This is a genomic window from Flavobacterium sp. (genome assembly GCF_027483985.1).
In the GTDB taxonomy this organism is placed as follows: Bacteria; Bacteroidota; Bacteroidia; order Flavobacteriales; family Flavobacteriaceae; genus Flavobacterium.
Window position 1 is genome coordinate 1 of sequence record NZ_JAIXTJ010000028.1, and the last position, 57,671, is coordinate 57,671.

55 protein-coding genes and 1 other RNA gene (1 of these 56 running past the window's edge) are annotated in these 57,671 nt (G+C 32.4%); 28 read left to right on the forward strand and 28 right to left on the reverse strand.

The window, feature by feature from the left end; genetic code table 11:
• Positions 1-101 precede the first annotated feature (101 nt).
• The 3 genes from Q0050_RS07940 to Q0050_RS07950 all read left to right on the forward strand — a co-directional run bounded on the left by Q0050_RS07940 (position 102) and on the right by Q0050_RS07950 (position 4,520).
• Positions 102-2,645 (forward strand): ATP-dependent Clp protease ATP-binding subunit, encoded by a 2,544-nt coding sequence (locus Q0050_RS07940; protein WP_298394006.1) that lies wholly within the window; start codon positions 102-104, stop codon positions 2,643-2,645.
• 108 nt (positions 2,646-2,753) lie between these two features.
• On the forward strand, positions 2,754-4,127 hold the full coding sequence (rimK, locus tag Q0050_RS07945; protein ID WP_298394008.1) for a 30S ribosomal protein S6--L-glutamate ligase: 1,374 nt from the start codon (positions 2,754-2,756) through the stop codon (positions 4,125-4,127).
• A gap of 33 nt (positions 4,128-4,160) precedes the next feature.
• Positions 4,161-4,520: a DUF1304 domain-containing protein gene (locus Q0050_RS07950; RefSeq protein ID WP_298394010.1), complete on the forward strand. Its 360-nt coding sequence runs from the start codon at positions 4,161-4,163 to the stop codon at positions 4,518-4,520.
• Between the two features lie 3 nt (positions 4,521-4,523).
• Here Q0050_RS07950 and hutH read toward each other — a convergent pair whose 3' ends face one another.
• On the reverse strand, positions 4,524-6,026 hold the full coding sequence (hutH, locus tag Q0050_RS07955; protein WP_298394120.1) for a histidine ammonia-lyase: 1,503 nt from the start codon (positions 6,024-6,026) through the stop codon (positions 4,524-4,526).
• 107 nt (positions 6,027-6,133) lie between these two features.
• Positions 6,134-6,358 carry a hypothetical protein gene (locus Q0050_RS07960; protein WP_298394012.1) on the reverse strand — a complete coding sequence of 75 codons (225 nt, stop codon included), beginning with the start codon at positions 6,356-6,358 and terminating at the stop codon, positions 6,134-6,136.
• 84 nt (positions 6,359-6,442) lie between these two features.
• On the opposite strand from Q0050_RS07960, the gene thrA reads away from it, so the two are divergent.
• From thrA to Q0050_RS07995, 7 genes are all read left to right on the forward strand, one after another.
• Positions 6,443-8,890: a bifunctional aspartate kinase/homoserine dehydrogenase I gene (gene thrA, locus Q0050_RS07965; protein ID WP_298394014.1), complete on the forward strand. Its 2,448-nt coding sequence runs from the start codon at positions 6,443-6,445 to the stop codon at positions 8,888-8,890.
• Between the two features lie 79 nt (positions 8,891-8,969).
• Positions 8,970-9,908 carry a homoserine kinase gene (locus tag Q0050_RS07970; RefSeq protein ID WP_298394015.1) on the forward strand — a complete coding sequence of 313 codons (939 nt, stop codon included), beginning with the start codon at positions 8,970-8,972 and terminating at the stop codon, positions 9,906-9,908.
• A gap of 114 nt (positions 9,909-10,022) precedes the next feature.
• Positions 10,023-11,315, forward strand: coding sequence for a threonine synthase (gene thrC / locus Q0050_RS07975; RefSeq protein WP_298394017.1), 1,293 nt, complete (start codon positions 10,023-10,025; stop codon positions 11,313-11,315).
• Positions 11,316-11,341: 26 nt separating this feature from the next.
• Positions 11,342-12,223, forward strand: coding sequence for a DUF4349 domain-containing protein (locus Q0050_RS07980; protein ID WP_298394019.1), 882 nt, complete (start codon positions 11,342-11,344; stop codon positions 12,221-12,223).
• A gap of 234 nt (positions 12,224-12,457) precedes the next feature.
• Positions 12,458-12,820, forward strand: coding sequence for a hypothetical protein (locus tag Q0050_RS07985; RefSeq protein WP_298394021.1), 363 nt, complete (start codon positions 12,458-12,460; stop codon positions 12,818-12,820).
• A 272-nt stretch (positions 12,821-13,092) separates the two neighbouring features.
• Positions 13,093-13,473, forward strand: coding sequence for a response regulator (locus Q0050_RS07990; RefSeq protein ID WP_298394023.1), 381 nt, complete (start codon positions 13,093-13,095; stop codon positions 13,471-13,473).
• A 47-nt stretch (positions 13,474-13,520) separates the two neighbouring features.
• Positions 13,521-14,657, forward strand: a complete 1,137-nt coding sequence (locus Q0050_RS07995) for a GAF domain-containing protein (RefSeq protein WP_298394025.1) — start codon at positions 13,521-13,523, stop codon at positions 14,655-14,657.
• Positions 14,658-14,736: 79 nt separating this feature from the next.
• On the opposite strand, the gene Q0050_RS08000 is transcribed toward Q0050_RS07995, so the two are convergent.
• Entirely contained in the window at positions 14,737-16,659 is a 1,923-nt protein-coding gene (locus Q0050_RS08000; RefSeq protein WP_298394026.1) for an amino acid permease, read from the reverse strand.
• Positions 16,660-16,895: 236 nt separating this feature from the next.
• Here Q0050_RS08000 and katG point away from each other — a divergent pair, with 236 nt between their 5' ends.
• The 9 genes from katG (at position 16,896) to Q0050_RS08045 (ending at position 27,383) form a co-directional block, all read left to right on the forward strand.
• The gene (gene katG, locus Q0050_RS08005; RefSeq protein WP_298394028.1) at positions 16,896-19,082 is read left to right on the forward strand and encodes a catalase/peroxidase HPI; all 2,187 of its coding nucleotides are present in this window, start codon (positions 16,896-16,898) and stop codon (positions 19,080-19,082) included.
• 238 nt (positions 19,083-19,320) lie between these two features.
• Positions 19,321-19,956, forward strand: coding sequence for a peroxiredoxin (locus Q0050_RS08010; RefSeq protein ID WP_298394029.1), 636 nt, complete (start codon positions 19,321-19,323; stop codon positions 19,954-19,956).
• 86 nt (positions 19,957-20,042) lie between these two features.
• Positions 20,043-20,351 carry a co-chaperone YbbN gene (locus Q0050_RS08015; RefSeq protein ID WP_298394032.1) on the forward strand — a complete coding sequence of 103 codons (309 nt, stop codon included), beginning with the start codon at positions 20,043-20,045 and terminating at the stop codon, positions 20,349-20,351.
• A gap of 119 nt (positions 20,352-20,470) precedes the next feature.
• Entirely contained in the window at positions 20,471-20,728 is a 258-nt protein-coding gene (locus Q0050_RS08020) for a hypothetical protein (RefSeq protein WP_298394034.1), read from the forward strand.
• Between the two features lie 128 nt (positions 20,729-20,856).
• Positions 20,857-21,147, forward strand: a complete 291-nt coding sequence (locus Q0050_RS08025; RefSeq protein WP_298394035.1) for a hypothetical protein — start codon at positions 20,857-20,859, stop codon at positions 21,145-21,147.
• A gap of 74 nt (positions 21,148-21,221) precedes the next feature.
• Positions 21,222-22,304 (forward strand): glycine cleavage system aminomethyltransferase GcvT, encoded by a 1,083-nt coding sequence (gcvT, locus tag Q0050_RS08030; RefSeq protein ID WP_298394037.1) that lies wholly within the window; start codon positions 21,222-21,224, stop codon positions 22,302-22,304.
• 192 nt (positions 22,305-22,496) lie between these two features.
• A complete protein-coding gene (locus Q0050_RS08035; RefSeq protein ID WP_298394039.1) occupies positions 22,497-23,213 on the forward strand; it encodes a YebC/PmpR family DNA-binding transcriptional regulator in 717 nt (238 codons plus the stop codon).
• Between the two features lie 348 nt (positions 23,214-23,561).
• Positions 23,562-25,472: an SPFH domain-containing protein gene (locus tag Q0050_RS08040; protein WP_298394041.1), complete on the forward strand. Its 1,911-nt coding sequence runs from the start codon at positions 23,562-23,564 to the stop codon at positions 25,470-25,472.
• Between the two features lie 123 nt (positions 25,473-25,595).
• Complete coding sequence (locus Q0050_RS08045) at positions 25,596-27,383, forward strand: ABC transporter transmembrane domain-containing protein (RefSeq protein WP_298394043.1); 1,788 nt, start codon at positions 25,596-25,598, stop codon at positions 27,381-27,383.
• A gap of 153 nt (positions 27,384-27,536) precedes the next feature.
• Here Q0050_RS08045 and Q0050_RS08050 read toward each other — a convergent pair whose 3' ends face one another.
• The 10 genes from Q0050_RS08050 to Q0050_RS08095 all read right to left on the reverse strand — a co-directional run bounded on the left by Q0050_RS08050 (position 27,537) and on the right by Q0050_RS08095 (position 36,939).
• Entirely contained in the window at positions 27,537-28,706 is a 1,170-nt protein-coding gene (locus tag Q0050_RS08050; RefSeq protein ID WP_298394045.1) for a proline dehydrogenase family protein, read from the reverse strand.
• 43 nt (positions 28,707-28,749) lie between these two features.
• Positions 28,750-30,177 carry an SDR family oxidoreductase gene (locus Q0050_RS08055; RefSeq protein ID WP_298394047.1) on the reverse strand — a complete coding sequence of 476 codons (1,428 nt, stop codon included), beginning with the start codon at positions 30,175-30,177 and terminating at the stop codon, positions 28,750-28,752.
• A 114-nt stretch (positions 30,178-30,291) separates the two neighbouring features.
• Complete coding sequence (locus tag Q0050_RS08060) at positions 30,292-31,581, reverse strand: DASH family cryptochrome (protein WP_298394049.1); 1,290 nt, start codon at positions 31,579-31,581, stop codon at positions 30,292-30,294.
• A gap of 65 nt (positions 31,582-31,646) precedes the next feature.
• Positions 31,647-33,182: a cryptochrome/photolyase family protein gene (locus tag Q0050_RS08065; RefSeq protein ID WP_298394051.1), complete on the reverse strand. Its 1,536-nt coding sequence runs from the start codon at positions 33,180-33,182 to the stop codon at positions 31,647-31,649.
• A 44-nt stretch (positions 33,183-33,226) separates the two neighbouring features.
• The gene (locus Q0050_RS08070; protein WP_298394053.1) at positions 33,227-33,364 is read right to left on the reverse strand and encodes a DUF2256 domain-containing protein; all 138 of its coding nucleotides are present in this window, start codon (positions 33,362-33,364) and stop codon (positions 33,227-33,229) included.
• A 1-nt stretch (position 33,365) separates the two neighbouring features.
• Positions 33,366-34,079 carry a DUF2071 domain-containing protein gene (locus Q0050_RS08075; protein ID WP_298394055.1) on the reverse strand — a complete coding sequence of 238 codons (714 nt, stop codon included), beginning with the start codon at positions 34,077-34,079 and terminating at the stop codon, positions 33,366-33,368.
• Positions 34,076-35,581: a cryptochrome/deoxyribodipyrimidine photo-lyase family protein gene (locus tag Q0050_RS08080; RefSeq protein ID WP_298394057.1), complete on the reverse strand. Its 1,506-nt coding sequence runs from the start codon at positions 35,579-35,581 to the stop codon at positions 34,076-34,078. Before Q0050_RS08080 ends, Q0050_RS08075 begins: the two co-directional genes overlap by 4 nt.
• Positions 35,574-36,224: a flavin reductase gene (locus Q0050_RS08085; protein ID WP_298394059.1), complete on the reverse strand. Its 651-nt coding sequence runs from the start codon at positions 36,222-36,224 to the stop codon at positions 35,574-35,576. The genes Q0050_RS08080 and Q0050_RS08085 overlap by 8 nt, the downstream gene beginning before the upstream one ends.
• A gap of 11 nt (positions 36,225-36,235) precedes the next feature.
• The gene (locus tag Q0050_RS08090; protein ID WP_298394061.1) at positions 36,236-36,634 is read right to left on the reverse strand and encodes a DUF2452 domain-containing protein; all 399 of its coding nucleotides are present in this window, start codon (positions 36,632-36,634) and stop codon (positions 36,236-36,238) included.
• Between the two features lie 2 nt (positions 36,635-36,636).
• A complete protein-coding gene (locus Q0050_RS08095) occupies positions 36,637-36,939 on the reverse strand; it encodes a TIGR03643 family protein (RefSeq protein WP_298394063.1) in 303 nt (100 codons plus the stop codon).
• A gap of 150 nt (positions 36,940-37,089) precedes the next feature.
• On the opposite strand from Q0050_RS08095, the gene aroB reads away from it, so the two are divergent.
• The 4 genes from aroB to Q0050_RS08115 all read left to right on the forward strand — a co-directional run bounded on the left by aroB (position 37,090) and on the right by Q0050_RS08115 (position 41,376).
• Positions 37,090-38,151: a 3-dehydroquinate synthase gene (gene aroB, locus Q0050_RS08100; RefSeq protein WP_298394065.1), complete on the forward strand. Its 1,062-nt coding sequence runs from the start codon at positions 37,090-37,092 to the stop codon at positions 38,149-38,151.
• 287 nt (positions 38,152-38,438) lie between these two features.
• Positions 38,439-39,842, forward strand: coding sequence for an arginine decarboxylase (locus Q0050_RS08105; protein WP_298394067.1), 1,404 nt, complete (start codon positions 38,439-38,441; stop codon positions 39,840-39,842).
• A 137-nt stretch (positions 39,843-39,979) separates the two neighbouring features.
• Positions 39,980-40,954: a deoxyhypusine synthase family protein gene (locus tag Q0050_RS08110; RefSeq protein ID WP_298394068.1), complete on the forward strand. Its 975-nt coding sequence runs from the start codon at positions 39,980-39,982 to the stop codon at positions 40,952-40,954.
• 8 nt (positions 40,955-40,962) lie between these two features.
• Positions 40,963-41,376, forward strand: coding sequence for a DNA primase (locus Q0050_RS08115; protein ID WP_298394071.1), 414 nt, complete (start codon positions 40,963-40,965; stop codon positions 41,374-41,376).
• 107 nt (positions 41,377-41,483) lie between these two features.
• On the opposite strand, the gene Q0050_RS08120 is transcribed toward Q0050_RS08115, so the two are convergent.
• From Q0050_RS08120 to Q0050_RS08145, 6 genes are all read right to left on the reverse strand, one after another.
• Positions 41,484-42,002, reverse strand: a complete 519-nt coding sequence (locus Q0050_RS08120) for a DinB family protein (RefSeq protein WP_298394073.1) — start codon at positions 42,000-42,002, stop codon at positions 41,484-41,486.
• Between the two features lie 33 nt (positions 42,003-42,035).
• Complete coding sequence (locus Q0050_RS08125; RefSeq protein WP_298394076.1) at positions 42,036-42,431, reverse strand: hypothetical protein; 396 nt, start codon at positions 42,429-42,431, stop codon at positions 42,036-42,038.
• A gap of 4 nt (positions 42,432-42,435) precedes the next feature.
• Complete coding sequence (locus tag Q0050_RS08130) at positions 42,436-45,012, reverse strand: phosphoenolpyruvate carboxylase (protein ID WP_298394079.1); 2,577 nt, start codon at positions 45,010-45,012, stop codon at positions 42,436-42,438.
• Positions 45,013-45,162: 150 nt separating this feature from the next.
• The gene (locus Q0050_RS08135; protein ID WP_035127172.1) at positions 45,163-45,642 is read right to left on the reverse strand and encodes a winged helix-turn-helix transcriptional regulator; all 480 of its coding nucleotides are present in this window, start codon (positions 45,640-45,642) and stop codon (positions 45,163-45,165) included.
• Positions 45,643-45,719: 77 nt separating this feature from the next.
• Positions 45,720-46,859, reverse strand: coding sequence for a M14 metallopeptidase family protein (locus tag Q0050_RS08140; protein WP_298394081.1), 1,140 nt, complete (start codon positions 46,857-46,859; stop codon positions 45,720-45,722).
• A 337-nt stretch (positions 46,860-47,196) separates the two neighbouring features.
• Positions 47,197-47,745, reverse strand: coding sequence for a 1-acyl-sn-glycerol-3-phosphate acyltransferase (locus tag Q0050_RS08145; protein WP_298394084.1), 549 nt, complete (start codon positions 47,743-47,745; stop codon positions 47,197-47,199).
• Positions 47,746-47,802: 57 nt separating this feature from the next.
• Here Q0050_RS08145 and Q0050_RS08150 point away from each other — a divergent pair, with 57 nt between their 5' ends.
• Positions 47,803-48,465, forward strand: a complete 663-nt coding sequence (locus Q0050_RS08150) for a spermidine synthase (RefSeq protein ID WP_298394087.1) — start codon at positions 47,803-47,805, stop codon at positions 48,463-48,465.
• Here the strand turns inward: Q0050_RS08150 and kdsB are convergent, their stop codons facing one another.
• From kdsB to Q0050_RS08190, 8 genes are all read right to left on the reverse strand, one after another.
• Entirely contained in the window at positions 48,466-49,191 is a 726-nt protein-coding gene (gene kdsB / locus Q0050_RS08155) for a 3-deoxy-manno-octulosonate cytidylyltransferase (RefSeq protein ID WP_298394090.1), read from the reverse strand.
• 48 nt (positions 49,192-49,239) lie between these two features.
• A complete protein-coding gene (locus Q0050_RS08160; RefSeq protein ID WP_298394093.1) occupies positions 49,240-49,797 on the reverse strand; it encodes a DUF4126 domain-containing protein in 558 nt (185 codons plus the stop codon).
• Positions 49,798-49,876: 79 nt separating this feature from the next.
• On the reverse strand, positions 49,877-50,335 hold the full coding sequence (locus tag Q0050_RS08165; RefSeq protein ID WP_298394096.1) for a protease complex subunit PrcB family protein: 459 nt from the start codon (positions 50,333-50,335) through the stop codon (positions 49,877-49,879).
• A gap of 55 nt (positions 50,336-50,390) precedes the next feature.
• Entirely contained in the window at positions 50,391-50,834 is a 444-nt protein-coding gene (locus Q0050_RS08170; protein ID WP_298394099.1) for a VOC family protein, read from the reverse strand.
• 65 nt (positions 50,835-50,899) lie between these two features.
• Positions 50,900-51,460: a DUF4256 domain-containing protein gene (locus tag Q0050_RS08175; protein WP_298394102.1), complete on the reverse strand. Its 561-nt coding sequence runs from the start codon at positions 51,458-51,460 to the stop codon at positions 50,900-50,902.
• Positions 51,461-51,462: 2 nt separating this feature from the next.
• Complete coding sequence (locus Q0050_RS08180) at positions 51,463-52,416, reverse strand: Fic family protein (protein ID WP_298394105.1); 954 nt, start codon at positions 52,414-52,416, stop codon at positions 51,463-51,465.
• Between the two features lie 59 nt (positions 52,417-52,475).
• Positions 52,476-52,901 (reverse strand): VOC family protein, encoded by a 426-nt coding sequence (locus Q0050_RS08185; protein WP_298394108.1) that lies wholly within the window; start codon positions 52,899-52,901, stop codon positions 52,476-52,478.
• 586 nt (positions 52,902-53,487) lie between these two features.
• On the reverse strand, positions 53,488-54,912 hold the full coding sequence (locus Q0050_RS08190) for an ATP-dependent RecD-like DNA helicase (RefSeq protein WP_290831658.1): 1,425 nt from the start codon (positions 54,910-54,912) through the stop codon (positions 53,488-53,490).
• 538 nt (positions 54,913-55,450) lie between these two features.
• On the opposite strand from Q0050_RS08190, the gene Q0050_RS08195 reads away from it, so the two are divergent.
• The 4 genes from Q0050_RS08195 (at position 55,451) to Q0050_RS08210 (ending at position 57,466) form a co-directional block, all read left to right on the forward strand.
• On the forward strand, positions 55,451-56,251 hold the full coding sequence (locus Q0050_RS08195; RefSeq protein WP_298394112.1) for a DUF3822 family protein: 801 nt from the start codon (positions 55,451-55,453) through the stop codon (positions 56,249-56,251).
• On the forward strand, positions 56,248-56,820 hold the full coding sequence (gene rsmD / locus Q0050_RS08200; protein WP_298394114.1) for a 16S rRNA (guanine(966)-N(2))-methyltransferase RsmD: 573 nt from the start codon (positions 56,248-56,250) through the stop codon (positions 56,818-56,820). Before Q0050_RS08195 ends, rsmD begins: the two co-directional genes overlap by 4 nt.
• A gap of 126 nt (positions 56,821-56,946) precedes the next feature.
• Entirely contained in the window at positions 56,947-57,177 is a 231-nt protein-coding gene (locus Q0050_RS08205; RefSeq protein ID WP_298394116.1) for a hypothetical protein, read from the forward strand.
• The gene (locus Q0050_RS08210) at positions 57,167-57,466 is read left to right on the forward strand and encodes a type II toxin-antitoxin system RelE/ParE family toxin (RefSeq protein WP_298394118.1); all 300 of its coding nucleotides are present in this window, start codon (positions 57,167-57,169) and stop codon (positions 57,464-57,466) included. Before Q0050_RS08205 ends, Q0050_RS08210 begins: the two co-directional genes overlap by 11 nt.
• 120 nt (positions 57,467-57,586) lie before the next feature.
• On the opposite strand, the gene rnpB is transcribed toward Q0050_RS08210, so the two are convergent.
• Positions 57,587-57,671: RNase P RNA component class A (rnpB, locus tag Q0050_RS08215), an RNA gene on the reverse strand (its annotated part continues 187 nt past the right edge of the window); the annotation flags it as partial.

The window sequence follows — 57,671 nt, forward strand, 5'->3', positions numbered from 1 at the left end:
AAATATTTTTTTGTCAATTTACTGACAAGTGTTTTACAAGGAATGATATTTGTATTAATTGAAGTAATTCACTAAATTTACCTATTAATTTTTTATACCATATGGATGATAATTTTTCACCACGAGTAAAAGATGTTATTACCTACAGCAAGGAAGAAGCATTGCGTTTGGGCCACGATTTTATTGGCACTGAACATCTTATGCTTGGTATTTTGAGAGATGGAAACGGAAAAGCTATCAATATTTTAAACAGTCTATCAGTAGATTTAGATCACTTGCGACGCAAAGTTGAAGTATTAAGTCCGGCGAATCCAAATGTCGAAACAAGCATTGAAAAGAAAAACCTACATTTAACAAGACAAGCGGAGCGCGCCTTAAAAACAACTTTTCTTGAAGCCAAAGTTTTTCAAAGTACCTCAATTAGTACGGCGCACTTATTGTTGTGTATTTTAAGAAACGAAAACGATCCCACAACAAAGCTATTGAATAAGATGAAAATCGATTATGAAATAGCTAAAGAACAATATTTAGATATGACACCAAAAGACGAAGATTTTTTAGAAAACTTGCCAAGAAACGAATCGTTCAATGAAGATTCAGGTCAAGATGACAGTATGAAAAGTGACAATTTTAATACGCCAGCCAATAAATCAAATAAAAAATCTAAAACTCCGGTTTTAGACAATTTTGGACGCGATTTAACTGAAATGGCTGAAGAAGGAAAACTTGATCCTGTTGTTGGACGTGAAAAAGAAATAGAAAGAGTTTCTCAAATTTTAAGCCGTAGAAAGAAAAACAATCCTTTATTAATAGGTGAACCAGGAGTTGGTAAATCGGCTATTGCTGAAGGTTTGGCCTTGAGAATTATTCAAAAGAAAGTTTCAAGAATTCTATTTAACAAACGCGTTGTAACTTTAGATTTAGCGAGTTTGGTTGCCGGCACAAAATACCGCGGGCAATTTGAAGAACGAATGAAAGCCGTTATGAATGAGTTAGAGAAAAACGACGACATCATTCTGTTTATTGATGAAATCCATACCATCGTTGGTGCTGGAGGAGCAACTGGCTCGCTTGATGCTTCTAATATGTTCAAACCTGCTTTGGCAAGAGGTGAAATACAATGTATTGGTGCAACAACTCTTGATGAATACAGACAATATATCGAAAAAGATGGTGCTTTAGAGCGTCGTTTCCAGAAAGTAATTGTGGAACCAACTTCGGTTGAAGAAACGATAACAATTTTGAATAATATCAAAAACAAATACGAAGATCACCATAGTGTAACCTATACGCAAGAAGCTATTGAAGCTTGTGTAAAGTTAACCGATAGATATATGTCTGAACGTTTCTTGCCAGACAAAGCTATTGACGCACTTGATGAAGCTGGTTCAAGAGTTCACATAACCAATATTGATGTTCCGAAACAAATTTTAGATTTAGAACGCCAATTAGAAGAAGTTCGCGAGCTTAAGAATTCGGTGGTAAAAAGACAGAAATATGAAGAAGCAGCAAAACTTCGTGATGATGAGAAAAAATTAGAAAAAGACCTTGCTATTGCTCAAGAACAATGGGAAGAAGATTCTAAAAACAATCGCATTCAAGTTACAGAAGATAATGTCGCTGATGTCGTTTCAATGATGACCGGCATTCCTGTAAACAGAATCGCTCAAACTGAAAGTAATAAGTTAGCTAATTTACCTGAATTACTTCAAGGTAAGGTTATTGGACAAAACGAAGCAGTATTAAAAATCGCTCGCTCTATTCAAAGAAATCGTGCTGGATTGAAAGATCCAAATCGACCAATTGGTTCGTTTATTTTCTTGGGTTCGACTGGTGTTGGAAAGACGCAATTAGCAAAAGTTTTAGCAAAAGAATTATTCGATTCAGAAGATGCGTTAATTCGTATTGATATGAGTGAGTACATGGAAAAATTTGCTATTTCTAGATTAATTGGTGCACCTCCAGGATATGTTGGCTACGAAGAAGGCGGACAATTAACTGAAAAAGTTAGAAGAAAACCTTATTGTGTGGTTCTTTTAGATGAAATTGAAAAAGCACATCCAGATGTATTTAATACGATGTTGCAAGTTCTTGATGATGGCTATTTAACCGATAGTTTGGGAAGAAAAATTGATTTTAAAAATACCATTATCATCATGACTTCTAATGTTGGTGCACGCCAATTGAAAGATTTTGGTCAAGGTGTTGGATTTGGAACAGCTGCTAAAGTGGCTCAAGCTGACGATCATTCAAAAGGAATCATCGAAAATGCGTTGAAAAAAACGTTTGCTCCTGAATTCCTTAATAGAATTGATGATGTAATCGTTTTCAACTCATTAGAGAAACACGATATTGATAAAATCATTGAAATCGAATTGGCAAAATTATATTTAAGAATCAAAGACTTAGGCTATACACTTTCTTTATCTGATAAAGCTAAAGCCTTTATAGCTGAAAAAGGATTTGACAGACAATTTGGTGCACGTCCGCTAAAAAGAGCTATTCAAAAATATGTTGAAGACACATTAGCAGAAGAAATCATTACTTCTAAAATAAATTCAGGAGATGAAATTTTTATGGACATTGAAGACGGTTCCGATGAGTTGACGGTAAAAGTTCAAAAGAAAGAAGAGCCAACTAGTTAATAAATTTAATAAATATTTATTTTAAACCATTAAGAAAATTAAGGAAATTAAGTTACTATTGCTTAATGAAACTTAATCTCTTAATGGTTTACTTTTTTTATTGCAAATATGAATCAAAACAAAATTATTTTAGGCTCAGAAGAATGGTGTTCGTTTCCTTTATTAGGAATTCCAGCAATCAAAGCGCGTGTTGATTCGGGTGCAAAAACTTCTGCGCTACACGCTATCAATATCGCTCCATTTATTAAAGACGGTGAGAATTGGGTAAAATTTGACATCAACCCTATTCAGAATAATCTAAAAACTGTAATTCATTGTGAAGCATTGATGGTTGACAAACGTGTAGTAAAAAGTTCTAGTGGCTTTCGCGAACAACGTTATGTAATTCAAACCGAAATCCAATTAGGAAATGATTCTTGGAAGATAGAAATGACCTTAACCAATCGAGATTCAATGGGTTTTAGAATGCTTTTGGGTCGTGAAGCTATGAGCGGACGAATTTTGGTTGATCCAGAGCAAAAATACTTACTTGGTCAAACTACTACTGAAAGTTTAAAAGAATTATATGTAGATTCCATTCCAAATAAAACTGGATTACGAATTGGTTTGCTAGCGAGTAATCCCGAATTGTACAGCAACAAACGCATTATGGAAGCCGGCGAAATGCGTGGACATCAAATGCACTTTCTTAACATTAAAGAATGTTATATGAAATTAGACGCTGATACACCTGAAATTCATTATCGTGGTGGAAAAGTTTTAGACAATTTCGATGCGGTTATCCCACGAATTCGTCCGAGTATTACCTTTTATGGTTGTGCCTTAACGCGTCAATTTGAGGCGATGAAAGTATATTGTTTGAATTCGGCTGCTGCTATAACGCAATCACGTGATAAATTATTTTCCTTACAATTATTATTGCGAAATGGTGTTGATATTCCAACAACCGGATTTGCTAACTCACCATTAGATACTGATGATTTAATAAAAATGGTCGGTGGTTCTCCTTTAATTGTAAAATTATTGGAAGGAACGCAAGGAAAAGGAGTTGTTTTAGCAGAAACAAAAAAAGCCGCAGAATCGGTGATTAACGCCTTTAAAAGTTTGAATGCTAACATATTGGTTCAAGAATTTATTAAAGAAGCCAACGGAAAAGATTTACGCCTTTTTGTAGTTGACGGAAAAGTGGTAGCTGCTATTCAACGAGAAGCTGCGCCAGGAGAATTTAGAGCTAATATTCATATGGGCGGAACAGCATCTGTAATAAAACCTACTGCTGAGGAAAAAAGAATCGCAATCAAAGCAGCCAAAGCAATGGATTTGCGAGTTGCTGGAGTTGATATTATACGATCTTCTAAAGGTCCGTTATTGTTAGAAGTAAATTCTTCACCAGGTTTAGAAGGAATTGAAGGTGCGACTAACAAAGATATTGCTGGAGAAATGATTAAAGCGATCGAAAGTAATATTAAGAAAAAAGTATGAATTTTAATTAGCAACTGATTAATTACTATTCTTATGAATGTGTTGTCACAAATCATCATCGGTTTTATAGCTTTACTTCACTTTTATATACTTTGGCTTGAAATGTTTGCTTGGACCACTCGTGCCAAAAAAGTATTCAAAACTATTCCCGAAGACCAATTTGAAAAAACCAAAACAATGGCTGCTAATCAAGGATTATATAACGGATTTCTTGCTGCTGGATTAACTTGGTCATTGTTAATCGCTGATGTTAATTGGAGCAAAAATGTAGCCCTATTTTTTTTGATATGCGTAGCAATTGCGGGAATTTATGGAGCAATGAGTGTTTCGAAACGAATTTTATTTGTTCAAGCTGTTCCTGCAATCTTGGGGATTTTGAGTTTGAAATTATAAATATTATTCCTCCAAATCAACCATAAAACTATTTAAAAACGCTACTGAATTTTCAATATCGTAGTGTAAAATTCTATCTTCTTTTACAAATGAAACTTCCTCACGATAAGATTTCAAGAACATTTCGAGAAAATTACTAGATTGTAATGGTCTTCTAAATTCAATAGCTTGAGAAGCATTCATTAATTCTATTCCTAAAATACGCTCTAGGTTTTCCATCACTTTTAAACATTTAGTTGCCGCGTTGGCACCCATTGAAACGTGATCTTCTTGACCGTTACTTGAAACGATGCTGTCAACACTTGCAGGTGTTGCCAATTGTTTGTTTTGACTAGCAATACTCGCAGCCGTATATTGCGGAATCATAAACCCAGAATTCAAACCTGGATTATTGACTAAAAAAGGTGGCAAACCGCGCAATCCAGAAATTAACTGATAGGTTCTTCTTTCAGAAATACTTCCCAATTCAGCTAATGCAATTGCTAAAAAATCTAAAGCTAATGCCAAAGGTTGTCCGTGAAAATTTCCTCCTGAAATTATCACATCACTTTCAATAAATATATTAGGATTATCGGTAACAGAATTAATTTCGGTTTTAAAAACTTTTTTAGCGTAATCAATTGCGTCTTTACTTGCTCCGTGCACTTGTGGAATACATCTAAAAGAATAGGGATCTTGCACATGCACTTTCTCTTGCGCAATAATCTGACTTCCGTCGAGCAATTCTTTCATTCGCTTAGCCGTATTTATTTGACCTTTATGCGGACGAACAAAATGAATTAACTCATCAAATGGTTCGATTCGACCATCAAATCCTTCAAGCGAAATTGCAGCAATTACATCTGAAAAATAAGAGAATTTCATTGCTTTTAACAAAATATAACATCCATAAGAACTCATGAATTGTGTACCATTGAGCAATGCTAAACCTTCTTTAGATTGTAAAACGATAGGTTGCCAACCCATTTTTTCTAAAACTTTTTTGGCTGGCTGACGGAATCCGTCAAAGTATACTTCTCCTTCACCTAATAAAGGAAGTGATAAATGCGCTAATGGAGCTAAATCACCACTTGCGCCAAGCGAACCTTGTGTGTAAATTACAGGAAAAATATCATTATTGTAGAATGCTATCAATCGCTCTACAGTCGCTAGTTGAACACCTGAATGTCCATAACTCAAGGATTGTATTTTTAGTAACAACATTATTTTCACAATTTCCTGTGGCACTTCATCACCTGTTCCACAAGCGTGCGATTTTACAAGATTTTCTTGAAGTTGCGAAAGATTTTCATTAGAAATTTTTACGTTACACAACGAACCAAAACCTGTATTAATACCATAAATTGGTGCATCGTGAGAGGCCATTTTTTTATCTAAATATTCGCGACATTTTTGAATATTGATTTTGGCTTCTTCAGATAAAGCAATTGTTTTATGTTGGGAAATTATATCTTGTAAAGTCTCTAAATGCAGTACTTCGGAACTAATGTAATGTGTGTTCTCCATTGGATAAGTGAAATTTGTGCTCAAAATTCAGCAATCAATTGTTAAAATCCAACTATTTTAACTTCTATTTTATTGTGAATTCAATAAAAATTGGACTTTTATGAACTTTAAATAAAATCATTTAAAAACAATCTCTGTCTAAAATTGTGATATTCACAAAAATACAAACTCCATTTTTTTAATTCATTTAAAATAGTACTTTTGAAATGTATGATAAACAACAAAATAATAAACGCTTCTGTTTTGACAACCACATCTTCGGTTGCATCTTTTGTTGCTACAACATCTACAACAACTACAACCCCATTCGGGGTATAATTTTCACATATCATCCAATTTCTATGGGCTTTCAATTGAGAGCTACTTATCTATATTTGATGAAATATTATTCCTATCTCATAATTTACAATTAAACTATGTTAACACTAAAATTCGGCGGTACTTCGGTTGCCAATGCCCAAAATATAAAACTCGTTATCGAAATCATTAATAAAAAAGCTAAAGAAAATCGACTAGCTGTTGTAGTTTCCGCTCTTAGTGGTGTTACCGATATGCTAATTAACGCTTCAAAAAAAGCAGCAGCAAAAGAGGAATCTTATCAAAATACCATTGATGAAATCAAACAGAAACATTTTGATGCCATTGCAGATTTGGTAGATAACGCCAATCAAAATCAATTGTTAATCAAAATCAATAGTCAAATCAATCAATTGCAAACTTTGCTAGATGGCTGTTTTTTATTGGGTGAATTGTCACCAAGAACGGCTGATGCAATTGCGAGTTTTGGTGAACTTTTATCATCACAAATTATAGCTAGTGCATTGCAGCAAAGTCTACCAAATAGTACTTTTAAAGACAGTCGCGAATTAATAAAAACAGATTCTCACTTCGGAAAAGCTTCTGTTGATTTTAAATTATCGAATAAAATAATTGCGGACTACTTTTCATCCAATAAATCACAAGTCGTTATTTTACCCGGATTTATTGCGTCAGATGACTTTCAAAACACTACAACATTAGGTCGTGGCGGTTCCGATTATACTGCGGCAATTGTAGCTAATGCAACCAAATCAACCTCTTTAGAAATATGGACGGATGTAAACGGAATGTTCACTGCTAATCCTAAACTCGTTAAGCAAGCCCAACCCATTGAGTCGATTTCCTACCAAGAAGCAATGGAGTTGTCACATTTTGGTGCAAAGGTTTTGTATCCGCCAACCATTCAACCGGTTTTGAATTCACAGATTCCTATTTGGATCAAAAACACTTTTGAACCTGATGCCGTTGGAACTTTAATTTCTGATGAAAAGACAAATTCAAATAATCCTATCAAGGGTATATCTCATATAGATAAAATAGCACTTTTAACCCTCGAAGGTTCAGGAATGATTGGTGTTAGTGGCTCATCTAAACGTTTGTTTTCAGTGCTTTCACTCCACAATATCAACGTGATTTTTATAACACAAGCCTCATCAGAACATTCTATTTGCATCGGAATTCAAAATCAAGATGCGGATTTGGCCAAAAATGCTATTGAAAAAGAATTTGAATTAGAAATAAGTAAAAATAAAATTGACCCTTGTCTAGTCGAAAAAGACTTATGTATTGTAGCATTGGTTGGTGAAAATATGAAAAACCACCAAGGATTGAGTGGCAAAATGTTCAGCACTTTAGGAAAAAATAATGTCAACATTCGCGCGATTGCACAAGGCGCTTCCGAAAGAAATATTTCGGTTGTTATTAACGAAAAAGATGTTAAAAAAGCATTGAATACGCTACACGAACGGTTTTTTGAAGACAATACCAAACAACTGAATTTATTTGTAATGGGAGTTGGAAATGTTGGTGAAAAATTCATTGACCAAATCAACCAGCAAAAGAAATTCTTGAAGGAGAATTTGAAAATAAATGTACGTGTAATAGCGTTGTCAAATTCAAGAAAAATGCTTTTTGATGAAGACGGAATTCAACTAAAAGAGTGGAAATCGTTACTTCAAAATGGATCGAATGCCTCTGTTACTGAATTTATATCAAAAGCCAAAGAAATAAATTTGCGCAATTCGATTTTTGTTGATATCACAGCTAATAGTGACATTGCTTCGATTTATGACCAATTTTTAAAGCAGAATATTGCTGTTGTTACTTGCAATAAAATTGCTTGTTCCTCTGAATATTACAATTACAAAAACTTGAAATCACTATCAAGAAAATACAATGCACCCTTTTTATTTGAAACCAATGTTGGTGCAGGTTTACCTATTATTGATACCCTTAAAAATTTAATTGCTTCTGGCGATAAAGTCCATAAAATTAATGCGGTATTATCTGGAAGTTTGAACTTCATTTTTAATAATTTTAGTGCGACATACAACTTTCACGATGTTGTAAAAGAAGCAGGCGTGCAAGGATTTACTGAACCAGATCCAAAAATTGATTTAAGCGGTGTTGATGTAGCTAGAAAAATTTTAATTCTTATAAGAGAAAGTGGCTATGAAATGGAAATGGATGCCATTGAAAATAATTGCTTCTTGCCTAAAGAATGTATGGAAACCAAAACTAATGAGGAATTTTTTACATCGTTAATTAAACATTCAGCGCATTTTGAACAGTTATTAGCTGAAGCAAATTCAAAAGATTGTAGAATAAAATTCGTTGCCTCATTCGATAACGGAAAAGCAAGTGTTGGTTTGCAATTCATTCCAAAAGAAAGCCCTTTTTACAATTTAGAAGGAAAAGACAATATCGTTGAATTTTACACTGATAGATATGTCGATCAACCTTTAATTATAAAAGGCGCTGGTGCTGGTGCAGCTGTTACAGCTTCTGGTATTTTTGCTGATGTTATTCGAATTGGAAATGTATAATTTGCTATCAGTTAAGAGCTGTCTGTTTATAAAAGCGCTATAAACTGTCAACTGAAAACTGAAAACTGAAAACTGACTTATGAACGAAATAAAACTATTCTGTCCGGCCACAATTGCCAATCTTAATTGCGGCTTTGATGTACTAGGAACTTGTCTTGAAGGTATTGGTGATGAAATGATTATTAGAAAAACAGTAGATAAAGGAATTAAAATTACCAAAATTACTGGTGCCGACCTACCACTGGAAACCGACAAAAATGTTGCTGGTGTAGCCGCTTTAGCGATATGCAAAGAAGCTAATAATCGAATCGCTCTTGAACACGGATTTGAAATAGAAATCCATAAAAAAATTAAAGCAGGTAGCGGCATTGGCAGCTCATCTGCAAGTGCTGCTGGAGCAGTTTTCGGAATCAACGAATTATTAGGAAAACCATTTACAAAAAACGAATTAGTTGACTTTGCAATGAAAGGCGAAGCCATTGCTAGTGGTTGCGAGCACGCCGACAATGTTGCTCCTTGCCTACTCGGCGGATTTACATTAGTTCGCGGTTATAATCCGTTGGATGTGATTCGAATCGAAAGTCCGATAGCGCTTTATGCAGTTGTTTTACATCCACATATTGTTGTAAAAACTTCCGATGCTCGTGCGGTTTTATCGCCTGTTGTTACTTTAAAAAATGCTATAACACAAATTGGCAACCTTGGCGGATTAATTGCGGGTTTATATACTAGTGATTACGCATTAATTAGTCGTTCGTTACAAGATGTACTAATCGAACCTATGCGCAAACAATTAATTCCCAACTTTGATTTAGTCAAAAATACTGCGCTCCAAAATGGCGCGTTAGGTGCTGGAATTTCTGGTGCTGGTCCATCTATTTTTGCACTTTGCAAAGGTCAAGAAAACGCAGAAAAAGTGGCTTTTGCAATGAGCGAAAGTTATCAAAATACAGGAATTGTATTTGATATGCATCTTTCAAAAATAAATCCGGGCGGCGTTGAAATAATAAAAACATAGACACTAATTTCACAAATTCAAACAAATCAACGATTTCAAAAAAAACATATTTGAAATTATTAATCCTTATTAATTTGTGTGAATTTGTGCAATTCTTGAGAAAACCATCATAAAATGAAATATTACAGTTTAAACAATAAGCAACAACAAGTTACTTTTCAGGAAGCCGTTATTCAAGGACTAGCGCCTGACAAAGGATTGTATTTTCCGGAAAAAATCACCGCATTACCAACCTCTTTTTTTGATAAAATTGAACATCTATCTAATGAAGAAATTGCATTCCACGCCATACAACAATTTATAGGAGAAGAAATTCCTGAGAAAGAACTTAGGCAAATACTATCAGAAACTTTATCTTTTGATTTTCCTTTGATACAAATAGAACAAAATGTCTATTCCTTAGAATTATTTCACGGACCAACTATGGCTTTTAAAGATGTTGGTGCCCGATTTATGTCTAGATGTTTGGCCTATTTTAATCGTCATGTTGAGCAAAAAAATACCGTTTTAGTAGCAACTTCGGGCGATACTGGAGGTGCTGTGGCCAGTGGTTTTCTTGGTGTAAAAGGTGTTGAAGTAGTAATTTTATATCCGTCAGGAAAAGTAAGTGATATTCAAGAACGCCAACTGACCACTTTGGGGCAAAACATCACAGCACTTGAAGTTGATGGTGTATTTGATGATTGCCAAGATATGGTGAAAAAAGCTTTTTTGGATGCCGATTTGAATCATAAGAATTTAACCTCTGCCAATTCGATAAATATTGCTCGTTGGTTGCCTCAAATGTTTTATTTTTTCTTTGCTTACAAAGCGTTAAAAAAATATGAAAAACCCTTAATCGCCTCGTGTCCAAGTGGTAATTTCGGAAATATCTGTGCTGGAATTATTGCTAAAAAATTAGGTTTACCAATACATCATTTCGTAGCTGCAACCAATGCCAACGATACGGTTCCAAGATTTTTAGAAAACGGCGTTTATGAAGCAAAACCGTCCATTGCAACGATATCAAATGCTATGGATGTTGGAAATCCAAGTAATTTTGTTCGTATTCAAGAAATGTATAACAATGATTTGGCAGTCTTTGAAAAGGACTTTTCTTCCTATACTTATACCGATGAGGAAACGAAAATTGCCATGAAAAATATTTATATCAATTCAGGATATGTAGCAGAACCACACGGTGCAATTGGATATTTGGGATTAAAGGAAGAGTTAAAAAAAGACAAAAATACAGCTATTGGTTTTTTCTTAGAAACAGCACATCCAATCAAATTTTTAGATGTTGTTGAACCCGTTTTGAATTTAAAATTAGAAATTCCAAAACAGATTGAAAGCGTATTAAATAAAGAAAAAACAAGTATTAAGATTAAAAATTACAACGAATTGAAAGCTTTTTTAAAAAAATAAATTAATTTTAGGCAAAATCAGCAGGTATGACTTCAACTTTTAAAACACGCTTTTGGAAAACAAGTAAATGGTTTGTGTTACTTTTTATACTTCTATTTATTTTTAGATTTATTTATGGTTTTGTTGCTACCGATACCACTACTCAAGGCGACTATAGCGATAATTTTTTTAATAGTATTGATAATCTGAGGAAAAACTATGCTTCTGAAAAAATGATTATTAAAGGTGATGTTCAAGCTTCATCTACAATGGCTTCCAATCAAAAATTTGAAAAAACGGCATCTATTAAATCAAAAACATCTGAATTTGAAAAAGATGAAAAAACTTTAAAAGCTAGAGCTAAATCCTATAATGCTGTAATTCAATATGAACAAAATCTTGGTCAAAAAGGAAACCGACAAATTCATTTACTTATAGGTGTAAATCCTACTTTGTTTGATAGTTTATACGTAGCACTCCAAAAAATTGGTACAATTAAAGCCACTGAAATTACAAAAGTTGATAAAACCAACGAATACCGTCAACTCAATGCGAAGAAAACTTCTATCGAAAAAACACTTCAAAATTTAAATGATTTAAAATCTAAAGGTGGACAAATTGCTGATTTTGTAGCTTTGAACGACAAAATTTTAGAAATCGAAGAAAAAGCACAAGAACTTGGAGTTGAGCTAGGCAACTTTGATACTGAAAACGAATTTTGTACCGTAAAACTATCGATGTATGAAGGCGCAACTGAAAAAAACATAAGCCTTTTTCAACGAATAAAAGTCGCCTTAGAATGGACAATTAAATATTTTGCTTTGTTAACGGTAACCATTTTTGTGGTTAGCCTATCGATTTTTGTGTTTTTATTAATTGTCGATAAACTTAAAATTATTAGCACTATAACCAACAAATTAAACCAATAAATAATTAATAGAACTGGGCTTTTTATGCAATGGAGATTAAAAAAAATTAACCTGTTTTTGTTAGCTTGGTTCCTATTTTGGTTTGTTGTTCTATTTACAAATCAACTTTATTTAAAACCAAGAATTGATTCCTGCTATTTTTATAATGACATACAATTCTTTTATAAAAATAATTGGAGTATTTCTATCATATTATTTTTCATTCTTTTAAGTACGTTCTTCATTGGCTTGCGAATGAGAAATAAAATCAATTTAATAAATTTTGCTAGCCTTCTTGTTTATACTTCCTTTTTAACCCTTTCATTAAAAGATCCTGCAAAGAACCTTATGCTTCTTTTAAATTCAGCTTTTGTGAAAAATAAAGTAGCGCTTGTTTATAGTATGTCTAGAACTGGAAATGATAAGTACTATTTTTTTTATGATGAAAAAAAAGAGTTTTTAAATAATTTTGAAGATATAAAACTTATTGATCTACAGAGAAATCAGAGAAAACTTAAAAAAACTAATTTGCTAAAACACAATGACACTATACATATTGACTACAAAATTGGTTTTCTAAATATCAAATACCCAAACATATCTTTGAAAAAAAAGTAAATATTATGCTATATTAAAATGTAACCCTAGGTCGTAAAAAGCATAAAATTCTATACCTTCTAGTACTAAACAACCCTTATTTATAATTGGTACAAATAAAAAAACACATTTATCAGTGATTTCATCGATTATTTATTAAATTAACAAGAAAATATTATTTTTATTGCAAAATTTTTTTATATTTGATTTATAAATAAGCATAGTGCAATTGCAAAAAATCTTAATATAATACAACTTTGTAACTAGTATAATAACATTTAATAAATTGTAAAATGAAAATTGTCTGCGTTATTGATGATGATCCTATTTTTGTTTTAACTGTTGTTAAATTAATTCAAATAGAAAATTTTTGTGATAAAGTTGTCGTCTATAAAAATGGAGCTGAGGCGATAACGGGAATAAATGCATGTTTAAATTCAGGAGGTGAATTACCTTGCATTATTTTATTAGACATTAATATGCCTGTAATGAATGGTTGGGAATTTTTAGAAAAGTTTATTGAAATTCCTGATCATACCATTGTTGATTTGTTCATTTCAACTTCTTCCATAAATAGAAGTGATGTAACTAAATCGAAAAAATATAAAATAATAAAAGATTATTTAGTAAAACCAATAACATCGAAAATCTTGAGAGAACTTTCAAAAAAATAGATCCTATAGACACCAAACAAAATTTGATAATTTAAACCAAAGAATTAATGGATTATGAAGACAAAAGAATAGAAGAATTGCTTTCTTATCAAATTCTAAATTCTTCTACCGAGGATGAATTAGACGATATTACAGAGATGGCATCATTAATTTGTGATTTCCCAATTTCGCTAATTACATTATTGGATGATAAAGTACAATGGATAAAGTCAAAAAAAGGTATTGAAATTGAAAACAATGATGTTAAAGACTCCTTTTGTAAACACACCTTGGATAAACCCGATGATATTTTTGTAGTAGAGAATGCTGCCATTGATCCACTTTTTAAAGATAATCCAATAGTACAAAATTCTCCCAATATTAATTTTTATGCTGGAGTTCCGCTAGTTTCTAAAAATGGTTTTGTTTTAGGAACTTTGTGTGTGTTAGATCACAAGCCTAGAACTATTACAGAAAACCAAAAAAAAACGTTGCAAATTCTTGCGAAAAAAGCAATGCAATTTTTGACAACCCGAAAATTGCTTTTAAATCAACGAAATGAAATAAACACCAATGCCTTAAGATTAAAAAAACTAACCGATAATGTTCCTGGCGGCATCTTTCAACTTAAAATGGCAATTGATGGTTCTTTAAGTTTTGAATTTATTAGTAAAGGAATGCTCAAGTTACATCCTTCTGTTACAATGGAACAATGGATGGAAAATCCTGAAATAGGCTTTTCGCTTATTCACCCAAATGATTTAGATGATTTTAAAATTAAACTTATGGAATCATTCGAAAAGTTGACATTACTTTCTATAAAATATCGTGTAAAAAAAGGAAAAAGTTATGTTTGGCATTTAATGAAAGGTAATCCAGAGCGAATGCACGATGGAAGTGTGATTTGGTACGGCAACTTCCAAAATATTAATGACCGTGTTGAATATGAAATTGCAATGGAACAAATAGCGTTTGATATTTCCCACGTTTTACGCCGACCAATTGCCAATTTAATTGGTTTAACCGAATTGTTAGATAAAAAATATACTTTCACCGACAACCAAATTCTCGAGTATGTTGGTTACATAAAAACAGTTTCTCTTGAGATGGAAACCTTTACAAGAGATCTTGATGAAATTTACCGATTGAAAAAAGAAAAAATTACAGGATATGGAAAAGATTTTTACAACAAACGATTAAAATAGAACTGTAAATACTTAATTCAGTATTGACTCTTACCAAATATTTTTAAAAAAAAATCCCGAATACATCGGGATTTTATATTTATACTACTTTATTCAATTTACTATTTTTATAACTAAATCCGAAATAAATTGCTAAACCAATTAGCAACCAACAAGAGAAATAAATCCAATTCCAAACGCTTAGCTCGGCCATCATATAAAGGCAACAAACCAAACCAAGAAGCGGAATTAACGATAAGTTTTTACGCCAAGACCAAGAAGCAAAATACAATAATGAAATTAAGAAAATCCACATTGGTATTTTGTGTTTGAATAATTGAAAACCACTTTCATATTTTAATTCACTAGCAATTGGTAAAGAATTTACGATACTTTCATATTTAGATTCCTCTTCTGAAAACGAACTCAATACTTCTTCTAAATCCGCTGAAGCATCTTTAACCAAACTATTTTGCTCCAAATAACCCATCACTTCTTTAACTTGATTTTCATCAAGTGAAGTAACTATAGTTGTTGCATTATTAATTTGCTTTTCGTTAGTAATAAAATCCATTGTAGCCTTTTCGTTAACCGTAAAAGCAATGATAGCTCCAGTAATGATTAACAACGGAAAAATATATTTACTATTTAAATAAGGTGTTTTGAATTTTCCTCGCGGAATGTCTGGTTTGTTTTGTAAAACTAAAACGCCAGCACATACTAGAACAAATGCGAACAATGTTCCGATACTGCATAAATCAGTTACCATTGTAAGATTTAAAAATAATGCTGGTATTGCCACTACAAAACCGGTAACAATTGTAGCGTAAGAAGGCGTTTTGTATTTTGGATGCACTTTAGAAAAACGCTTTGGTAACAATCCATCACGACTCATACTCATCCAAATTCTAGGTTGTCCCATTTGAAAAACTAACAGCACACTTGCCATTGCAACGACGGCGCTGACTGCAATAATTCCCGACATCCATTTTAAATTTAATTTATCAAAAACAAAGGCCAATGGATCACCTACATTCAAATCAGAATATTTCACCATTCCGGTTAAAACCAATGCTATGATAACGTACAATATGGTACAAATAATTATCGCCCACATCATTCCTTTGGGTAAATCTCTTTGTGGATCTTTACATTCTTCAGCTGTTGTCGAAATCGCATCAAAACCTATATAGGCAAAGAATACAGCCGAAACACCTTTTAGAATTCCTCCTACTCCATTCGGCGCAAATGGACTCCAGTTATCAGTATCTACATAAAAAACACCTACTGCAATGACCAATAAAATAATGCAAAGTTTGACCACAACCATTAGGTTACTCGCATTTCGTGACTCTTTCATTCCTCGATACACTAAATAAGTTATGATAACGATAATCAATAACGCAGGTAAATCTGCAATTAAGTGAAAAGAACCAATAGTTGGTGATGTCGTATAAGCTGTATGTGCAAGCTGCAAGCTTTCTGATAAATTTTCGAATGTTTTACCACCATTCATTAGAGCAGTAGCTTCTTGAAAACCTTTGGATGCTGTAAGATAATCCATTTGAATCCACTGCGGCAAATGTACTCCTCCGCTTTCAAGTAAGCCTGTAAAATAATCACTCCACGATATCGCCACTGTAATATTTCCAATAGCATATTCCATTATTAATGCCCAACCTATAATCCACGCAATAATTTCACCAAATGCAACATAAGAATAAGTATAGGCACTACCTGAAACAGGTACCATTGAAGCAAATTCGGCATAAGCAAACGCCGCAAAACTACAAGCAACAGCGGTAAAGATGAATAAAAATATTACTGCAGGTCCGCCATCTGAACTGGCTTTTCCTATAGTACTAAAGATACCTGCTCCAATAATAGCTGCAATCCCAAAAGCAGTTAAATCTCTAGCGGTTAAATGTTTGCCTAAACTGTTATGCCCATCAGCTTCATTTCTTGCCACTTGATCATTAATATCTTGAACCGTCTTTTTTCTAAATAAAGTGGAAAAATTCATATTTTATTAACTGGTTTTTTGAAAATTTATATAAAAACAAATATAACATAATTTCACATTTAATTACAAAATAGAAAAAAAAGGACACTATAACTAAAATCTATCAAAAAATAAATTTAAAACATAAATTAACTATACTACGAAACAATTTAATATGTAAATTTGTTAAAATTAAAATTCATTTTAGTTACAATCAACAATAAACATTCTAAAAATTTAAATAATTAATAGTATTTATGGAACATTCAAACGACATTGGCAAATGCCCTTTCCACCAAAAAGAAAATCAAGTTAAACCAGCAACAACGGTTCACGATTGGTGGCCAAAAGCTCTTAACTTAGATATTCTTCACCAACACGATACCAAAACCAATCCGTTGGGCGAGTCATTCAATTATGCTGAAGAATTTAAAAAATTAGATTTAGAAGCACTTAAAAATGACTTAAAAAATCTAATGACTGAGAGTCAAGATTGGTGGCCTGCTGATTGGGGACATTATGGCGGATTAATGATTCGTATGGCTTGGCACTCAGCAGGAACTTACAGAATTACTGATGGTCGTGGTGGTTCAGGAACAGGAAACCTGCGTTTTGCACCATTAAACAGTTGGCCAGATAACGGAAATTTAGATAAAGCTAGAAGATTACTTTGGCCATTGAAGAAGAAATATGGTAACAAAATTTCTTGGGCAGATTTAATGATTTTAGCGGGAAATATGGCTTATGAGTCAATGGGTTTCAAAACCTTTGGATTTGGAGGTGGACGTGAAGATATTTGGCATCCGGAAAAAGACATTTATTGGGGTGCAGAAAAAGAATGGTTAGCCAAATCAGGAAGTCAAGGAACAAGATATTCTGGAGAGCGTATTTTAGAAAATCCACTTGCAGCAGTTATGATGGGATTAATTTACGTAAATCCAGAAGGAGTTGACGGACAACCTGATCCATTAAGAACAGCGCACGATGTTAGAGAAACTTTCAAGCGTATGGCGATGAATGATGAAGAAACTGTGGCTTTAACTGCTGGAGGACATACTGTTGGAAAAGCGCACGGTAATGGCGATGCTGATAAATTAGGAAGAGAACCAGAAGCAGGCGAATTACAAGATCAAGGTTTTGGTTGGTTAAACCCACAAGGAAAAGGAAATGGTGCCGATGCTATAACAAGTGGTTTGGAAGGTTCTTGGACCACAAATCCAACGCGATGGGATAACGAATACTTCAAATTATTGTTTAAGTATGATTGGGAATTAAAGAAAAGTCCTGCTGGTGCTTGGCAATGGGAACCAATTAACATTGCAGAAGAAGATATGCCAGTTGATGCATTTAATCCTTCTGTAAGAAGAAATCCAATAATGACTGATGCCGATATGGCTATGAAAATGGATCCTGAATACAGAAAAATATCAGAACGTTTTGCTAACGACCAAGAGTATTTTAATGATGTTTTTGCAAGAGCTTGGTTTAAATTAACGCACAGAGATTTAGGTCCAAAAAACAGATATTTAGGCGCTGATGTACCAGCTGAAGATTTAATTTGGCAAGATCCAATTCCAACGGTAGATTACACATTATCTGACGCTGAAGTAGAAGAATTAAAAGTGAAATTACTAAACAGCGGATTAACAAGAACAGAACTTATAAATACTGCTTGGGATAGTGCAAGAACTTATAGAGGTTCAGATTTTAGAGGTGGTGCAAATGGTTCAAGAATTCGTTTAGCTCCACAAAAAGACTGGGTTGGCAATGAACCACAAAGACTTCAAAAAGTTTTAAATAAACTTACTGAAATTCAATCTGGTTTAAGTAAAAAAGTTAGTATAGCCGATTTAATTGTTCTTGGAGGAAGCGCGGCAGTAGAAAAAGCTGCACAAGAGGCAGGATTTAATGTAAAAGTTCCTTTCCAAGCAGGTCGTGGCGATGCAACCCAAGAAATGACTGATGTAGAATCTTTCCACGATTTAGAGCCAACAAATGATGCTTTCAGAAACTTTATGAAGCAAGAATATTTGGTTAAACCAGAAGAGTTAATGTTAGACAAAGCACAACTTTTGGGCTTAACTGCAACTGAAATGACTGTTTTAGTAGGTGGAATGAGAGCTTTAGGAACAAACTACAACGGAAGCAAACACGGAGTTTTTACCAATAATGAAGGCGTTTTAACCAATGATTTCTTTGTTAATTTAACGGATATGAATTACAGCTGGAATTCAGTAGGTGAAAATCTTTACAACATTGTGGACCGCAAAACAGGAGTTACCAAATGGACTGCAACAAGAGTAGATTTAGTATTTGGTTCTAATTCAGTTTTAAGAGCTTATGCTGAAGTTTACGCACAAGATGATAACAAAGAAAAATTTGTAAACGATTTTGTTAAAGCTTGGTCAAAAGTGATGCACTTAGATATGTACGATGCAAAATAAATTTTAAATAATTATTTTTGTTTTTCTAGAAAACCACCTTTTAAGGTGGTTTTTGTTTTATATGAAAAAAAACAGGTCTAAAATTATCATATACTTAAAGAAAAACTTAAATTATTGTAAGAAAAAAAGCGATAATTTTTATCTATTAATTTATCGTAAAATATAATCCACATCCTATTTTATATGTGTTTCTAGTTGTAATTTTGCACTCAGAAAAACAAAAATAAAAAATAAAATTATGGCACTAGTTGGAAAACAATTCCCAAACATTACTGTAGATGCAATCTCTTTTATGGGAGATAATTTAAGAATCAACGTCCTTGAAGAAGCAAAGAACAACAAGAAAAAAGTAATCTTATTTTGGTATCCTAAAGATTTCACTTTCGTATGCCCTACTGAATTACACGCTTTTCAAGCGGCTTTAGAAGATTTTGAAAAAAGAAATACATTGGTTCTTGGTGCTTCTTGTGATACAAATGAAGTTCACTTTGCTTGGTTAAACACAGCTAAAGATAATGGTGGAATTGAAGGTGTAACTTACCCATTATTGGCAGATACTACTCGTAATTTATCTGCAGCATTAGATATTTTAGATGCTGAATGGGTTTATGATGAAGCTATCAACGACGAAATTCTTGAAGGTTCTAATGTAACATTCCGCGCTACTTACTTAATTGACGAAGATGGTAAAATCTTCCACGAAAGTGTAAATGATATGCCATTAGGAAGAAACGTAAATGAGTATTTAAGATTAATCGATGCTTACACTCACGTTCAAACTAAAGGAGAAGTTTGCCCTGCAAATTGGGAAGAAGGAAAAGAAGCAATGACGGCTGATAGAAATAGTACGGCTGCTTATTTAGCTTCAAACTAAGATTATTTAAACCCTAAGTTTAGAATTCCAAATTCCGATTATTATAAATTGGAATTTGGTTTTTAAATTATTAAAATTAAAAAACTATGTTTTCAGAAATAGAACAAGATAATTTAGCTGAGGTAATTGCATCTAATGATGTAGTTGTAGTACAATATGCTGCTACCTGGTGTGGAAATTGCAGAATTATGAAACCAAAATTTAAAATGTTGGCCTCTCAAAACGAAAATGTTCCCTTTTTAATTGTGGATGCTGAAAAGTTTCCTGAGTCAAGAAAAATGGCAAAAGTAGACAACCTTCCAACCTTTGCTACTTTTAAAAATGGTGTTTTTGTAAACCAAACTCAAACTTCAAAATTAGAAGCTTTAACCGAATTGGTGAATGAAGTAGTTTAACGTAAGGTTTTAAAAGTATTTGGTCAAAATTATTACTACTTTACTTTCAAGTACTATAATCCTTTCATGCAGAATTTTAAACTATAAACTTCTTATCATAAACCTTATAATTTTTAAAAATGAAATTACCCGTAATTAAGCATTTAACTCAATTTATTGAAGATAATGATCAAGACTATGTAGTAGAGACTATTGAAGTTCTTGAAAACCTTTGCGAAGTTCCAACCTTGAAAGACGAAGAATTAGAGGTCATTGGCGAATTAATTTCAAATATGTACGGCGCTTTAGAAGTCAATAAAATGATTAAAGAAGGAAAAGATAAGAAAGAAGCACTCAATGATTTTATGAAACGTGTTTTAGGTTCAATCGATAAATAATATAGAAACTCTCAAGAAATTGAGAGTTTTTTTATGTTGACATAACAAGTTAAAATCTACAAGTAATAAAATTGATTTTTTATATTGAAAAGTACTTAAATTAGCCTTGCAATAATCAGCACAAAAAAATGCAAGTAATCGCACACGAACCTTATTTTTGGTTTTTCCTTCAACATAACAACAATTATTATCTTGATGTGAATTGCAGCTATTCTTTTGTGGGCTATAATCGATTGATTCAACTTAACGAAACAGAGGTAAAAGAATATTTAGAAAGAGGAACTACGTACATTAATGAATTAGCAAACGAAATTCAATATTCGTTGCAACCAACTTATTCCGAACGACATCTTATGGGAGAAATTGACGACCTAGTTCACCAAGCTATTACTGAATTTAACGCTACAAAGGATAAATAAATTTCCAGTCAAAACGCAAAAATTCTGCAAAAAATACTACTTTAGCGACTTAAACATACAAACTACACTACAGAATGAAAAATACCGCTTTAACGCACGTACACGAGAGTTTAGGAGCTAAAATGGTTCCGTTTGCAGGTTACAATATGCCTGTATCTTATGAAGGAGTGAATGCCGAACACGAAACCGTTAGAAATAGCGTTGGTGTTTTTGATGTATCCCATATGGGAGAATTCTTAATTTCGGGCGAAAATGCTTTGGCTTTAATTCAAAAAGTTACTTCTAATGATGCAGCAACACTTGAAATCGGAAAAGCACAATACTCTTGTTTGCCAAATAACGATGGTGGTATTGTCGATGATTTAATCGTTTACAAATTAAAAGAAGAACAATATTTATTGGTAGTAAATGCGTCAAATATAGAAAAAGATTGGGATTGGATTTCGTCTCACAATGATGTAGGTGCCGAAATGAAAAATCTTTCAGAGGATTATTCTTTACTTGCCATTCAAGGCCCAAAAGCTGTAGAAGCTATGCAATCGTTAACTTCTATAGATTTATCAGCCATTAATTACTATCATTTTGAAGTAGCCGATTTTGCCGGAATTGAACACGTAATTATTTCCGCAACAGGTTATACTGGTTCTGGTGGATTTGAAATTTACTGTAAAAATTCAGAAGTGAAACAAGTTTGGAACAAAGTATTTGAAGCTGGTGCAGCGTTCGGAATCAAACCAATTGGTTTAGCTGCTAGAGATACTTTGCGATTAGAAATGGGATTCTGTTTGTACGGAAATGACATCAACGACACTACTTCGCCACTTGAAGCTGGTTTGGGTTGGATTACGAAATTTACCAAAATATTTACCAATTCTGAAAACTTAAAAGCTCAAAAAGAAGCTGGCGTTTCAAGAAAATTAGTCGGATTTGAACTAATTGATAGAGGAATTCCAAGACACGATTATGAAATTGTAGACGCTGATGGAAACAACATCGGAATTGTAACCTCAGGCACACAAGCGCCAAGTTTAGGAAAAGCTATCGGAATGGGTTATGTAAAAACCGAATTTTCAACCGCTGATTCTGAAATTTATATCGTAATCAGAGATAAGAAAATAGCAGCAAAAGTGGTAAAAATGCCATTTTATAAAAAATAAAATCAAAAGTCAGCTACAAAGGTCAACTTCAAATTCTTGAATTTTTTAAATTTTCTTAAAGCAGTGTTGAGAAAAAATGAAATTTGAAGTTGAATTTGAATTTTGAAATTGATGTTGAAAAAAGTACTTTTGCAAATAGTTAAACAAGTCTATGATTGTTGAAAAACGATTTTAGAATTTAGAATTAAAAAAATGGGAAGAGCATTCGAATTTAGAAAAGGAAGAAAAATGAAACGTTGGGCAGCAATGGCCAAAGCGTTTACCCGAATTGGAAAAGACATTGTAATGGCCGTTAAAGAAGGCGGACCAAATCCTGAAGCTAATGCAAGATTAAGAGCCGTAATACAAAATGCAAAGGCAGCGAATATGCCAAAAGAAAATGTAGAACGTGCCATTAAAAAAGCTACCGATAAAGATACTGCCAACTACAAAGAGCAGCTGTTCGAAGGATATGCACCACACGGAATTGCACTTTTAATCGAAACTGCTACTGACAATAATAACAGAACCGTTGCAAATATTAGAAGTTATTTTAATAAATGTAATGGTACTTTAGGAACGCAAGGTTCAGTTGAATTTATGTTTGATCATACTTGCAACTTTAGAATTCCGAACAATAACATTGATGTTGAAGAAATGGAATTGGAATTTATCGACTTTGGCGCAGAAGAAATTTTTGCCGATGAAGAAGATATTTTAATCTATGCGCCTTTCGGAAGTTATGGTGCCATTCAAAAAGAGTTAGAAAATCGTGGTATAGAAATTTTATCATCAGGTTTTGAGCGTATTCCGCAAGTTACCAAAAAACTTACCGAAGCAGAAATTGCTGATGTTGAAAAACTAATCGAAAAGATTGAAGAAGATGATGACGTGATGAACGTTTACCACACAATGGACGAATCGGAATAGCGTACTACAATTTGTCATTCCCTAGGAATCACACTTATACTTAAAATAACTTCAGGGAAACCTGGAGTTTTTTTTTATTTTTAATTATATGATTTTTAATATTTTAAGCTTTAGATAAAAAATAAATAGTATTTTTTCTGTAACTTTTAATTCAGTCAATCGTATAATTACAGATTTAAAAATAGAACCAAATTCTAAAATGACACAAAAGTGTTGTAACTTCAAAAATAATATATTCAATAAAGAAAATTGAATTATTTAGTAAAAGAATCCTTGAATTTACTCTTAATTTTTCTACAAAATTCTATTACAAATCAAAAACATTCCTAATTAATTAATTGATATAAAATGACAACATTTTTTACTTTATGGTGGGTAATTCCTATTGTTTTATCTATTGTTTTTTACAAATTTGTTTTAAGAGTTTTCTTCGGAATGGTGATTGTTCCCGAAGATAAAATTGGTTTAGTAACCAAGAAATTTGTACTTTTTGGTACCGATAAATCGTTACCCGACGGAAGAATTATTGCAACCAAAGGCGAGGCTGGTTTTCAAGCTCAAACCTTAGCGCCAGGATTGTACTGGACAATGTGGATTTGGCAATATTCTGTCGATATGACAGCGTTTACAATCATTCCAGAAGGAAAAATCGGATTAGTTTTGAGTAAAGACGGAAAAGAAATTCCAACTGGTAGAATTTTAGCACGAAAAGTCGATAGCGATAACTTTCAAGATGCAACTGCTTTCTTGAATAACGGTGGACAAAAAGGACGTCAAACAGCTTTTATTACTACAGGTTCTTATCGTATCAATACTTTTTTGTTCGAAATTATAATCGCTGATCAAGTCAAGATTTTTGAAAATATGGTTGGTATTGTTACCGCTTTAGATGGAGAACCAATTCCGCAAGGACAAATTGCCGGTAAGAATGTCGACGGACACAATAATTTTCAAGATTTTGATAGATTTTTAGAAGCTGGAGGAAACCGTGGACTACAACCTCAAGTGATGCTTGCTGGTTCGTATTACATCAACTCTTGGGCAACTCAAATTGAACAAACGCCAATGACTGATGTGCCAATTGGTTACGTTGGCGTTGTAATCTCTTATATAGGTGAAGACGGGCAAGATGTTACAGGTGAGCATTTTAAACACGGAAATATTGTCTCTAAAGGTCAACGTGGTGTTTGGATGGAACCACTTGGACCAGGAAAATACGCTTTAAATAAATATACTACCAAATTAGAACCTGTTCCAACCACAAATTTAGTTTTAAACTGGGCTGATGCTCGAAGTGAATCTCATAATTTAGACCACAATTTATCTACAATTACAGTACGTTCTCGTGATGGTTTCCCATTTAATTTGGATGTTTCACAAATTATTCACGTACCAGCAAATGAAGCACCAAAAGTGATTGCTCGTTTTGGAAGTATGACAAATCTAGTTTCTCAAGTTCTTGAACCAACAATTGGTAATTATTTTAGAAACTCGGCTCAAGAAAGCGATGTAATTTCGTTTTTGAGTACCCGTAAAGAACGACAAGAATCTGCTAGAAATCATATCAAAGTAGTTCTAGATGAGTATAATGTAAATGCAGTTGATACTTTGATTGGAGACATCGTTCCACCTGATTCTTTGATGAAAACTTTGACCGATAGAAAAATTGCCGAAGAAGAACAAAAGACTTATCAAACTCAAAGAATGGCGCAAGAACAACGTCAAGGAATGGAAAAAGAAACTGCCATTGCTGATATGCAAAAAGAAATTGTTCGTGCTTCTCAAAGTGTTGAAATTGCACAAAGAACAGCCGACGCAACCGTTAAAAAAGCGGAAGGTGATGCAACTAGTTTGAAATTAAATGTTAACGCCGAAGCAGAAGCTACAAAAATGAGAGCAAATGCTGAAGCGGAAGCAACCAAAGCAAGAGCTGGAGCACAAGCCGAAGCTACAAAACTAAATGCAAGTGCTGAGGCTGAAAAAATTTCTAAAACTGGTTTGGCCGAAGCTGAAAAAATTATGGCAATCGGTAAATCAACTGCCGAAGCTTATCAACTGCAAGTTTCTGCAATGGGTGGCGATAACTTTACTAAATATAAAATTACCGAAGAAATTGGTAAAGGAAACATCAAAGTTATTCCAGATGTGTTAATCTCAGGAAGCAATGGATCGGAAGGTGGCATTAGCGGATTATTAGGCATCAAATTGATGGAAATGATGGATACTAAAAATGAAAAAGACGAAACTAAAAAGAAATAAGTAATCTTAATTTTAAATCAAATCCGTTTTGTGAAAGCAAAGCGGATTTTTTATTTTCACAAAATATTAGCATTTGTAAAAAATCTAACCAAGCATTATTAATTACTTTTACCTAAAAAAAGAATGCCACGATTTAAAGAAAATGACTTACCTAAAGCCAAATTAAACGCAAGTACTTTAAGCAAAGCGTTATTAATATTTAACTATGCTGATAATCACAAGTGGAAATTTTACCTAGGCTTAATTTTTTTATTACTAACAGGTGGAACAGCATTGGCATTCCCAAAATTGCTAGGTTTATTAGTAGATTGTGTTAATGGAAAAGATTTAGAACAAGCCAAAAATATTGCCTTAGGATTAATGGGAATTTTATTGCTACAATCCTTTTTTTCTTTTTTTAGATTATCCTTATTCATCAATTTTACTGAAAATACTTTGGCTAACATTCGTTTGTCGTTGTATAGTAATTTGATCAAACTACCAATGACTTTTTTCTCTCAAAAACGAGTAGGAGAATTAAACAGTAGAATTAGTTCCGACATCACACAAATTCAAGATACTTTAACTACGACAATAGCGGAGTTTTTACGCCAATTTATTTTGATAATTGGTGGAATTATTTTTTTAGCAACTATAAGTTTGAAGTTAACTCTAATGATGCTGTGCATCGTTCCTATAGTTGCAGTGGCTGCAGTGATTTTTGGAAGATTTATCAGAAAATTTTCTAAAAATGTTCAAGATCAAGTAGCTGAAAGTCAAGTTATAGTTGAAGAAACATTGCAAGGCATTTCAAATGTAAAAGCTTTTGCGAATGAATGGTATGAAATTGCTCGTTACAAAGGCAAAATTAACGACGTTGTAAAGTTGGCCATCAAAGGCGGAATTTATCGTGGCTATTTTGCATCCTTCATTATTTTTTGCTTATTTGGCGCTATTGTAGCTGTAGTTTGGTATGGTGTAAGTTTATGTATTAGCGGTGAAATCAAAGGTGTTGGAGAATTAATTTCATTTGTATTGTATTCCACATTTATTGGAGCTTCTTTTGGTGGTATTGCAGAATTATATGCTCAAATTCAAAAAGCTGTCGGTGCAACCGAAAGAGTTTTCGAATTATTAGATGAAAAACCTGAAAAAATTAACGCTACTCAAAATCATTCGCTTGAAAAAATAAAAGGAAACGTAACCTTCAAAAATGTACAATTCAGTTATCCATCACGACCAGAAATTCAGGTATTGAAGGATGTAAATTTCACAGCGAGTTTTGGTCAAAAAATCGCCATTGTTGGTCCGAGTGGTGCTGGAAAATCTACCATATCTTCTCTCCTATTACGTTTTTATGATATCGATGGCGGAGAAATTTTGATTGATGATAAAAACATTTACGATTATGATTTAGAAAATCTTCGTGGCAACATGAGCATCGTTCCACAAGATGTTATTTTGTTTGGTGGCACTATTCGAGAAAACATTGCTTACGGAAAACCAAATGCTACCGATGAAGAAATATTTTTAGCAGCAAAGCAAGCCAATGCCTTAGATTTCGTTAACGGATTTCCAGAGAAATTTGAAACTTTGGTTGGTGAACGCGGTATAAAACTTTCTGGTGGTCAACGTCAGCGTATTGCCATTGCACGAGCATTATTAAAAAATCCAAGTATTTTGATTTTAGACGAAGCTACATCATCATTAGATAGTGAAAGCGAGAAATTAGTACAACAAGCTTTAGAAACTTTAATGGAAGGAAGAACAAGTATCATCATTGCTCACCGACTTTCAACCATCAGAAGTGCCGATGCCATATTAGTTCTAAATGAAGGCAAAATTGCAGAAAAAGGTACACACAAAGAACTACTAACCATTGAAAATGGTATTTACAAGAATTTGAGTAATTTGCAGTTTAGTGAGTATTAGTAATGTTTAGTGATTAGTAAATAGTGAAGAGTAATTAGTTTCGATTTAATAACCACTATTTACTCTTTACTCTTCACTATTTACTATTTACTCTTTACTCTTCACTATTTACTCTTTACTCTTCACTATTTACTAATAACTAATCACTAATCACTATTTACTTTTCCTTCTATCTCTTTCTGCTTTCAATAAATTCAATTCTCTACTGGTTTGCCCAGCTACAGAAGTATTTTCTTCGGCACGACGAATTAAGTATGGCATTACATCACGAACTGGTCCGAATGGTAAATATTTGGCAACATTATATCCGTTTTCTGCTAAATTATAACTGATGTTATCGCTCATTCCGTATAATTGTCCGAACCAAATTCGCTGGTCATTTTTAGAAATTCTGTTAGAAGCTTGCATTTGAAGTAACTTATAAGAACTTTCTTCGTTATGCGTTCCGGCAAATATTGCCATTTTATCAATATGTTGCATCATATAATCTACAGCGGCATTATAATTATCATCGGTTGCTTGTTTGGAAGCACAAATTGGTGTTGGATAACCCATTTCTTCTGCACGTTTATGCTCTTTTTCCATATATGCACCACGAACTAATTTCATTCCGATATAAAAACCGTCTTTTTTTGCACGTTCGTGTAAGGCTTTTAAATAGTCCATTCTATCCCAACGGTACATTTGCAGCGTATTGAATACTATTGCTTTTTCTTTATTGTATTTGCGCATCATCTCTTCTACCAAATCGTCGGCAGCATCTTGCATCCAGCTTTCTTCACCATCGATCAGTAAAGCAACATCCTTCGAATGCGCTGTTTTACAAATGATTTCAAAACGTTCTTTTACACGATTCCATTCTGCTTGTTCTTCAGTTGAAAGAGGTTGCTTCTCTCCTATTTTTGTATATAAATCTAATCGACCTAAACCTGTAGGTTTAAAAACTGCAAAAGGAATTGCGTGACGTTCTTTAGCAAACTCAACTGTTTTTAAAGTCATTTCGAGCGCAGCGTCAAATTGTGCTTCCTCTTCTTTGCCTTCAACAGAATAATCTAAAACTGATGAAACGCCTTTGGTATACATATTATCGACTACTTTTAGGCAATCCATCTCATTAACACCACCACAAAAATGGTCAAAAACAGAGGCACGAATCAATCCTTCAACAGGCAAATGTGCTTTTAATGCAAAGTTGGTTACAGCGGTTCCAATTCTTACCAACGGTTCATTGGCAATCATTTTAAAAAGAAAATACGCTCTATCTAATTCGGTGTCACTTTTTAAAGCAAAAGCAACTTGGGTATTGTTGAATATTTTATCCATTTGTTTTAATAATTGCACAAATATAATTAGAATTTGATAATTTTTATTTTGAATTGGCTATTCTTTTTATCATTCCGTTAAAAATGAAAAAATGAAAGGGAATCATACTGTACCAATACAATCGTCCGAAAAGTCCGGTTGGTCTAAACGTTGCAATTTGGTGCAAATAATTGTTTTCGTCAATTCTGAATTCAAGCCAAGCTTCGCCTGGAACACGCATTTCTGCATATAACAAAAGTCGTTTGTTTTTTTTATCGGCCAAAATTACGCGCCAAAAATCAAGTGAATCACCATTATCCAAATGTGTCGGACTTGTTCGTCCGCGTCGCAAGCCAACGCCACCAAAAAGTTTATCTACAAAACCACGCAGTTGCCACATCCAATTGCCATAATACCAACCTTTTTCACCTCCAATAGACCAAATGTTATCTAACACTTGCTTGGAATTAAGAATCTTGATTTTCTTACTATCTTTCAAACAACCAAATTTTGGAATTTGAATATAATTGGTCAATTTACTTTTAATTCGTCCGCTAGCCAAACTGTCTTTCCAACTTGACACAACAAGATTTTGCTCAATTTTTTGAAACGCTAATTTAATCGCATCAACATATGATATTGGCTTGACGTTGAGCATTCTTTGCAATCGATTATCGTTACAAACTACTTCCACTTTCATACTGTCAACAAGATTTAAGGCAAGTTTATAAGAAGTTGAAGTTACAAAATACAACCAATAGGATGACAATTTTGGTGTCATAATTGGTACTGTAAAAATGGCTAATTTGATACCACGAGTTTTTGCGTACAATTGCATCATTTGTTTGTAAGTAATCACGTTTGGTCCGCCAATATCAAACGATTGATTGTAACAATCTTCTCTATTTTGAACACCAATTAAATACTTCATTACATCGCGAATAGCAATGGGTTGTGTCTTGGTCAAAACCCATTTTGGCGTAATCATTATAGGTAACTTTTCACACAAATCTCGAATGATTTCGAACGATGAACTTCCTGAACCTACAATAATACCGGCTTTTAAAACCGTTAGATTAGGCTTGCCAGAATACAATATTTTTTCAACATTATTTCGAGATAACATGTGTTTAGACAATTTAGGATCATTTACAATTCCGCTTAAATAAATGACCTGTTTGATGTTCATAAACTCTGCATATCTGTTAAAATTGTGAGCTGTAGTAGCTTCCATTTTATCAAAAACAGCAGTAGAACTCGACATAGAATGAATTAAAAAATAAGCTATATCAATTTCTTTCGGACAAGTATCAAAATTGACTTCTTCAAGAAAATCTACTTCCCAAATTGTTAACAATGAAAGTAATTCATCATCTAATCCGAGACGCATTTTATCACGAACAGCACAAATAATTTCGTGACCTTGACTTAGTAATTCGGGTAGCAAACGCCTTCCAACATAACCATTTGCTCCTGTTAATAGAATTTTCATAGGAATACATTTAGATTAATAATTGTCACTTTTAAAATTGGCTTTTCCTTAATTTAAATTATTTTCAAACTTTTAATTAACGTAAATTATCAAGAATATCATTTATCATAATAACTATTTAAGCCATAATTTTCGATAGGCTTTGTTTCTATCATAGTCTGATGCTTGTTTTTCAATATTAAACCACCTATGACCACGAGGATCGTTACCTACTCCAGCAAGATATGCCCAATTTCCCCAATTGCTGCATACATCATAATCAATTAATTGCTGTTCAAAATAGGCAGCACCAATACGCCAATCCATATTGAGCTCGTTACAAAAATAACTAGCCACATTTTGTCGACCTCGATTACTCATAAATCCTGTTAATTTTAATTCTAGCATATTGGCATTTACAAAATCAGATGGTGTAGCGCCATTGATCCATTGCGAAAGCAGTTTTTCATTTAGCGACTTGGAATTAACTTTTTCAGATTGAATTCCTTTGTATAAGAAAAATTTTGTTTGGTGTTTTTTAAACATAAATCTAAAAAAATCACGCCACAGCAATTCAAAAACCAACCAATAAGTCGATTCGTTGGCTCCAAATTGCGATTCATATTTTTTGAGTTCATTATTAATAAATCGTGGTGAAATGCAACCCAGCGCTAACCAAGCCGAAAACTTTGATGAATAATCGGCACCGATTAAACCATTGCGTGTTTCTTTATATTCAGAAATGCATTTGGTTTTATAAAAATAGTGATTTAATCTATTGATTGCTTCGGTTTCGCCACCTTTAAACTTAATTGATGCTCTTTTATCAATAGCTGTGAATTCTAAATTCAAGTCTTCAAAGGTTGGCAGTTTGAATTCAGGAATTTCAGGAGATTGTATTTTAACCGGAACGTCGAAAGCAGTTCTAATTATGGCATCTTTTTCTGTTTTTTTTCTAAAACTTGTAAATACATCTGGAATATCTTTTATCGAGAATGGTAAATCTTCAGCGTGATACAACGTACTTGTACTAAACGATTGAAATTCGCATTTCAATTTAAACAATTCATTTTGTACCAAGATTTCTGTTTGTTTTTCTTCGTAAGAAACCTCACGTTTAGCATAAACTTTAGAAACTTTATATTGCTGAACTATTTTAGGAAGTTCTTCTTCAGGTTTACCTTTAACCACTAATAATCCTGAACCCAATTTTCGCAAAGAAGCATCTAAATCAATTAGTGATTCAAATAAAAATTGTGTTCTAAAACTTCCTGTTTTTTTAAATCCAAATTTAGTAGTTTCAAATTGTGCTTCGTCAAAACAATATACCGGAATAATTTCATCGCTTGATGTTATTGCTTTTATTAAAGTCTCATTGTCGTGTAATCTTAAATCGGTTTTAAACCAAACTAATGTCGTTTTCATATGCTTTTTTTTAATGCTTTAATCTTAGGTTTGTACTTTAAAACCATAAGACTAAACTAAAATTTCTATAATTCGTTTATGTTTTTTAAATAATAATCCGCTTGTTGTAGCAAAGCCGTTTTATCTTCGGGTTTCATTTTTCGCCATACATTATACATCATTCCAATACGAGGATTTTTACCAAGTTGTTCTTCATTTCTATCATAAAAATTCCAATACAAACTATTGAATGGACAAGCTTTTTCTCCAGTTTTCAGTGCTTTTTTATAAAAACAACTACCGCAATAATGACTCATTTTATCAATATAAGACGCCGAACTCACATAAGGTTTTGTACCAACAATTCCGCCATCGGCAAACTGACTCATTCCGCGAGTATTTGTAATTTCAACCCATTCGAAGGCATCAATGTAAATTCCGAGATACCAATTATCAAGTTCATCTGGGTGAATTCCTGCTAGAAGAGCAAAATTTCCAGTAATCATTAAGCGCTGAATGTGGTGTGCATAAGCGTATTGCAATGATTGATTGATGGCATCTTTTAAACAATTCATTTTCGTCTTTCCTGTCCAAAACCACTCGGGCAATTTTTCTTGATTATTGAAAAAATTCATAGAGGCAAAATCGGGCATTTTATCCCAATAAATACCTCGCATGTATTCGCGCCAACCTATTATTTGACGTACAAATCCTTCCAACTGATTGTACTCTATTTCATTGGAACGTTTTTGCCATTCTTCAATACAACGATCAATAACTTCTTTTGGCGAAATCATTTTGATGTTCATAGAAAATGATATTCTAGAATGATATAACGACCATTCGTTGGGCGTCATTGCATCTTGATAACTTCCAAAAAGTTGCAAACATTCGGTAGCAAAAAAGTCGAGCAAATCAAGAGACTGTTTTCTATTTGTAGGCCAAACAAAATGCTTTGCATCAATTGTTCCGATGGTTTTTATGTTAGTTTTTGCAATTTCATTATAAATCTCCGTAACATCATTATCAAAAACTAAGGGTGCAATTGGTTTGTGGTTCTTGGGTAATTTTTTTCGGTTTTCACCATCGTAATTCCATTGACCGGTTACTGGCTTGTCGTTATCCATTAAAACGTTATGTTTCTTTCGCATCGCACGATAAAAACTTTCCATCAAGTAAATTTTCTTTCCTTCAAAAAAATCACCGAGTTCCTTTCTTGTGGTAAAAAAATGCTCAGAATCAACAACGGAACTTTCTATTGCTAACGATTCGCAAAGCTTTTTTAAATCTAAATCAACACGATATTCGTCGGGTAATTGGTATTCAAAATTAGTGAACTTGTGTGTTTCGATTACCTTATTGATATTGGCTTCAAACGACTGCAAGTTATTTTCATCATTTAAGTTAAAATAAATAACTTGATGATTATCAGATAATAATTGCTCTTTAAAATTTCGCATTGCTGCAAAAATTCCAACTACTTTTTGAATGTGATGGTTAACATAATCGGTTTCTGTTCGGATTTCCATCATTATGTAAGTAACCGAATCATCTACCGTTTTAAACCAAGAGTGACTGCTATTTAATTGATCTCCGAGAATTAATCGTAAGGTTTTTGACATTTTTTAAACCATTAAGGCATTATAATTTTTCCGTTTTTCACTAACTATTTGTTTCCTCGACATCTGTCGCTGCAATATTTTACTTCATCCCAAACTTTTTCCCATTTTTTGCGCCACGCAAAAGGTTTTTGACAAACCACGCAGATTTTACTGGGAAGATTTTGTTTTTTTACACCTTTCATTTTATATTTTATTTCGTTTCCAATTAATAGCTACTGCCGAACCTTCCGCTAAAAAAATACTTGCAGGTTTTGTGTTATCCAAAACCGCAAAATCACTTCCATACATTTTTTGAAAATCACAATCAATAGTACAACTTGAAATCTCGTTTATCATCCAACTCGGATGGGCAATTTTATATTCTTCTGTAGCTGTATTACTGACTTTGGTATAGCCATAATAATGTTCGAATATGAATTGTTCAAAACTATTTTCAACCATCGCTTTAGCTTCGTTTTTTGCAACAAGTTCAATGGAGTTCCATTTTTTATCAACCAACCATTCGTATTTTATTTCTTTACTTTTATCAGATATGTTCCATTTATGTTTGGTTGCGATAGTAGTGTAATGTTCTTTATATAAGGCGTTTGCCAGCCAAGCCACTACTTTATAAGGTACAGTTTCATTAATAAAAACAACACCACGACGGATTTCGTTATCAATTTTTCGATAAACATAAAAACGTAAATTAATTTCTTCAAAAGTTCCAAATTTAAAAATTGGAACATTGAAAATCTTAGTGTTTTTAAACATAAAACCCACCAAACTTACATAAGCCTTGCCTTCATACAAATCAAGAAAAACTCCTTTTGGAAGGTACTTTGATAGTATTTCAGGATCCATTTCATAATTGGCCATCACGATGTTTTCCCAATTGGCTCTTAAAAATACACTCATTTAGTTTTCTTTTTTGTGGTTCTGTTTCTTGGCGAACCGTTGGGGTTGCTTACGTGTTTTTTTAAGATTCGTTTTCCTTCTTCTTTCACATCATCATTTTTTCTAAAACTCCAAACAATATCACTGGCTTTTTTGCGAGTTTCTTCGATATCAACTATCGGAAACGGATAATCTTTTCCGATTTCACAATTATAAAATTGCTGCTCGATTGCATTCAATTTCCAAGGTTCGTGGATAAGTTCTACTGGAATTTCTGCTAATTCTGGAACCCATTTTTTTATAAATATTCCTTCAGCATCGTGGTCTTCTGAATTTTTAATTGGGTTGTAAATTCTTATCGTATTTATTCCGGTTGTTCCCGATTGCATTTGAATTTGTGGATAATGAATTCCAGGTTCGTAATCAAGAAATTGTCTTGCCAAAAAATGCAATTCACGCCAATCTTGCCACAAATTGAAGGTAAAAAATGAAACCACCATCGCTCGCATTCTAAAATTGATGTAACCTGTTTGAACCAAGCAGCGCATACAAGCATCTATAATTGGCACACCTGTTTTGCCTTCTTGCCACGCTTTGATATAAGTCTCATTTTTGGGTTTAATCAATCCGTCATAAGCACGATTTACGTTTTCAAACTCCATTCGGCATTCGTCTTCAAATTTTTGAATGAAATGGCAATGCCAGTGCAAACGTGAAACAAAATTGAGCATTGCTCGCTTATTGGGCGATTTTTCGTAAAATTGATTGGTATATTGATACACCATTCGCATACTAATATTTCCGTATGTTAAATAAGGCGACAAACGACTGCAACCTTTTCTACTTAATTCAGGTTTAGAAATGAATTTGCTATAATTAACGTGACGTTCTTTTGCAAAATTATCTAAATACCGCCACGCCCAATATTCGCCGCCTTGTTGGAAATTGGTGTTGCGAGTAGTTATTTCTTTTTGAAGCTTTTTTCCCTTTAATTTTTTATAAAAGGTACTATCTAAATTTTGAAATTTGATACCATTTAAATCGATTATTTTGGGTTCGGCTCGCATTACTTGTTCCCATCTTTTATCCCAAGTGCTTCTTGATTTTAATTTCCTGATTACACCGTGCATTTGCGATTGTTTCCAAAAAATTCCATTTTTATCAAAAAAAGATTGCATTGCAATATCTCTATCAAAAGTGACTTTGTTTCCGATTTCTTGATGCGAAAAAACAGATTTTATAGAATAAATTTTAACTAATTCTTCAAATACCGTTTGAACTTCATTATGAAAATAAAAAACTTGCGTTGATACAGGTTGCAATCGGGTTTGCATTTCTTGAATCGATTCATAAATAAAACGCCAATGTCTCACATCAGAATCGTCAAAATTCATTACCGAAGGTTCAAAAAAATAAACCAGTAAAGTAGGTATTCCTTCTTGTTGCGCCATAAATAATGGTTCGTGATCTGTAAAACGCAAATCACGTTTGAACCAAACAATATTTATAGTTTCTTTATCCAAGATTTAGTAATGAAGTGATTTCTTTATCGGGTTTTGCGTAACTTAATCGGTCCAATTGTTTAGTGCTATGATAACTATCCAAACCGGAAACTGTGATGGTATTAGCTTTTTCAATATCGATAAAACCATCTTGGTGCATACAATCGTCTGGAACATAAATTTGAACAATTTGTCCAATAATCATTGTTGTATTATTGATTGTAATATCTACTTTTTCTTTAAATTCTATTCCTAATTGTATGTTACTTTCTTCAACAAAAGGCGCAAAAAAATCATTTTTATATTCTGGTTTCAAATTTGTAACATCAAATTCTGAAATTCCATTATCATATCGAGCCGATGTTTGATGTGCTTCTCTGTAAATAGCTTCATTAATATGGTTAACCGTAAAAAAACCAGTATCCAAAATATTGCGCATTGTGTCACGCTCTGGTGGACTCGGACGAAAAATCAATCCGATCAACGCTGGATTGGCTCCGATATGAAAAAAAGAACTAAAAATTGCTAAATTCGTACTTTCATTTTTAGATTTTGTACCTACTAAAGCAACGCTTTTAAAACCGCCCAAACTGTTTATTAAATGAACACGTTTCTGCTTCTCTAATTGAATAATTTGATTTTTATCGATATAAATTTTTGACATTTACAATAGGGTTAAGCTAAATGAATCCACTTTTTTTCACTATTCAATTTAAAAGTACCAATATGCTCTTTATTCCACTCATTTGGAGCAATTAATGAAAGTGAATTAGTGCCGTCTTCATTGGCATATAAATGATAAATTTCTCCAATAACCGGTTCAAAAGAAAATTTGGAATTATAAACGATTTCATTCCATTCAAACTCGCGCATCAAATTTTCATATTGCTGTTTAAGTTCGTTAAACTTATTTTCAAACTCCTTATTTACATTAGTAATACCGCGACTTTTCCAAGATATTAAATCGTCTACTCTAATCACTGGAGCGCCAACACTTGTCGAATAAGGTAATATGCTTGCATTATAACCTTGTTCATCAGAATAAACTACGTTGTCTGGTTTTTTAGATTCCATCTTTATCGTTTAGAAATTTTATTATTTGAGATAGCACGTTGCATGTTGCATTTGAATCGATCAATACCTTCTACCCTTTTGGATTTGTGCTTGGTTTTACAATTCTCAACGCGTTCGCGCCACAATTTATAACTGCTAAATTTTAGCTCCTTTTTCATCAATGCCTTCACATCGGCTTCAGCCAAACCAAATTGAAATTTAATAGCGTCAAATGGCGTGCGATCTTCCCAAGCCATTTCAATGATTCTATCAATTTGAATATCAGTAAGTTTGTCTTTTTCTATGGTTGCAATAATTGGTTTCAAACTATTTTTGTTTAACTTTTAGTAATTAAAATTAAACAAATGTACTTATTATTTTTAATATTCTAATTCAAAAGCAATTAAAAATTAGTTAAAATTCATTCTACTGCGACTAATAATATGTGTATTTTTGCATCAAATCTTACATTTATTATGCAATCAATTCAAGCCAACGGGTATTCGATTTATTTTAATGAAAATGGTTACGAGCAAATCAATAAAACGATTTTAGAACATAAGTATTCTTCTATTTTTATTTTGGTTGATGAAAATACAAATGAGTTTTGCCTTGCTAAATTTTTGCCTAACATTTCAACAGAAGTCGCAATTGAAATTATAGAAATTGAAGCAGGTGAAGCGATGAAGAATATAACAACTTGCGTAGAAATTTGGTCGATTCTATCAGAACTTGGTGCCGATAGAAAAAGTTTAATAATCAATCTTGGCGGTGGTGTAATTACTGATATTGGTGGTTTTATTGCTTCAACATTTAAACGTGGTATTGATTTCATAAATGTTCCAACGACATTATTAGGAATGGTTGATGCTTCGATTGGCGGAAAAAATGGCGTTGATTTAGGACATTTAAAAAATCAAATTGGCGTTATCAATATTCCGAAAATGTTGTTGATTGATACTTCCTACTTAGAAACTTTGCCACCGAGAGAAATGCGCTCTGGTTTGGCTGAAATGTTGAAACACGGCTTGATTTATGATAAAAAATATTGGGAACAATTTTTAGAATTATCCTCGTTAGATGTCAATAATTTAGATGCTTTAATTTATCGCTCTGTCGAAATAAAAAATGAAGTGGTAACTCAAGATCCAACTGAAAATGGTATAAGAAAAGCCTTAAATTTTGGACATACTTTAGGTCACGCTATCGAAAGTCATTTTTTAGAATCGGATAAGCCATTATTGCATGGTGAGGCTATTGCAATTGGAATGATTTTGGAAAGTTTTATTTCAAAAGAAAAAGGATTACTTTCAAAAGAGGACTATTATCAAATAAAATACATCATTTCTAACCTTTATGATGCCCACGAATTTGAAGAAAATGATTTGATTTCAATACAAAAATTGCTCATTCACGACAAGAAAAACGAGTACGGTAAAGTGCAATTCGCATTACTAGAAGGCATCGGAAAAATCATTATTAATCAATCGGTTGAAAATGAATTAATTATTAAAAGTTTTGAAGATTATAAATTGTAATTTTTTTTACAAAAAAATATTGCAATTCGCTTATTTTATTTTTTACATTTGTGGTGATGAAAAACAAGACCAACTCTACTATCAATAGCAGTTTTACGCTCAAAACCATTTCAGGTTTTCAAGTGTTGTGTGTTGCTTTTTTAACATCAATTAGATCAATTTTAGGACTTTTCTTAGACATCTTTAAATCGGAGACAGAAAAACTCCCTATTATCTATGCTAATATTAGAGTTTGAAAATAAAGATTAATCAGGCTAATTAATAATCTTTTCAAACCCTTACAATCAATGAATACAAGATATTTCGACTTAATAAATCAAACTTATTACTTCCCGCAGGAAGAGTTCACTTTGAACAAAGATCATTCGTTGCAATTCCACAACATCGATTTGATGAAATTAGTGGAACAATACGGAACACCATTAAAATTCACTTATTTACCTCAAATTTCTACCAACATTAAAAGAGCCAAAAACTGGTTTAGAAATGCTATGGAGAAAAATAACTATGAAGGTAAATACTATTACTGTTATTGCACTAAAAGCTCTCACTTCGAATATATAATGAATGAGGCTTTCAAAAACAATATTCACATTGAAACTTCATCAGCATTTGACATTAATATTGTTGAAAATTTATTAGAAAACGGAAAAATTAATAAGAGTACACATATTATATGTAATGGTTTTAAACGCGATCAGTACATCACCAATATTGCACGATTAATTAATAATGGTCACAAGAATACTATTCCGATAATTGATAACTATGAAGAACTTGATTTGCTTCAAGCAGAAATCAAAGGAAAATTCAAAATTGGAATTAGAATTGCTGCTGAAGAGGAACCAAAGTTTGAATTTTATACTTCTCGTTTAGGAATTGGTTACAAAAATATTCTACAATTCTATAAAAAGCAGATTCAAGAGAATGATAGATTGGAGTTGAAAATGCTTCACTTTTTTATCAATACAGGTATTAATGATACAGCTTATTATTGGAATGAATTAGTAAAATGTATCAAAGTTTATATTCAATTAAAAAAAGAATGTCCATCGCTAGACGGATTAAATATTGGTGGAGGATTTCCGATTAAAAATTCACTTGCCTTTGAATATGACTACCAATATATGATTGATGAAATCATTAATCAAATTAAAATTGCTTGTGAAGAAGCCGAAGTAGACGTACCTAATATTTTTACTGAATTTGGATCATTTACTGTAGGTGAATCAGGTGGAGCTATTTATCAAGTTTTATATCAAAAACAACAAAACGATAGAGAAGCTTGGAACATGATTGATTCATCATTCATTACAACGCTTCCTGATACTTGGGCAATTAATAAACGATTTATTATGCTTGCCGTAAATAGATGGAATGATACTTATGAAAGAGTTTTACTTGGCGGAATGACTTGTGATAGCGACGACTACTACAACTCTGAACAAAATATGAACGCAATATATTTGCCAAAGTATAATAAAGAAAAACCTTTATATATAGGTTTTTTCAATACTGGTGCATATCAAGAAACTATTGGAGGTTTTGGAGGTTTACACCACTGTTTGATTCCGCAACCAAAACATATTTTAATAGATAGAGATAAAAACGGAATTATAGCCACTGAAGTGTTTAGTGAACAACAAACCGCTGAAGAAGTTTTAGAAATTTTAGGCTACACCAAAAAATAATAAAAAAAAACAGTTTGATGTTTTAGAAAAATAGTTTTTCTTTGAACTTCAAACTACTGTAAATTAAAACAAACATTAACAAAATCTGATGAAAAAGAACAAGTAATAGTTCACGAAATCAGATTAAAACTAAAAAAATGAGCAAAGGACCAATAAGTCAGTTTATTGAGAAGAATTATCTTCACTTCAACGCTGCTGCTTTAGTAGATGCTGCCAAAGGATATGAGCAACATTTATTAGAAAATGGAAAAATGATGATTACTTTAGCCGGTGCAATGAGTACTGCTGAGTTAGGTAAATCGTTGGCTGAAATGATTCGTCAAGACAAAGTACATATTATTTCTTGTACTGGTGCTAATCTTGAAGAAGATATTATGAATTTAGTAGCTCACAATTCTTACAAAAGAGTACCAAACTACCGAGATTTATCGCCACAAGAAGAATGGGATTTGTTAGAAAACCATTACAATAGAGTTACCGATACTTGTATTCCAGAAGAAGAAGCTTTTAGAAGATTACAATCACATTTGTATAATATTTGGAACAACGCCGATTCAAAAGGAGAACGCTACTTTCCGCACGAATTTATGTATCAAATGATCAATTCGGGTGTTTTAGAACAATATTATGAAATCGATCCAAAAGATTCTTGGATGGTTGCTGCAGCTGAAAAAAACCTACCGATTGTAGTTCCAGGTTGGGAAGACAGTACAATGGGTAACATCTTTGCTTCTTACTGTATTAAAGGTGAATTCAAGCCAACCACTATGAAAAGCGGTATTGAATACATGATGTGGTTAGCGGATTGGTATCCAAAAAATTCAGAAGGAAAAGGAGTTGGTTTCTTTCAAATTGGTGGTGGAATTGCAGGAGATTTTCCAATTTGTGTTGTGCCAATGCTTTATCAAGATATGGAAATGCACGATGTGCCGTTTTGGAGTTATTTTTGCCAAATTTCAGATTCAACAACTAGTTATGGTTCTTACTCAGGTGCGGTTCCAAATGAGAAAATCACTTGGGGTAAATTAGATATTCACACTCCAAAATTCATCATTGAGTCGGATGCAACTATTGTTGCTCCATTAATTTTTGCTTATTTATTAGACCAATAAAATATATTATGAGAAGAGTTATTGTTGATTATGCAAAGCTAACAGGCGATATTTTAAACTTATTAGTTGATAAATTTCCTGACGGATATGATGATTCCGATATCATCCGTTTTAGAAATGCGCAAAATGAACTTATCGAAGCAGTTGAAGTTCGCACAGAAGACACTATTTATTTAGTAAAAGTTAGTACTAAACTAGCAAGCCGAATGGAAAAATTTGATGAAGATGACGATTTAGATGCAGTAATTGAACCAATCATTCCAGTTGCAGGTCTTGATGATGATGAAGATGCCTCTGACGATGATGACCTAGACGAAGATTTGTTAAAAGACAAAGGAGGATCAGATGATGGCGACGATGATGACGATGATGATGACGATGAACCATCTGACAACTTTGATGATGAAGACGACGAAGAATAAATATTAAATTCCAATATTTTAAATCCCAAATTCCACTATTAAGTATGGAGTTTGGGATTTTTTTTATGGATCAAATTTTGGAATTTGGAGTTTGTTTTTGGAATTTCTTAAAGATATCTTTCTTGAAAAATCTTTTGATGATGATTTTGATGACCTATCATAATAAATCCTAATGCTCTTACTGACATTTCATTATTATTTGCTGTTCCTTTGTTTAAAAGCTGTGCTTCGTTAAAACTTTTGAATAAAAGCAAAGACGAATGACGAACAGCAGACATCTCCGTCAACAATTCCATAATACTTCTTTGGTTGGCTGTAGCTACATTGGCATAATCATTTTCTTCAAAGCCAGGTAAATCCGTTTTGTCATTTCGAGCAAAACGTAAGGCACGATAAGCAAAAATTCGTTCTGTGTCAATAACGTGTTGTATGATATCTTTAATAGTCCATTTTCCCTCGGCATAGCGATAATCAAATTTATCCATCGGGATGTCTTGTACAAATTTGATGAATCGATGTAAGGAAATTTCTAATTCTTCTACTAATGTATATTCATCAGAAACCTGTGAAATATAATTTGCATAAAAAGGTGCGTATTCGTTGGACTGCAGTTGTTTAATATTCATAATTTAAATAATCTAGTTTTTTATACTTTTTAATCAAAAATAAACAGTCAAAATTCCGATTATGACAATTGAAATAAAACATAAAATTAAATAGTTAAAACTTGTTTTTAATACTTTATATTTTCGTTTCAAATCATCTTCAGATAATTGATCTTCAAATGATGCATCAAGTAAATTTAAAGAATTTATTAATTCGTCTTTAAAATATCCATAATGCAAAGCATTTTTTTTAAATAATTCTATATCTCTTTCTTTTAATTCTTTACTAAATAGTCTTAAGTTTGAAGCACACAATGAAATAAATACAGGAAGACCAAATATAAAAAAAATAAATGGTGCGTAATTGTTATAAAATTTATTTCCTATTAGTATCCATAAAATTGAAATTAAGAATAATGATAAAAAATAATATTGGCATTTATTTTTCATAATCTTAAGCCGAATTGCGACTAGCATTTGTATTTCCAAATAAGGATCGCATTACTAACTTTTCATAAACTTCTAAAAGTTTAGCATCACTTTTACCCTTTTTGATTTCATTAATTTGCATTAAAGCATATTGCTGAATGGTTAATAATGGTAACACTATGTCTTCTCGCATTTTTATGGAAGCTTTTCCATCAGGATAATTTTCCATTAGCTCTTGATGCCTTGCAATTTTTAGTAATAATCGTTTGGTTTCTTGAAATTCATCAAATATGATTTGCCAAAAATCACCAAACTCAGCATCATTTTTCATGTACTGCGTAAGCGGAAAAAAAGATTTTGCTAAGGACATCATACTGTTTTCTAATAAAGTTCTAAAAAATAAGGAAGTATCAAACAAGGTTTGAACTTTGTCCCATTTATTGGTGGTTTCAAAATGTTTTAAAGCGGAACCAACACCAAAAAACCCCGGAACATTTTGTTTCATCTGACTCCACGATCCAACAAATGGAATAGCTCTCAAATCACCAAAATTTAATTCACTTCCGGTATTTCTTTTTGAAGGTCGACTACCAATATTAGTTTTCGAATAATAATTTAGCGTACTCATTTGCTCCAAATAAGGAATAAATTTTGGATGGTTTTTAAAACTCAAATATTTCTGATATCCAATTTCTGAAAGTTCATCAATTAATTCAATGTCTTCCTCAGATAAATCATTGCTTGTTTTATTAAATATTTGATTTGAAACACCAGCACTCAAAAGGTTTTCAAGATTATATCTACAAGATTCGTCAGTACCAAAATTAGAACTAATGGTTTGCCCTTGAATGGTTAATTGTATTTCGTTGTTTTCAATTTGTGAACCTAGCGAGGCATAAAATTTATGAGTTTTTCCACCGCCACGCGCAGGCGGACCACCACGACCATCAAAGAAAACAACTTTTATACCATATTTTCTTGAAATTGCAGTAATGGTTTGTTTGGCTTTGTAAATTCCCCAATTGGCCATTAAATAGCCGCCATCTTTTGTTCCATCTGAAAAGCCTAGCATAATTGTTTGCTTGTTTCCACGATTTTTTAAATGATTTGCATACTCTGCATTGGTATATAATTGTTCCATAATGACATCGGCAAATTTCAAATCGTCAATCGATTCGAACAATGGAACAATATCAACCGATGGATTTTTCCAATTGCATAATTTGAATAAAACAAAAGTTTCCATCACATTTAAAGCGCTTTCGTTGTTTGAAATGATGTAACGATTTGAACCCAATTCTCCATTATTTTCTTGGATGGTTTTCATCGAAATAATAGAATCTAGTGTTTGCTTTGTAATTTCATCATCAAACAAATTAGAAAATAAATTACCTGAAACTTCCGAAAGAAAAGTAAATTTCTTCTCATCAGTATAGTTGAAGTACTCATTATATTCTTCATTGGCTGTAGCAAATGAGGCAAAAATAGTCTTAATAACGTGATTGTGAATTTTACTATTTTGACGTATGTCTAACGAAGCAAAATGAAATCCAAACAAATTGACTTTATTAATTAAATCATTGATATCATCTAAGTACAACGATTGGTGTTTTTCAATACAAATAGTTTTTACACTATTCAACTGACTTAAAAGTTCTTGTAAAGTGATAAAAATAGTTCCATCGGAATAAAAAACGGAACGATAAATTTTATTTTCTAAATCTGAAATGATGGTATCAATTCCTGAAAAAGTTAGTTTTCTTTTTAACTTTCTAATATCTATATAATATGATTTTAGAATCGATGTTCGAAGTCGATTTGCAACATTCAAAGTGATTTCTGAAGTAACAAACGGATTTCCATCTCTATCGCCACCGGGCCAAAATCCTAAATTCAGAATTGAATTGGTAATGGGTTGGTCTTTGTAAATATTTTTTTGAAGGTATTGCATCATCTCACCAGAGGTTTGATAAAATACATTCTCGAGATACCAAATCAGGCTTACTGCTTCATCGAAAGGCGTTGGTTTTTCCTTTTTTATAAAAGGTGTTTTACCGAGTTGCGCTAACAAATCTTTGATTTTATTTAAGTCGTTCTCCCTAATTGCATCGGTTAAGTCTGTGATAATTCCGAGTACTGAACCTGGATAAAATTGTGTGGGATGCGCTGTTAAAACCGTTCGAACATTAAAATTTTCTAAAAAATAAATTAATTCTTGTTTCAATTCGCTAGTATCAATTCGCTCTTTAATCTCTCGAAGCGAACCTTTTCCTTCCATATTATTTACGATGGGAAAAGCGGCATCTTCAATAGCATCAAAAAGTACAATTTGACGTTCGACATATTGAATGAATCGAAACATTAAACTGATTTTTTCATCTTCAGAAATATTGCCTAAATATTTGGTTGTAAAATTAGTTACAATTTCTACTGGAGATAAATTATTTTTGAATCCGTTGTCGCAAATCTCGCTAAAAAGTGGCAATAAAACTCCTGTATTATCAATCGAATCAAAAGGTAAGGTTATAAAAATACTGTTATAAATGTGATATTTAAACAATACATTTTGGTTGAAACGTTCAATTTTGGGTAAGGTGTACATAGCTTATTTTTTAGACACGATTGACACGAATTTATACAAATACATTTGATCCTTAATTTTACAAAGCACCAACTATTTGAAATTTAAATATACAAAAAAACCTCAAGCAAAATAACTTGAGGTTTATATAAATTTATTTTCTTTCGAAAATTAAATGTCTTTAAAAATAGTATGCATCAAACGTTTTTTGTCGTTGATACTTTCTTCTAGTGAAATCATTGTTTCGGTTCTATAAACACCTTCAATATCATCAATCATAAAGATTACATCTTTAGCGTGTTTAGTGTCTTTAGCTCGAATTTTACAAAAGATATTAAATTTTCCGGTAGTAACATGCGCAACTGTTACGAAAGGAATTTCATTAATTCGTTCTAAAACAAATTTAGTTTGCGAGGTGTTGTTTAAGAAAACACCAACATAAGCGATGAAAGAATATCCTAATTTTTCGTAATCTAAGGTTAAAGAAGATCCCATAATAATTCCAGCATCTTCCATTTTTTTTACTCTTACATGCACTGTTCCTGCAGATATTAATAGCTTTTTAGCAATATCTGTAAATGGAACTCTTGTGTTATCAATCAGCATATCAAGGATTTGGTGATCTACTTCATCTAAACGAAACTTACTCATAATAACGTAGTTTTATTATTGTTTTAATTATGACTGCAAATAAATGCATTTTATTTAATAAATAACATAAATTAATGTTATTTTTTTAAACCATTAACAAATTTTATATTTTTTCCCAAACAAAAATCGGCTTTTTGATTGATTTTAGGAAAACCTTCATAATCATCAGAATACATCATTTTATGTGCATTGTATTGAAAATGACCTAATTTCCCTTTTAACGCTCCAATTTCGGCTATATAAGCATTTAATTGGATTTTTCCATCAATAAGCTCTTCTTTGTATTGAGCTGCAAAATTCGTGATAATTTCTTTACCATCATAATTTATTTTGATGTTTTTATAAAGAAAATCATAAAAAACGACATTATTTTGAGGAATTGATAAATATTCTGCGAATTTATTATCAACTACATCGTTTTCGTAAATATGTTTCAATCCCGAAACTAAAGCAATAAAAATCATTTTACGGCTGTATTCTCGGTAATAATCCTCTTGAAAATGTCCGGCTTCAAACAAGATTGTGGGTACCTTTAAATAAGTAAACATATCGCCGATGCAATTTAAATTGAAACCATCATCAAATCGTGCTACTTGATTAGGAATATGTTTTTGAAGTTCTTCATTCATAGCCACAATTACATTCATAGCTTTTAAACGTACCTCATTTACTTCTCTACTTTCATTAAATGATGGCGCCAAAAAAGAAACCGTGGCGACATTACCAGTTGTACCAGCACCAAAAATCGTACGTTGGTCATGCAGATTATAACAAAAATCGGGTTGGAATTCCTCAAATGTTTTTCGAAGCAATTGACTTTCGGGCTGCGACAAATCGATAGAATCTCTGTTTAAATCAACCTTATTCGCGTTTTCACGAGTATATAAAGTTGCCCCATCAGGATTTACCATAGGTAAAAAACAAAAGGTAAACTGTTGCAAAAGCTTTACTGCAATGTCTTCTTGAGAATGAAGTAAATTGAAAAAATCAAACAAGGCTTTTGTAGTAGTACTTTCGTTGCCGTGCATTTGCGACCACATAAAAACTTTAGTCGAACCTGTTCCAATATTATATTTATAAATAGGTCTTCCTAAAACGGATTTTCCTATTACTTCTGTTGAAAATTTTTGAAGAAGAGGTTCAATATCCTGTAAAGTAATGTATCTGCCAAAAAGCGAATTAGCTTTATAGTCTTTGTGTAGTTCAATATAATCCATTAAAAAAAATTTATACAAATGTAAGCAACTTGAACTATTTAGAATAAAAAAACCTTCAACACTGCTGTTGAAGGTCTTTAACAAAAACTATAACAAATCTAACTATTATTTTCTGATAAGATACACACTGCTAATTTCAACTTAAATTCTAATATCAGCTTAGTCTTGCTTAACCACTACATTATCTCCAAACACTGATGTTTCATCGTAGCTGCAAGAAGTCAATATAACAGATAACGCCGTAAGTAATAAAGATTTTGTTTTAATAACACCGAGTATTTTACTTATACTAGAATTTACGAAAAGAAAATGTTTATGGTTTTAAAAAATTTGAAATTTAAATATATTGGCGTTCTGGATAACGTCCTTTTACGCCTTCATAAAATTTTAAATAGACTTTCATATCGTCATCAATTGCTCCAGTTGGATATAATGGATTACCGATTTTTACTTCTTTTTTACTATAATCAAAAGCAACTGGTATAATTGGAACATTGGCTTTTAATGCTATGTAATAAAAACCTGTTCGTAGTTCAGTTACTTTTTTGCGAGTTCCTTCTGGAGCGATTCCTAATCTAAAAATTTCACGACTGTTGTAAATATCAACAATTGAATCTACAATATTTTTTCCGCCACTTCTGTCAAGTGCTGCGCCACCAATGGAACGAAAATAATAGCCGAATGGAAATACAAATAATTCCTTCTTTCCCACAAAATTCATTTCTTGGTTGGCTATTCCACGAACAAAAAGTCCAATAAAAAAATCAAAATTACAGGTATGTGGCATTACAGCAATAACACTTTTTTTTATGTTTTCATCAAAACTTCCTGTGATTTTCCAACCCATTAATCGGTAAAAAATAAATTCGTAAAGTCGTTTCTTCATTTCAAAAATTTTGCGTAAATTTAGAATAATTCTGCTATTTTTGATAAAAATATAAATATGTTCGCCAAACTCTTTAGTTATTTTATTCCAATTAATGTTGTTAAAAGGAATTCTTCGATAAGTAAATCATTAGAAGTTACTTGGAATAATGGCGAGTTGGTTTTGGATTCAAAAAATACTAATTATTCTTATGGTAGTTTGCAACGTATATTAAAAAAAGGATTGAAATACATTGGTTTTGAGCGTATAAGAAATTTTGAAAACATATTAATTCTTGGCGTCGCTGGCGGAAGTGTTGTGAAAACGTTGGTTGATGAAGTGAAATTTGTCGGTAAAATAACAGGTGTAGAAATCGATAAAGAAGTGGTTGCATTGGCCAATAAATATTTCAAATTAAGTGAAATAAAAAATTTGGAATTAATTGTTGATGATGCTTTTGAATTTGTTTTAAAGACCAAATACAAATATGATTTAATAATTATTGATGTATTTCAAGATACTACGATGCCAAATTTCTTGTTTGAAGAATTTTTCATTAATCGAATTAATTTCTTATTAAACAAAGAAGGTTTTATTTTGTTTAACACAATGGTTATCAGTGAAAAAGACCGAATTCGAAATATTGATTATAAAAAAAAATTTGACAATAACTATTCGTTAAGAATGTACCCAAAAGTGGAAGAGCACAACGAACTATTTACAATCAAAAAACTTAAATAATTACACCATTTTTCTGGCCTTTTCTAAATCCTCTGGAGTATCGATACCAATACCTATGTGAGTTGTTTCAACCATTTTAATTCGTTTTCCGAATTCTAAATAGCGTAATTGTTCCAGTTTTTCTGAGGCTTCAAGCGATTTCATTGGAAGTGAATAGAAATCCAAAAGTGCTTGTTTGCGAAAAGCATAAATTCCGATGTGTTGAAAGTAGCGAACACCAACATTTACTTCTCTTGGATAAGGAATTACTGAACGTGAAAAGTATAATGCAAAACCATTTTGATCCACAACAACTTTTACATTATTTGGATTATTGATATCATCTTCATTGGTGATTTCTCGCATTAACGAAGCCAAATCTACTTTTTTATCAGCATCATTTTTGAAAACTTCAATCACTTTTTCAAGAGGTTCTTTGTTGATAAACGGTTCGTCACCTTGAACATTTATTACAATATCAACATTTAAATTTGCAACAGCTTCTGCTATTCTATCACTTCCGCTTTCGTGCTCTTTTATAGACATTATGGCTTTTCCACCATTGGAAACTATTTCGTCGTAAATCAAATTGGAATCCGTAACCACAAATACATCATCAAAAAGATTGGTGTTTTTTGCAGCTTCGTAAGTTCTAAGAATTACAGTTTTTCCACCTAAATCTTGCATCAATTTGGCAGGAAAACGTGTTGAAGCATAACGAGCAGGAATTACGGCGATGATTTTCATAAAAAGGTTTAAAAGTTTAAGAGTTTAAAAGTTTAAGAGTTTAGGAAACTATTTTTTAAACTTTTTAAATATCCAATAAATTACTCCAAAGATAATAACAACGAAGATAACTGCAACTATTGGAAGGAAAATTGCGAGTGAACTTAATGTGATTGCGGTTCCAGTTTCGGCGGTGGAAACTACTGGATTTCCTAAACCTGCTGTTTTTACTGATGATGCTAATCGTGTTGTGGTTGTCAATCCTTGAAATGCTGTGGCGGAACCACTTCCAGCGATTATGGCTAGAATTGTAGTAATTGTTGGAGAAATATCAACCATTGTTGACGACATAACAACAAATCCTGCGATGGCTGCTAAAGGTGTTGCAATTGTATCTAATAAATTATCTATAAACGGAATATAGTAGCCAAATATTTCAAAAATCATTGCTACTCCAAAGCTTATTAACGCTGGCAAACCACCAATCCAAGCCCAACTTTCATTCAGCGGAATTACATTAAAATAGGATGCCAAACTCAAAGCAAATACAGGCAAGAAAACTCTAAATCCTGATGCTGAAGCCAATCCGATTCCGAGGCAAATTGATAAAATGGTTTCGAGATTCATTAAATTTAATTTATAAACAAATGTAATAAAAAAACCTCGCTTGAATAATTTAGCGAGGTTTCGAATGACTTTTTATTTCTTAAAGAAAAACTACTGGTTTAGTTGACTTTGGAATTTTTACAATATAAAAAGGTTGTGTAATTACCATAGTTGCAATTTCTCCTGGACCAGTAACGTTTACTGTTGCTTCTATTGTATTTGCAGTTTCTGTAACATTGTTGATTGCTATTGAAAAACCACCTGTAGGTCTAACTTGGTCAAATGCCAACAATAATTGATAATTATCAAAATCAATATTTAATTCTGTAAAACTTGATGATGTATTGTTAACCGTATCCATTTGATTTATTAAAGCGGTCCAATCGGCTTGATTGCTTACAACAATATTTTGTTGCACAATATTCTCGCTTCCGCTACCATACAAGCTTCCTGACGCTATTAGTGTTGGTGTAATTGCTTGTGGCGGAATGTTAGCGTCATTTTCAGAACTGCAACTTGTTAAAATTAAAAACAAGAATAAAAATTGGATTATTTTCATATTGAATACTTTACTATTATTGTACAGATACAAAAAACTTTAAAAGGTTGCGTCCTTAATTATTTTGTGGCGCTTCATCAAAATTCATCATCCAATGGATTCCGAATTTATCAACAAACATTCCAAAGTATGCACCCCAAAAGGTGTTTTCTAAAGGCATTTTAATTATACCATCAGCAGATAATCCGTTGAATAATCTATCCGCTTCTTCTCTGCTCGATGCGTTTATTGAAATTGAAATATTGTCGCCAACTGTTATTGTTTGACCAAAAGCTTCTGACGTATCACTTCCAAACAAAACGGTTTCTGCACTAATTGGTAAGGAAACGTGCATTATTAAATTTCCTGCTTCTACAGAAATTGGTTCGCAATTTTCTGCTGGTGGCATTTCGTTGAATCTTCCCATATAGGTAAATTCTCCACCAAAAACTGATTTGTAAAAATTGAAAGCTGCTTCGCAAGTTCCGTTAAAAGTTAAATATGCATTTACTGTTGCCATAGTTTGAAATTTTAAGGATTGTTTAATGATTCAAATATATAATTTTTTATCTAATAAACACAAAATTAAACTTTTATTGAGCCACGAAAACCTCTTACTGCATAATACGATTGTGCTCCATTATGATACACAAAAACAGTTTCATAACGAAAATCGGCAAAAAGTGCGCCGCCTAATTTTCTAATTTCTGATGGTGTTTTTATCCAACTTGAGGTTTTTAAATCAAATTTTCCTAATTGTTGTAAGTGACGATATTCATTTTCTGAAAGTAGTTCAATTCCCATTGAGTTTGCCATATCAATGACGTTGTTTTCTGGTTTGAATTCCTTTCTTGCATCTAAAGCTTCTTTATCGTAGCACAAACTTCTTCTGCCTTTTGGCGTTTCTGTTGAACAATCATAGAAAATATATTCGTCAGTTTCTTTATCATAACCTACAACGTCTGGTTCGCCTTCTGTTCGTTCCATTTCGTTTAGTGACCAAAGTTTACTTGGATTGGCTTCTAACTTTTCTTGAATTTTATTCCATTCCAAGCCAAGATGACGATTCGGATTTTTTTCAAAACGCTTTTTTAATATGGCTAAAAGTTCAGATTGTTGACTTGGTGAAAGTTGATTTCTTGACATTGCTATCTTGTTAAATATATCGTTTTATTTTTATCTCCTCTTTTTTCTAAAAGATTTAAATCGATGCCTTTTTTCAAATCTCTACTTGCGGTTGCTGATGAAATGTCCTTGAAAACATTCATATAATCGTTTCGTTTAAACTCTTTTTTACCCAAAGAAATAAAATAATCTAAACGATCATTATCAGTTAGAATTCGGTTATTGAATTTTAATAATTCAAATAATGCTTTATCAATTACGTCCAACATGTATTCTATAAAAACAGTCGACTTTCCTTGTTTATCACTAATTGACAAGGCTTTGTAATAATTTTCTTGTGTTGCACTGATGATGGTTTCAATAGGTAAAAACTCAAAAACTGGATACTCGTTCATCAAAATAACAGTTTGCCAAAGCCGTCCCATTCTGCCATTTCCATCTAAAAACGGATGAATAAATTCCATTTCGTAATGAAAAACACATGCTTTTATTAATGTCAATTCTTCTTTATTTTTGACATAATTGAACAAATCTTTCATCAAAAATGATAAGTTTTCTGCTGGTGGAGCAAGATGAGCCAATTTAGAACCTTTTACAATTCCGACGCTATTTTTTCTGTAACTGCCGCTGTTTTCAACTAAATCTTTCATCAAAATTTGATGTGCTTCTAGGAATGATTTTTCAGAATGTGGCTTGAAAGTTTTTAACTTATCATAAACCTTAAGAGCGTTTAAAACTTCAGCAATATCTTTTTGAGGCGCTAAAACTCTTTTGTTTTCAATAATCGCAGTAATTTGTTCTTCCGTTAATGTGTTTCCTTCTATTTGAAGTGAAGAATGAATAGTTTTGATTCTATTTTGCTTACGTAATTGTGGAGATTGTTTTACCAAATAAACCGCATTAACTTGTCCTATTTTCTCTGAAATTGAGGCAATTAGCTTTAAAATTAATGATGTAATTTCGTAAGGTGGCTTCATTGATAATATCATTTGATAGTATCAAAGGTAATGATTTTTATTAAATCAACTATTTCCTTTTAAGAATTCGAATCAAAATCAATCATCCATTCGATGCCATATTTGTCTCTGAACATTCCAAAATAAGAACCCCAAGGACTGTCTTGAATGGGCATTTCAACTGTTCCACCTGCAGAAAGTCCGTTGAATAATTTGTCAGCTTCTTCTCTACTTTGTGTTGAAACGGCAATTTTAGAGCGGTTTTCGTTTTCGTTCACGGTTCCTAAAAAACTTGGAACATCGTTTGCCATAAGTGTATTGTTTCCAATGGGTAAAGCAATGTGCATAATTTTATTAGCATCTTTTTCATCAATTGGAAAATCTGGACCTTCTAAATCTTTGAGACGCGTAATTTTAGTGAATTCTCCGCCAAAAACAGATTTGTAAAAAGTAAATGCTTCTTCTGCATTTCCGTTGTAGTTTAGATGTACGTTTATTAGTGCCATGGTTTGTTGATTGATTGGTTTATGCTAATGTATAAAAAAATCCTCAAAGTTAGAAGACATTTGCGGAGCTTTTTATAGGAACACTTTGCAGAGCAGATAAAGGATAACAAAAAAGAACCAAAAATAAAACAACAGATAATTACTTACTAAGTTAATCTTTTCTGATAAATCATTTTTCAAGACTTTATATTTTCTTATTAATTTGTCAGGACGATAATAAGTAAAAAACAATACAATACATATAATTGTAATAAATATAGCAAAACTTAATCCTCCATTTTCTCCTTTTAACTTTAAAGAATCACGAATAAGTTTGGTTATTATCGAATATAAACTAAACTTTCCAAAAAAAGACATTACACTCATAAGTATAAAAAGAAAACCTGCTATATTTCCTTTCAAAGTTGTACTATAATAAATATCTGGCTTTATGTACGACATAAAAATAAATCTTACTCCAAGTAATAAAATTAAAGTTGAAAGTAAATAATTGAATAATTCTGCCATTAAAATAATACTTAATTGTTTTGTTTGCTTTGTAAACAAATTAAGGGTTAACTTTTCAAATATAACAATTTCCTAAAAACTACTCCAAAAAACTCTCATCCTTAAAACCAATCAAATACAATCTGTCTTTGGCTCTTGTAATTGCAGTGTACAACCAACGAATGTAATCTCTGTCGATGCCTTCGGGTAAATACGGTTGTTCTATGAAAACGGTGTTCCATTGTCCGCCTTGACTTTTGTGACAAGTTATGGCGTAAGAGAATTTTACTTGCAATCCGTTGAAGTATTCGTTTTCTTTTACTTTTTGGAACTTGGCGTATTTGGTTGTTAAGTGTTCGTAATCTTTCATCACTTCTTCATACAATTGGTTGGATTGCTCGTAGGTTAAGGATGGTGATTCACTTTTAATGGTATCTAAAATCAAAACAGTTTCAAACGGAATTTGGTTGGGATAATCGACCATTCGTATTTTGACTTTGGCAAATTTGAATCCGTATAATTCTTTGAAACTATAAATTTCCAACACTTCGATGATGTCACCATTGGCTATAAAACCTGCTTCGTCTTTTTCTTTCAACCAAAAGTAATTGTTCTTCACGACCATCAAGAAATCGCCTGTAGATAAATCGCTTTCTTTGTCTAGGATTTTGGTTCTAATTTGCTCGTTGTATTGGTTCGCTCTTTTGTTGGAACGCACGATAAACGCTGTATCTTCAATAGAATAATTGCTGTAGGCTTGGTTAATGGCATCTTGAATATCGTAACCATCAGTAAGGCGAACAATGTCTTTGAAACCTCGCAACTTGAACTTGAATTCGGTGATGAAACTGTCTTTTAATAATTCACGTAATTCGGTGGCGTTGTAAAGAATTCCGGAGTTTAGTTCTTGACGCATTACTTCGTCGAGTTCAATCCAATCTACTTTTTTGTCGTAATTTAATTCTAAAGTATCCGTGTTTAATGCTGGCGAAATATCTAAATTCACTGGCGGAAGCTGAGCCGTGTCGCCAAGTAAAATCATTTTACAGTTTTCACCACTATAGATGTAGGAGATTAAATCGTCGAGCAAACTTCCGTTTTCGTACATTTTACTTTCGGCTGCTACATCAGAAATCATCGACGCTTCATCGACTATGAAAATTGTGTTTTTGTGTTTGTTTTGTTGCATCGTAAATGCCACTCCGCCACCACTCGACTTCTTTGGAAAATAAATTTTCTTGTGAATGGTAAAAGCTGGTTTGTTGGAATAATTGGCAATGACTTTCGCAGCACGACCAGTTGGCGCCAACAAAACGTATTTTTTATTGACTTCGATTAGGTTGTTTACAATGGTAGAAATTACGGTGGTTTTTCCTGTTCCGGCGTATCCTTTTAGTACAAAAATGCTATCGTTGTTGACATTGGTGATGAAAACGGCGATTTTTTGAAAGAAAGCATCTTGCTTAATCGTGGGATTAAACGGAAAGTTTTGGGATAGAATGGAATAGAAGTTTTTGGTTGCCACAGGTTTTTATTTAACCGCAAAGTACGCAAAGTTTTACGCAAAGTTCGCAAGGATTTTGTTATTTTTTTGCCATAGATGAAAGAAGATAAAAGAAGATAAAAACTGATTAGCGAAGATTTTTGAACCACATAGAAACATAGATTGTTTTGTGGTAAAGGCGCTTCGCTTTGGATAGGTTTCATAGAATGTTGGGACGCGGATGAAACGGATGGAACGGATTGTCGCGGATTTTTAAAAATGTTGTTTTGAAAATCTAATTTTGTAAAAATGGATGGCTGTTTAGCCCTGATTACCTCACATTATATTAATTTTTATAGGGGTTCAGTGAACTTCGTTTGGAGCAGTTACCTTGTAACGCGGAAAGCAGGAATAAGGTTTGTAGAAATGCCAGAACCATTCGCTCCTAATATTCATCGAGATAAATTCTAAAAAAAACATATCTTTAAATGAGACGAGATACTGAAACAAGTTCTTGAGATACTGAAACAAGTTCAGTATAAAATTCGTAAGTTTGCGGTGTTAAAAATGGAATTTCAAAATGAGTATTACGGACAAAACTTATAAAAAACTAGCTATTCAAGTTTCTTTGAATGGGTTGTCGTTTTGTGTATTTGATACTTTGAGTGGCAAACCTGTGGTGTTGCATAACATTCATTTTGATAGTTTTCAGCGCAGTGCTAAGATTGAAGATTTGTTTGCTTCGGTTTTTAGAGAACATCCTGAATTGAGTCATAAATATGATGAAATTGAGATTCTTCACAGTAATAATTTATCGACTTTTGTGCCGACAGCTTTGTTTGACGAGGAGTTTTTAGGAAGTTATTTGCAATACAATACGAAGGTTTTTGAAACTGATTTTTTCACTTTTGACGCTTTGGATAAGTATGAAATGAACAATGTTTACATTCCGTATGTGAATATGAATAACTTTTTTATTGACCAATATGGTTCGTTTGAATACAAGCACGCGAACAGTGTTTTGGTCTCAAAATTGTTGGATTTATCTAAGAATAATGAGGAACGCAAGATGTTTGTTCACGTAAGTGAAAGTCATTTTGAGATTATTGTGGTTCAGAATCAGAAGTTGCATTTGTTTAATTCGTTTGAATACAAAACGCCTGAAGATTTTATTTACTACATTCTTTTTACCGCTGAACAATTGCAGTTGAATCCTGAGAATTTCAAATTGGAATTGCTTGGAGCGATTGTTGAAACGGATGCTTTTTATCAAATTGCCTACAAATACATTAGAAACATAAGTTTATTTGACGTTTCTGATTTTACCAATAACTTCACGGAAAAAGAAAACCGCGAACACTTTATACTACTTCACTCGTGAGAATCATTTCTGGAAAATACAAAGGACGACGAATTACAGCACCAAAAAACTTACCGGTTCGACCAACGACTGATATGAGTAAGGAAGCGTTGTTTAATGTGCTGAACAATCATTTTAACTTTTCGGGATTGAAGGTTTTGGATTTATTTGCTGGAACTGGAAACATTAGTTACGAATTTGGTTCGCGTGGTTGTGACAACATTACGTGTATCGATGGCGATATGGGTTGTGTGAATTTCATTAAGAAAACTGCTAAAGAATTTGATTTGAATATCACGGCAATTAAAAGTGATGTGTTCAAATTTTTAGAAAAGCACAAAGGAAGTTATGATATTATTTTTGCCGATCCGCCTTATGGAATTGAGCAAAAGGAATTTGAAAAACTAATCGAATTGGTATTTGAAAACGAATTGTTAGACGAAGAAGGAATGATGATTATGGAACATTCCAAACATACCAAACTCGACCATATGATGCATTTTTCTTTTCAGAAGAATTATGGTGGTTCGGTGTTTTCTTTTTATGAGTTTGAGGTTGATGATGAGGAAGATGATAGTGAGGAAGAGTAATCTAATAAGGAATTGATTGCCTCAAAAAAGTTAAATCATAACGATTAAAGTTATTATTATTTTTAGTAAATTTGTAGAAGTACGTATTTTAAACTACTATCAATAATACATCTAAAAATAATTACAATGCAAACTATAACTTTAGATTTACTCACAAAAAAATTAAAAGATGCTCCTCAAAGTGTTTTGGAAAGAGTTTTTGGTTATGCAGAAGCGCTTATTGAACCAACTTCAAAACCTTACTCTTTAACAAAAGAGCAACAAGAGCAACTTGATAATCAAATAAATTCTGATAAATCTGATTATGTTACAGCTGAATCTCTTTATTCTGATTTAAAAAGTAAGTATGAGTTATAAGATTATTGTATCACCAATTGCATCAAAAAATATTACAGATGCTGTGGAATATTATATCTACAAAGCAAGCAAAAAAGTAGCCTTAGATTTTTTAAAGGATTATAAGAAAACCTATAAATCTTTAGAAATTAATCCGTTTTATCAATTTCACGATTCTAATTATCGATTTTTGCCTTTTAAGAAATTTCCATATATCGCATTTTTTATTGTTGACGAACCTAGTAAAACTGTCTTTCTAAATGCTGTTTTTCACACTTCTTTAAATCCTGAAAAGATTCCAAGTAAATAAATTAAATTAACAATTTTCCATAAAAATAGGAGGTTTTTTCTAATGGATAAGAGATATTCTGATTTTCATCAGGTTTAATTCAACTAAAAATTTTGAAAAATTCAAAGTTAAAACCAATATAAAAAAAGCAGACCTATAAGCCGGATTCTGTTCTTTCTGAACTTGTTTCAGAATCTGATTCAAATTAGAAATACCTTATCATTTA

Excerpts from the sequence above, each read along its gene's own strand:
- Q0050_RS07940 (WP_298394006.1), top strand. The coding sequence starts at position 102 with ATGGATGATAATTTTTCACCACGAGTAAAAGATGTTATTACCTACAGC.
- rimK (WP_298394008.1), top strand. The coding sequence starts at position 2,754 with ATGAATCAAAACAAAATTATTTTAGGCTCAGAAGAATGGTGTTCGTTT.
- Q0050_RS07950 (WP_298394010.1), top strand. The coding sequence starts at position 4,161 with ATGAATGTGTTGTCACAAATCATCATCGGTTTTATAGCTTTACTTCAC.
- hutH (WP_298394120.1), bottom strand. The coding sequence starts at position 6,026 with ATGGAGAACACACATTACATTAGTTCCGAAGTACTGCATTTAGAGACT.
- Q0050_RS07960 (WP_298394012.1), bottom strand. The coding sequence starts at position 6,358 with ATGATATGTGAAAATTATACCCCGAATGGGGTTGTAGTTGTTGTAGAT.
- thrA (WP_298394014.1), top strand. The coding sequence starts at position 6,443 with ATGTTAACACTAAAATTCGGCGGTACTTCGGTTGCCAATGCCCAAAAT.
- Q0050_RS07970 (WP_298394015.1), top strand. The coding sequence starts at position 8,970 with ATGAACGAAATAAAACTATTCTGTCCGGCCACAATTGCCAATCTTAAT.
- thrC (WP_298394017.1), top strand. The coding sequence starts at position 10,023 with ATGAAATATTACAGTTTAAACAATAAGCAACAACAAGTTACTTTTCAG.
- Q0050_RS07980 (WP_298394019.1), top strand. The coding sequence starts at position 11,342 with ATGACTTCAACTTTTAAAACACGCTTTTGGAAAACAAGTAAATGGTTT.
- Q0050_RS07985 (WP_298394021.1), top strand. The coding sequence starts at position 12,458 with ATGAGAAATAAAATCAATTTAATAAATTTTGCTAGCCTTCTTGTTTAT.
- Q0050_RS07990 (WP_298394023.1), top strand. The coding sequence starts at position 13,093 with ATGAAAATTGTCTGCGTTATTGATGATGATCCTATTTTTGTTTTAACT.
- Q0050_RS07995 (WP_298394025.1), top strand. The coding sequence starts at position 13,521 with ATGGATTATGAAGACAAAAGAATAGAAGAATTGCTTTCTTATCAAATT.
- Q0050_RS08000 (WP_298394026.1), bottom strand. The coding sequence starts at position 16,659 with ATGAATTTTTCCACTTTATTTAGAAAAAAGACGGTTCAAGATATTAAT.
- katG (WP_298394028.1), top strand. The coding sequence starts at position 16,896 with ATGGAACATTCAAACGACATTGGCAAATGCCCTTTCCACCAAAAAGAA.
- Q0050_RS08010 (WP_298394029.1), top strand. The coding sequence starts at position 19,321 with ATGGCACTAGTTGGAAAACAATTCCCAAACATTACTGTAGATGCAATC.
- Q0050_RS08015 (WP_298394032.1), top strand. The coding sequence starts at position 20,043 with ATGTTTTCAGAAATAGAACAAGATAATTTAGCTGAGGTAATTGCATCT.
- Q0050_RS08020 (WP_298394034.1), top strand. The coding sequence starts at position 20,471 with ATGAAATTACCCGTAATTAAGCATTTAACTCAATTTATTGAAGATAAT.
- Q0050_RS08025 (WP_298394035.1), top strand. The coding sequence starts at position 20,857 with ATGCAAGTAATCGCACACGAACCTTATTTTTGGTTTTTCCTTCAACAT.
- gcvT (WP_298394037.1), top strand. The coding sequence starts at position 21,222 with ATGAAAAATACCGCTTTAACGCACGTACACGAGAGTTTAGGAGCTAAA.
- Q0050_RS08035 (WP_298394039.1), top strand. The coding sequence starts at position 22,497 with ATGGGAAGAGCATTCGAATTTAGAAAAGGAAGAAAAATGAAACGTTGG.
- Q0050_RS08040 (WP_298394041.1), top strand. The coding sequence starts at position 23,562 with ATGACAACATTTTTTACTTTATGGTGGGTAATTCCTATTGTTTTATCT.
- Q0050_RS08045 (WP_298394043.1), top strand. The coding sequence starts at position 25,596 with ATGCCACGATTTAAAGAAAATGACTTACCTAAAGCCAAATTAAACGCA.
- Q0050_RS08050 (WP_298394045.1), bottom strand. The coding sequence starts at position 28,706 with ATGGATAAAATATTCAACAATACCCAAGTTGCTTTTGCTTTAAAAAGT.
- Q0050_RS08055 (WP_298394047.1), bottom strand. The coding sequence starts at position 30,177 with ATGAAAATTCTATTAACAGGAGCAAATGGTTATGTTGGAAGGCGTTTG.
- Q0050_RS08060 (WP_298394049.1), bottom strand. The coding sequence starts at position 31,581 with ATGAAAACGACATTAGTTTGGTTTAAAACCGATTTAAGATTACACGAC.
- Q0050_RS08065 (WP_298394051.1), bottom strand. The coding sequence starts at position 33,182 with ATGTCAAAAACCTTACGATTAATTCTCGGAGATCAATTAAATAGCAGT.
- Q0050_RS08070 (WP_298394053.1), bottom strand. The coding sequence starts at position 33,364 with ATGAAAGGTGTAAAAAAACAAAATCTTCCCAGTAAAATCTGCGTGGTT.
- Q0050_RS08075 (WP_298394055.1), bottom strand. The coding sequence starts at position 34,079 with ATGAGTGTATTTTTAAGAGCCAATTGGGAAAACATCGTGATGGCCAAT.
- Q0050_RS08085 (WP_298394059.1), bottom strand. The coding sequence starts at position 36,224 with ATGTCAAAAATTTATATCGATAAAAATCAAATTATTCAATTAGAGAAG.
- Q0050_RS08090 (WP_298394061.1), bottom strand. The coding sequence starts at position 36,634 with ATGGAATCTAAAAAACCAGACAACGTAGTTTATTCTGATGAACAAGGT.
- aroB (WP_298394065.1), top strand. The coding sequence starts at position 37,090 with ATGCAATCAATTCAAGCCAACGGGTATTCGATTTATTTTAATGAAAAT.
- Q0050_RS08105 (WP_298394067.1), top strand. The coding sequence starts at position 38,439 with ATGAATACAAGATATTTCGACTTAATAAATCAAACTTATTACTTCCCG.
- Q0050_RS08110 (WP_298394068.1), top strand. The coding sequence starts at position 39,980 with ATGAGCAAAGGACCAATAAGTCAGTTTATTGAGAAGAATTATCTTCAC.
- Q0050_RS08115 (WP_298394071.1), top strand. The coding sequence starts at position 40,963 with ATGAGAAGAGTTATTGTTGATTATGCAAAGCTAACAGGCGATATTTTA.
- Q0050_RS08120 (WP_298394073.1), bottom strand. The coding sequence starts at position 42,002 with ATGAATATTAAACAACTGCAGTCCAACGAATACGCACCTTTTTATGCA.
- Q0050_RS08125 (WP_298394076.1), bottom strand. The coding sequence starts at position 42,431 with ATGAAAAATAAATGCCAATATTATTTTTTATCATTATTCTTAATTTCA.
- Q0050_RS08130 (WP_298394079.1), bottom strand. The coding sequence starts at position 45,012 with ATGTACACCTTACCCAAAATTGAACGTTTCAACCAAAATGTATTGTTT.
- Q0050_RS08135 (WP_035127172.1), bottom strand. The coding sequence starts at position 45,642 with ATGAGTAAGTTTCGTTTAGATGAAGTAGATCACCAAATCCTTGATATG.
- Q0050_RS08140 (WP_298394081.1), bottom strand. The coding sequence starts at position 46,859 with ATGGATTATATTGAACTACACAAAGACTATAAAGCTAATTCGCTTTTT.
- Q0050_RS08145 (WP_298394084.1), bottom strand. The coding sequence starts at position 47,745 with ATGAAGAAACGACTTTACGAATTTATTTTTTACCGATTAATGGGTTGG.
- Q0050_RS08150 (WP_298394087.1), top strand. The coding sequence starts at position 47,803 with ATGTTCGCCAAACTCTTTAGTTATTTTATTCCAATTAATGTTGTTAAA.
- kdsB (WP_298394090.1), bottom strand. The coding sequence starts at position 49,191 with ATGAAAATCATCGCCGTAATTCCTGCTCGTTATGCTTCAACACGTTTT.
- Q0050_RS08160 (WP_298394093.1), bottom strand. The coding sequence starts at position 49,797 with ATGAATCTCGAAACCATTTTATCAATTTGCCTCGGAATCGGATTGGCT.
- Q0050_RS08165 (WP_298394096.1), bottom strand. The coding sequence starts at position 50,335 with ATGAAAATAATCCAATTTTTATTCTTGTTTTTAATTTTAACAAGTTGC.
- Q0050_RS08170 (WP_298394099.1), bottom strand. The coding sequence starts at position 50,834 with ATGGCAACAGTAAATGCATATTTAACTTTTAACGGAACTTGCGAAGCA.
- Q0050_RS08175 (WP_298394102.1), bottom strand. The coding sequence starts at position 51,460 with ATGTCAAGAAATCAACTTTCACCAAGTCAACAATCTGAACTTTTAGCC.
- Q0050_RS08180 (WP_298394105.1), bottom strand. The coding sequence starts at position 52,416 with ATGAAGCCACCTTACGAAATTACATCATTAATTTTAAAGCTAATTGCC.
- Q0050_RS08185 (WP_298394108.1), bottom strand. The coding sequence starts at position 52,901 with ATGGCACTAATAAACGTACATCTAAACTACAACGGAAATGCAGAAGAA.
- Q0050_RS08195 (WP_298394112.1), top strand. The coding sequence starts at position 55,451 with ATGAGTATTACGGACAAAACTTATAAAAAACTAGCTATTCAAGTTTCT.
- Q0050_RS08205 (WP_298394116.1), top strand. The coding sequence starts at position 56,947 with ATGCAAACTATAACTTTAGATTTACTCACAAAAAAATTAAAAGATGCT.
- Q0050_RS08210 (WP_298394118.1), top strand. The coding sequence starts at position 57,167 with ATGAGTTATAAGATTATTGTATCACCAATTGCATCAAAAAATATTACA.